The sequence below is a fragment of the Stenotrophomonas pictorum JCM 9942 genome (genome assembly GCF_001431585.1).
Taxonomy (GTDB): domain Bacteria; phylum Pseudomonadota; class Gammaproteobacteria; order Xanthomonadales; family Xanthomonadaceae; genus Stenotrophomonas; species Stenotrophomonas pictorum.
The window spans coordinates 55,991-113,661 of record NZ_LLXS01000044.1; the positions used below are offsets into that span (position 1 = coordinate 55,991).

47 protein-coding genes (2 of these 47 running past the window's edge) are annotated in these 57,671 nt (G+C 65.3%); 26 read left to right on the top strand and 21 right to left on the bottom strand.

Features of this window, described 5'->3' with window-relative positions; translation table 11 throughout:
* A protein-coding gene (locus ARC78_RS12875) for a polyprenyl synthetase family protein (protein ID WP_057506436.1) crosses the window boundary here: on the bottom strand, window positions 1-802 show its 5' portion. 197 nt of this gene lie to the left of the window's left edge; 802 of the gene's 999 nt are visible here — the first part of the coding sequence; the start codon lies at window positions 800-802; its stop codon lies off the left edge, out of view.
* A gap of 191 nt (window positions 803-993) precedes the next feature.
* Between ARC78_RS12875 and ARC78_RS12880 the strand changes: the two genes are divergently transcribed.
* On the top strand, window positions 994-2,607 hold the full coding sequence (locus ARC78_RS12880; RefSeq protein WP_057506437.1) for an alpha-glucosidase family protein: 1,614 nt from the start codon (window positions 994-996) through the stop codon (window positions 2,605-2,607).
* A gap of 513 nt (window positions 2,608-3,120) precedes the next feature.
* On the opposite strand, the gene ARC78_RS12885 is transcribed toward ARC78_RS12880, so the two are convergent.
* Together ARC78_RS12885 and ARC78_RS12890 are read right to left on the bottom strand one after the other, a co-directional pair.
* A complete protein-coding gene (locus tag ARC78_RS12885) occupies window positions 3,121-5,889 on the bottom strand; it encodes a TonB-dependent receptor (RefSeq protein ID WP_057506438.1) in 2,769 nt (922 codons plus the stop codon).
* Between the two features lie 259 nt (window positions 5,890-6,148).
* Window positions 6,149-8,215, bottom strand: a complete 2,067-nt coding sequence (locus ARC78_RS12890) for a glycoside hydrolase family 97 protein (RefSeq protein ID WP_054658134.1) — start codon at window positions 8,213-8,215, stop codon at window positions 6,149-6,151.
* 209 nt (window positions 8,216-8,424) lie between these two features.
* Between ARC78_RS12890 and ARC78_RS12895 the strand changes: the two genes are divergently transcribed.
* From ARC78_RS12895 to ARC78_RS12905, 3 genes are all read left to right on the top strand, one after another.
* The gene (locus tag ARC78_RS12895) at window positions 8,425-9,906 is read left to right on the top strand and encodes an MFS transporter (RefSeq protein WP_054658132.1); all 1,482 of its coding nucleotides are present in this window, start codon (window positions 8,425-8,427) and stop codon (window positions 9,904-9,906) included.
* Entirely contained in the window at window positions 9,906-11,621 is a 1,716-nt protein-coding gene (locus tag ARC78_RS12900; RefSeq protein ID WP_057506439.1) for an alpha-amylase family glycosyl hydrolase, read from the top strand. The genes ARC78_RS12895 and ARC78_RS12900 overlap by 1 nt, the downstream gene beginning before the upstream one ends.
* Before the next feature lie 90 nt (window positions 11,622-11,711).
* Window positions 11,712-12,092: an SseB family protein gene (locus tag ARC78_RS12905; protein ID WP_054661031.1), complete on the top strand. Its 381-nt coding sequence runs from the start codon at window positions 11,712-11,714 to the stop codon at window positions 12,090-12,092.
* Here the strand turns inward: ARC78_RS12905 and ARC78_RS12910 are convergent.
* A complete protein-coding gene (locus ARC78_RS12910; protein ID WP_057506440.1) occupies window positions 12,085-13,122 on the bottom strand; it encodes a LacI family DNA-binding transcriptional regulator in 1,038 nt (345 codons plus the stop codon). The genes ARC78_RS12905 and ARC78_RS12910 overlap by 8 nt on opposite strands.
* A gap of 189 nt (window positions 13,123-13,311) precedes the next feature.
* Here ARC78_RS12910 and ARC78_RS12915 point away from each other — a divergent pair, with 189 nt between their 5' ends.
* A complete protein-coding gene (locus tag ARC78_RS12915) occupies window positions 13,312-13,851 on the top strand; it encodes a single-stranded DNA-binding protein (protein ID WP_057506441.1) in 540 nt (179 codons plus the stop codon).
* Window positions 13,852-13,938: 87 nt separating this feature from the next.
* On the opposite strand, the gene arsB is transcribed toward ARC78_RS12915, so the two are convergent.
* Genes arsB through ARC78_RS12930 form a run of 3 tightly spaced genes read right to left on the bottom strand, consistent with a single transcriptional unit; the run spans window position 13,939 to window position 15,829 of the window.
* A complete protein-coding gene (gene arsB, locus ARC78_RS12920) occupies window positions 13,939-14,961 on the bottom strand; it encodes an ACR3 family arsenite efflux transporter (RefSeq protein WP_054660598.1) in 1,023 nt (340 codons plus the stop codon).
* Between the two features lie 14 nt (window positions 14,962-14,975).
* Window positions 14,976-15,482, bottom strand: a complete 507-nt coding sequence (locus ARC78_RS12925) for an arsenate reductase ArsC (protein WP_054660600.1) — start codon at window positions 15,480-15,482, stop codon at window positions 14,976-14,978.
* Window positions 15,483-15,499: 17 nt separating this feature from the next.
* Window positions 15,500-15,829: an ArsR/SmtB family transcription factor gene (locus ARC78_RS12930; protein WP_057506442.1), complete on the bottom strand. Its 330-nt coding sequence runs from the start codon at window positions 15,827-15,829 to the stop codon at window positions 15,500-15,502.
* Window positions 15,830-15,846: 17 nt separating this feature from the next.
* On the opposite strand from ARC78_RS12930, the gene arsH reads away from it, so the two are divergent.
* The 3 genes from arsH (at window position 15,847) to bla (ending at window position 19,279) form a co-directional block, all read left to right on the top strand.
* Entirely contained in the window at window positions 15,847-16,578 is a 732-nt protein-coding gene (gene arsH / locus ARC78_RS12935) for an arsenical resistance protein ArsH (protein ID WP_054660886.1), read from the top strand.
* A 393-nt stretch (window positions 16,579-16,971) separates the two neighbouring features.
* Window positions 16,972-18,144 carry a DmpA family aminopeptidase gene (locus ARC78_RS12940; protein ID WP_057506443.1) on the top strand — a complete coding sequence of 391 codons (1,173 nt, stop codon included), beginning with the start codon at window positions 16,972-16,974 and terminating at the stop codon, window positions 18,142-18,144.
* A gap of 97 nt (window positions 18,145-18,241) precedes the next feature.
* Window positions 18,242-19,279: a class A beta-lactamase gene (gene bla / locus ARC78_RS12945; protein ID WP_054660362.1), complete on the top strand. Its 1,038-nt coding sequence runs from the start codon at window positions 18,242-18,244 to the stop codon at window positions 19,277-19,279.
* A gap of 14 nt (window positions 19,280-19,293) precedes the next feature.
* Here bla and ARC78_RS12950 read toward each other — a convergent pair whose 3' ends face one another.
* Complete coding sequence (locus tag ARC78_RS12950; protein ID WP_054660364.1) at window positions 19,294-20,406, bottom strand: helix-turn-helix transcriptional regulator; 1,113 nt, start codon at window positions 20,404-20,406, stop codon at window positions 19,294-19,296.
* 259 nt (window positions 20,407-20,665) lie between these two features.
* Between ARC78_RS12950 and ARC78_RS12955 the strand changes: the two genes are divergently transcribed.
* Together ARC78_RS12955 and dgcA are read left to right on the top strand one after the other, a co-directional pair.
* A complete protein-coding gene (locus ARC78_RS12955; RefSeq protein ID WP_057506444.1) occupies window positions 20,666-21,688 on the top strand; it encodes an N-acetyltransferase DgcN family protein in 1,023 nt (340 codons plus the stop codon).
* 7 nt (window positions 21,689-21,695) lie between these two features.
* A complete protein-coding gene (gene dgcA / locus ARC78_RS12960; RefSeq protein ID WP_057506445.1) occupies window positions 21,696-22,673 on the top strand; it encodes an N-acetyl-D-Glu racemase DgcA in 978 nt (325 codons plus the stop codon).
* A gap of 54 nt (window positions 22,674-22,727) precedes the next feature.
* Here dgcA and ARC78_RS12965 read toward each other — a convergent pair whose 3' ends face one another.
* Window positions 22,728-23,774 (bottom strand): serine hydrolase domain-containing protein, encoded by a 1,047-nt coding sequence (locus ARC78_RS12965; protein ID WP_054657874.1) that lies wholly within the window; start codon window positions 23,772-23,774, stop codon window positions 22,728-22,730.
* 596 nt (window positions 23,775-24,370) lie between these two features.
* On the opposite strand from ARC78_RS12965, the gene ARC78_RS12970 reads away from it, so the two are divergent.
* Window positions 24,371-27,250 (top strand): TonB-dependent receptor plug domain-containing protein, encoded by a 2,880-nt coding sequence (locus ARC78_RS12970; protein ID WP_158499989.1) that lies wholly within the window; start codon window positions 24,371-24,373, stop codon window positions 27,248-27,250.
* Window positions 27,251-27,296: 46 nt separating this feature from the next.
* Here the strand turns inward: ARC78_RS12970 and ARC78_RS12975 are convergent, their stop codons facing one another.
* Both ARC78_RS12975 and ARC78_RS12980 read right to left on the bottom strand, forming a co-directional pair.
* The gene (locus ARC78_RS12975) at window positions 27,297-29,060 is read right to left on the bottom strand and encodes a peptide MFS transporter (protein ID WP_054657878.1); all 1,764 of its coding nucleotides are present in this window, start codon (window positions 29,058-29,060) and stop codon (window positions 27,297-27,299) included.
* Between the two features lie 57 nt (window positions 29,061-29,117).
* Complete coding sequence (locus tag ARC78_RS12980; RefSeq protein ID WP_054657880.1) at window positions 29,118-30,269, bottom strand: acetyltransferase domain-containing protein; 1,152 nt, start codon at window positions 30,267-30,269, stop codon at window positions 29,118-29,120.
* Window positions 30,270-30,458: 189 nt separating this feature from the next.
* On the opposite strand from ARC78_RS12980, the gene ARC78_RS12985 reads away from it, so the two are divergent.
* The 4 genes from ARC78_RS12985 to ARC78_RS13000 all read left to right on the top strand — a co-directional run bounded on the left by ARC78_RS12985 (window position 30,459) and on the right by ARC78_RS13000 (window position 37,557).
* The gene (locus ARC78_RS12985) at window positions 30,459-32,426 is read left to right on the top strand and encodes an OPT family oligopeptide transporter (protein ID WP_057506448.1); all 1,968 of its coding nucleotides are present in this window, start codon (window positions 30,459-30,461) and stop codon (window positions 32,424-32,426) included.
* 246 nt (window positions 32,427-32,672) lie between these two features.
* Window positions 32,673-34,739 carry an alpha/beta hydrolase family protein gene (locus ARC78_RS12990; RefSeq protein WP_054657882.1) on the top strand — a complete coding sequence of 689 codons (2,067 nt, stop codon included), beginning with the start codon at window positions 32,673-32,675 and terminating at the stop codon, window positions 34,737-34,739.
* A gap of 160 nt (window positions 34,740-34,899) precedes the next feature.
* Window positions 34,900-36,150, top strand: coding sequence for a DUF819 family protein (locus ARC78_RS12995; RefSeq protein ID WP_057506464.1), 1,251 nt, complete (start codon window positions 34,900-34,902; stop codon window positions 36,148-36,150).
* A gap of 150 nt (window positions 36,151-36,300) precedes the next feature.
* Window positions 36,301-37,557, top strand: a complete 1,257-nt coding sequence (locus ARC78_RS13000; RefSeq protein WP_057506449.1) for a DUF819 family protein — start codon at window positions 36,301-36,303, stop codon at window positions 37,555-37,557.
* An 84-nt stretch (window positions 37,558-37,641) separates the two neighbouring features.
* Here ARC78_RS13000 and ARC78_RS13005 read toward each other — a convergent pair whose 3' ends face one another.
* The 4 genes from ARC78_RS13005 to ARC78_RS13020 all read right to left on the bottom strand — a co-directional run bounded on the left by ARC78_RS13005 (window position 37,642) and on the right by ARC78_RS13020 (window position 42,193).
* Window positions 37,642-38,841, bottom strand: a complete 1,200-nt coding sequence (locus tag ARC78_RS13005; RefSeq protein ID WP_054659007.1) for a Tle-like phospholipase domain-containing protein — start codon at window positions 38,839-38,841, stop codon at window positions 37,642-37,644.
* Window positions 38,842-38,861: 20 nt separating this feature from the next.
* Window positions 38,862-39,653 (bottom strand): ankyrin repeat domain-containing protein, encoded by a 792-nt coding sequence (locus tag ARC78_RS13010; RefSeq protein ID WP_054659006.1) that lies wholly within the window; start codon window positions 39,651-39,653, stop codon window positions 38,862-38,864.
* Between the two features lie 249 nt (window positions 39,654-39,902).
* Window positions 39,903-40,127 (bottom strand): YbdD/YjiX family protein, encoded by a 225-nt coding sequence (locus ARC78_RS13015; protein WP_054659005.1) that lies wholly within the window; start codon window positions 40,125-40,127, stop codon window positions 39,903-39,905.
* Window positions 40,127-42,193 carry a carbon starvation CstA family protein gene (locus tag ARC78_RS13020; RefSeq protein WP_054659004.1) on the bottom strand — a complete coding sequence of 689 codons (2,067 nt, stop codon included), beginning with the start codon at window positions 42,191-42,193 and terminating at the stop codon, window positions 40,127-40,129. Before ARC78_RS13020 ends, ARC78_RS13015 begins: the two co-directional genes overlap by 1 nt.
* Window positions 42,194-42,428: 235 nt before the next feature.
* On the opposite strand from ARC78_RS13020, the gene ARC78_RS13025 reads away from it, so the two are divergent.
* Entirely contained in the window at window positions 42,429-43,280 is an 852-nt protein-coding gene (locus ARC78_RS13025; protein WP_054659003.1) for a pirin family protein, read from the top strand.
* Window positions 43,281-43,328: 48 nt separating this feature from the next.
* On the opposite strand, the gene ARC78_RS13030 is transcribed toward ARC78_RS13025, so the two are convergent.
* From ARC78_RS13030 to nfi, 4 genes are all read right to left on the bottom strand, one after another.
* Window positions 43,329-43,793, bottom strand: coding sequence for a hypothetical protein (locus tag ARC78_RS13030; protein ID WP_054660425.1), 465 nt, complete (start codon window positions 43,791-43,793; stop codon window positions 43,329-43,331).
* 236 nt (window positions 43,794-44,029) lie between these two features.
* The gene (aqpZ, locus tag ARC78_RS13035) at window positions 44,030-44,749 is read right to left on the bottom strand and encodes an aquaporin Z (protein ID WP_083468558.1); all 720 of its coding nucleotides are present in this window, start codon (window positions 44,747-44,749) and stop codon (window positions 44,030-44,032) included.
* 92 nt (window positions 44,750-44,841) lie between these two features.
* A complete protein-coding gene (locus ARC78_RS13040; protein WP_057506450.1) occupies window positions 44,842-45,702 on the bottom strand; it encodes a pirin family protein in 861 nt (286 codons plus the stop codon).
* Window positions 45,703-45,807: 105 nt separating this feature from the next.
* A complete protein-coding gene (nfi, locus tag ARC78_RS13045; protein ID WP_096144975.1) occupies window positions 45,808-46,509 on the bottom strand; it encodes a deoxyribonuclease V in 702 nt (233 codons plus the stop codon).
* A 105-nt stretch (window positions 46,510-46,614) separates the two neighbouring features.
* On the opposite strand from nfi, the gene gpmA reads away from it, so the two are divergent.
* The 10 genes from gpmA (at window position 46,615) to ARC78_RS16675 (ending at window position 54,251) form a co-directional block, all read left to right on the top strand.
* Complete coding sequence (gpmA, locus tag ARC78_RS13050) at window positions 46,615-47,364, top strand: 2,3-diphosphoglycerate-dependent phosphoglycerate mutase (RefSeq protein ID WP_054660958.1); 750 nt, start codon at window positions 46,615-46,617, stop codon at window positions 47,362-47,364.
* 900 nt (window positions 47,365-48,264) lie between these two features.
* Window positions 48,265-48,597 carry a hypothetical protein gene (locus ARC78_RS16665; protein ID WP_145974341.1) on the top strand — a complete coding sequence of 111 codons (333 nt, stop codon included), beginning with the start codon at window positions 48,265-48,267 and terminating at the stop codon, window positions 48,595-48,597.
* A 114-nt stretch (window positions 48,598-48,711) separates the two neighbouring features.
* A complete protein-coding gene (locus tag ARC78_RS17040) occupies window positions 48,712-49,002 on the top strand; it encodes an excalibur calcium-binding domain-containing protein (RefSeq protein WP_083468437.1) in 291 nt (96 codons plus the stop codon).
* Between the two features lie 142 nt (window positions 49,003-49,144).
* Entirely contained in the window at window positions 49,145-49,405 is a 261-nt protein-coding gene (locus ARC78_RS13055) for a hypothetical protein (protein ID WP_158499990.1), read from the top strand.
* Between the two features lie 70 nt (window positions 49,406-49,475).
* A complete protein-coding gene (locus ARC78_RS13060) occupies window positions 49,476-49,853 on the top strand; it encodes a hypothetical protein (protein ID WP_054658407.1) in 378 nt (125 codons plus the stop codon).
* Between the two features lie 451 nt (window positions 49,854-50,304).
* Complete coding sequence (locus ARC78_RS13065) at window positions 50,305-50,961, top strand: NADPH-dependent FMN reductase (RefSeq protein WP_057506452.1); 657 nt, start codon at window positions 50,305-50,307, stop codon at window positions 50,959-50,961.
* Window positions 50,962-51,522: 561 nt separating this feature from the next.
* Window positions 51,523-51,870 carry an antibiotic biosynthesis monooxygenase family protein gene (locus tag ARC78_RS13070; RefSeq protein WP_054658409.1) on the top strand — a complete coding sequence of 116 codons (348 nt, stop codon included), beginning with the start codon at window positions 51,523-51,525 and terminating at the stop codon, window positions 51,868-51,870.
* 390 nt (window positions 51,871-52,260) lie between these two features.
* Entirely contained in the window at window positions 52,261-52,683 is a 423-nt protein-coding gene (locus ARC78_RS13075; protein WP_054658411.1) for a hypothetical protein, read from the top strand.
* Window positions 52,684-53,485: 802 nt separating this feature from the next.
* Window positions 53,486-53,707 carry a hypothetical protein gene (locus tag ARC78_RS16670; RefSeq protein ID WP_145974343.1) on the top strand — a complete coding sequence of 74 codons (222 nt, stop codon included), beginning with the start codon at window positions 53,486-53,488 and terminating at the stop codon, window positions 53,705-53,707.
* Window positions 53,708-53,870: 163 nt separating this feature from the next.
* Window positions 53,871-54,251, top strand: coding sequence for a hypothetical protein (locus tag ARC78_RS16675; RefSeq protein ID WP_145974344.1), 381 nt, complete (start codon window positions 53,871-53,873; stop codon window positions 54,249-54,251).
* Window positions 54,252-54,777: 526 nt separating this feature from the next.
* On the opposite strand, the gene ARC78_RS13080 is transcribed toward ARC78_RS16675, so the two are convergent.
* Together ARC78_RS13080 and mfd are read right to left on the bottom strand one after the other, a co-directional pair.
* A complete protein-coding gene (locus ARC78_RS13080) occupies window positions 54,778-55,398 on the bottom strand; it encodes an HD-GYP domain-containing protein (protein ID WP_054658413.1) in 621 nt (206 codons plus the stop codon).
* A gap of 107 nt (window positions 55,399-55,505) precedes the next feature.
* Window positions 55,506-57,671, bottom strand: partial view of a transcription-repair coupling factor gene (mfd, locus tag ARC78_RS13085; RefSeq protein ID WP_057506453.1) — the 3' portion only. Its footprint extends 1,305 nt past the window's final position; 2,166 of the gene's 3,471 nt are visible here — the last part of the coding sequence; the start codon falls outside the window, past its right edge — the gene reads right to left on this strand; the stop codon is at window positions 55,506-55,508.

Here is a 57,671-nt window from a genome sequence, read left to right on the forward strand (position 1 = left end):
TCTCGCGCAGGCGCTGGCGGGTGGCCTCATCGGAATGGGCCATGGCGTGGATCAGCGGCAGCGTGGCCTTGCCTTCGGCCAGATCGTCGCCCAGGTTCTTGCCCAGCTCCTCGGCGTTGGCCGAGTAGTCCAGTACGTCGTCGGCGATCTGGAAGGCGTAGCCCAAGTGCATGCCGTAGTCGTACAGCGCCTGCTGGGTGGCCTCGTCCACGCCACTGGCCAGTGCGCCCAGGCGGGTACCGGCGGCGAACAGCACCGCGGTCTTGCGTTCGATCACCCGCAGGTAGGCGGCCTCGTCGGTATCCGGGTTGTGCACATGCAGCAGCTGCAACACCTCGCCTTCGGCGATGCGGTTGGTGGTGTCGGCCAGGATGCGCATGACCGGCATGCGGTCCAGCTCGACCATCAGCTGGAAGCTGCGCGAGTACAGGAAGTCGCCGACCAGCACGCTCGGGGCATTGCCCCACAGCGCGTTGGCGGTGCTGCGGCCGCGGCGCAGATCCGATTCGTCGACCACATCGTCATGCAGCAGGGTCGAGGTGTGGATGAACTCGATGATCGCCGCCAGCTGGTGGTGCTCCGGACCGGCACCGCCGACCGCGTGACCGGCCAGCATCACCAGCATCGGCCGCAGGCGTTTGCCGCCGGCGGAGATGATGTGGTCAGCGATCTGGTTGATCAGCACCACGTCCGAGGACAGACGGTGGCGGATCAGGGCATCGACGGCGTCCATGTCCGGTGCCGCAAGGGTCTGGATGGCAGGCAGGCCCAGCGCGGGGCGGATATGTTCGGCGATGCTCATAGGAATACTTCGGAGGGTGCCCGGGGATTATAGGCGGTGCGGAGGCAAGCGGCCCGCGGCGGCGGAAACCCCCACTGCACGCAGTGAATACGTATGCAAGCGGCACCGTCGACAAAGCGTCGACGCTAAGCTGGCCGGCATACGTTCTGCGGCCCCTTCCGGGGCATTTGAAGCCCGTAGGGGGGCGCTTGATGTCGAAGATTTCCTGGTGGCGCGGCGCCGTCATCTACCAGATTTATCCCCGCAGCTACCTGGACAGCGATGGCGACGGTGTGGGTGACCTGCCGGGCATCATCGAGCGGCTGGATTACATCGCCTCGCTGGGCGTGGACGCGATCTGGGTCTCGCCGTTCTTCAAGTCGCCGATGGCCGATTTCGGCTATGACATCGCCGACCAGCGCGATGTGGATCCGCTGTTCGGCAGCCTGGACGATTTCGACCGGCTGCTGGCCAAGGCGCATGCGCTGGGGCTGAAGGTGATGATCGACCAGGTGTTCAGCCACACCTCGGTGGAACACGCCTGGTTCAAGGAAAGCCGGCAGAGCCGCGACAACCCCAAGGCCGACTGGTATGTGTGGGCCGATGCGCGCGAGGACGGTACGCCGCCGAACAACTGGCTGTCGATCTTCGGCGGCGTGGCCTGGCGCTGGGAACCGCGCCGCCGCCAGTACTACCTGCACAATTTCCTGTCCTCGCAGCCGGATCTGGATTTCCACAATCCGGCCGTGCAGCAGGCCACGCTGGATTACGTGAAGTTCTGGCTGGACCGTGGCGTGGACGGCTTCCGCCTGGATTCGATCAACTTCTGCTTCCACGACGCGCAGTTGCGCGACAATCCGCCCAAGCCGGAAAGCGAGCGCGTGGGCCGCGGCTTCAGCCCGGACAATCCGTACGCGTTCCAGTACCACTACTACAACAACACCCGGCCGGAGAACATCGGCTTCCTCGAGCGTCTGCGCGCGTTGCTGGACCAGTATCCGGGCGCGGTGACGCTGGGCGAGATCTCCTCGGAGGATTCGCTGGCCACCACCGCCGAGTACACCGCGCCGGGCCGCCTGCACATGGGTTACAGCTTCGAGCTGCTGGTCGATGACTACAGTGCGGCCTACATCCGCGGCACGGTGGAGAAGCTGGAAGCCACCATGCGTGACGGCTGGCCGTGCTGGGCGGTGTCCAACCATGACGTGCAGCGGGCGGTGACGCGCTGGGGCGGCCATCCGGCCAACCCCCAGCTGGCCAAGATGCTGGTTGCGCTGGTGTGTTCGCTGCGCGGCTCGGTGTGCATCTACCAGGGCGAGGAGCTGGGCCTGGGCGAGGCGGATGTGCCGTTCGAGGCGCTGCAGGATCCGTACGGGATCACCTTCTGGCCGAATTTCAAGGGCCGCGACGGCTGCCGCACGCCGATGCCGTGGAGCGATGGTGACGTGGCCGGCTTCAGCACGGGCAAGCCGTGGTTGCCGATTCCGGCCGAACACCGTGCGCTGTCGGTGCAGGCGCAGGAAGCCGATGCCGGTTCGGTGCTGCACGCGTTCCGCGCGTTCCTGGCCTGGCGCAAGGCGCATCCGGCGCTGGTGGAGGGCGGAATCCGGTTCATCGACAGCACCGAGCCGGTGCTGATGTTCGAACGCCAGCTCGGTGACGAGGTGCTGCTGTTGGCGTTCAATCTCTCCGCTCAGTCGCAGCGCCAGCCCCTGCCGGCGGGCACATGGCAGGCGCTGGAGCTGCCGGGGCCGGCGTCAGGCGGCCTCGAGGCCGGTGAACTGGTGTTGCCTGCGCACGCGGTGTATTGCGCGCGGCGCAGCTGAGGCAAGTTCCTCTTTCCTGTGGAGGGCGGAGATCACATCTCCGCCTTTTTTTTGCGTCTGTTCCAGGCGCGATTGCGCGGCCGGACAAGGTCCGCTGTCTGCCGGTTGTGATCTTGCGATTGTGCGCCGCGGTGATCACGGCAGGGCCGGGGGCAAACCCGCTTCCGCGGCGGACGTGTTCCGCAAGAGGTCTGGCTTGGCGTGCTTTCTGTGGACGGGCACTGCCGGCCCGAGCTTGTGCGGTGGCCGATGGGTTCCCCACCGTCCGCGCGATGTCGCGGCGGCACAGCCGCGCCGGCCACAGATGAGGGGCCACCGCCCGGCAAGTCACGCGCCTTGGCAACACCGGTTTGGTCCGTCGACGCCCAGGATGCAGTGTGCGGGTGTGATCCCGGTGCGCGGCGCGTTGCCGGGCAGCCCCGGTGTCGCAGGGGCGGGGCATTGCAGGTCCCGCAAACGACAGGGCCCGCTGCGTGAACAGCGGGCTCTGTCGATCAGCCGGGGTGTTCCGGATCAGAACTTGTAGTTCACACCCACCTGGTAGGTGCGGCCCCATTCCACGGTTTCCAGCGGACGGTCCTTGGTGCCGGCGTAGGTCTCGTACTTGGAGTTGGTCAGGTTGCTGGCCTGCAGGAACAGGCTCAGGCCCTGGAACAGGCTGCCGTCGCCGAAGCTGTAGCCCACCTGCGCATCCAGCACGTCCTCGCCCTTGACGTAACGCAGGGTGCGGTTGCCGTTGAAGTTGCCGATCTCGCCGATGAAGTCTGAACGCTTGCGCTGGTTCAGGCGCACTTCAAAGCCGTTGTTCTCGTAGTAGGCGGTGAAGTTGTACACACGCTTGGACAGGCCCGGCAGCATGATCGGCTCGGAGCCCACGCTGGAGGTGGTGCCCGGATCCGGCGGGATGGAGATGTTGCTGTCATTGAAGCTGGCGCTGGCGACCACACCGAAGCCACGCAGGCCGTCGAAGAACAGGTCCAGCGGCAGCGACGCGGTCAGCTCGGCACCGCGCAGGCTGCCACCGTTGCCGTTGAACGGCGCGGTGTAGTAACCGGTCTTGTCGACCACGATGCCCGGCGGCAGGGTGATGGCGTTGGCCTGCAGCCACGCGTCGACCTGCTGGGTGAAGTCATAGCCATCGCGCTTTTCGGTGTAGATGTAGGTCTTCAGGTCCTTGTAGAACACCGCGGCGGCCACGTAGGCCTTGTTGCCGAAGTACTTTTCCCAGGACAGGTCCACCGCGTTGGCCACCCACGGGTCCAGGTTCGGGTTGCCGCCACTGGCGCCGGGCTTGCCGATGTTGGTGTCCACGCCGAATTCCATCGATGCGCGCAGCTCGTCCACGCGCGGTCGTGCGACCTGGCGGGCCAGGGCGAAGCGCACCGTGTTCTCGGCCGGCAGTTCGAAGGCCAGGTTCAGGCTGGGCAGGAAGTCCAGATAGCTCTTGCCTTCGTTGATCGGGATGACCTGGCTGCCGACCGGCTGCCCGCCATCCCAGTAGTTCGAGCTGGAGGACTGGCGTACGTGCTGGGCCTGCAGGCCGACGTTGCCGCGCACCGGAATCGAGCCGATCTGGGTGCTGATGTTGGCGCGCAGGAAGGTGGTGGTGATCTCCTCGTCCACCGTCCACTGCTTCGGGATCAGGTAGCTTTCGGTGGTGGTCGGATTGAACACCATGTAGCGGTCCACGGCAGCGGGCACATTCCAGGCCGGGATGTAGCCGGCGCCGGCAAAGCCCAGGTTGACCGGCCTGTACTGCAGGTCGGCGGCGATGCTGGTGACGCCCTGCGCGCCGAGGTTGATGTTGCCTTCGGCCTGGGTCTTGTTCTTGCTGCGGTCGGCGTAGTTCACGCCGACGTCGAAGTCGGAGAACCAGCTGAAGCCTTCCGGCACCGGGAAGGTGGCCGCCAGCTTGACGCCCTTGAGCTCATCATCGACATGCGGGGTCTTGCCATAGCCCGAGCCGTAGATGGTGTTGGTCAGGTAGAGCTTGCTGAAGTCCGAATAGTCGCGGCCCGGCGTGAACTGCGGGAAGTTGCCGCCGGCGAAATTCAATGTCACCGAATCCAGCATCGGGGCAGGCAGCAACTGCAGGTTGTTTTCCAGATTCAGCTCGTCGCGCTCGGCCTTGGACCAGCTGAGGTCGGCCACCACGCGCACATCGCCGAAGGTGAATTCGTTGTTCCAGCCCAGCGCCTTGATGCTGTCGTCGCGGCGGTTGTACATGCCGCGCACCAGCGGATAGACGTTGTGCGCCGTGCCGCTGACGAAGCTGCCGTTGCCGTTGACCACCACGTCGGTGACGTTCAAACGGTCGTAGCCGCCGTTGTAATCGCCCAGATGGATTTCCAGCTGGTTGGCGGTGTCGTATTCCTTGGCCTTGGTGTAGAACGCGTCCAGGGTGCTGGTCCAGCTGTTGTTCGGCCGGAACTGCACGGTGGCCATCACGCCGTCACGCTTGGCGTGGCCGGTGCGGCGCAATGCCTTGATGCCATCGGAATAGTAGGTGCCGGCGGCGACGCCCGGGCGCCAGTTGTCGCCGATGGCCTGCCAGGGCTCGTACAGGCCGACCTGGTTCTCCTGCTTGGACATTTCCGAGTGGGAGTAGCCGATCGCCAGGCCGAGCGTGTCGTCGGCGAACTTGTCCACGAAGCTGGCATTGATCCGGTTGCCGTACGGGTCTTCGCCGGCGGCCTCACCCAGCGAGTTTTTCTGGTAGCGGCCGCTGACGGCGATCACGCGGTCACCGTAGCTGAGCGGACGCACGGTCTGCATGTCCAGCGTGCCGGACAGGCCCTGGCCGACCAGGCCGGCGTCGGGGGTCTTGTACACCGTCACGCCGCTGATCAGTTCCGACGGGTACTGGTCGAACTCGACGCTGCGGTTGTCGCCGGTGCTGACCATCTCGCGACCATTGAGCAAGGTGGTGGCGAAGTCGGGCGACAGGCCGCGCACGCTGATGACCTGGGCGCGGCCGGCGACGCGCTGGGCGGCCAGACCGGGCAGGCGGGCGATCGATTCGGCGATGCTCACGTCCGGCAGCTTGCCGATGTCCTCGGCCGAAATGGCCTCCACGATCGAGGTGGAATCCCGCTTGACCGAGATCGCGCTTTCGATGCCGCGACGGATGCCGGTGACGGTGACGGTATCCAGATCGGTGGCTTCCGCCTTCGTCTCGGGCTTGCTCTGCGCCTCGGCCGTCTGTGCGTGTGCACTGGTGGCGCCCAACGTGATGGCCGAAGCCAGTGCCACGCTCAGCAGATTGCGTTTGGTGTTCAACATGCTCCCCTCTCCCAGGTGATGTCGGTTGGTTGTAGCCAGTCGCCCCAGACAGGTGTCGGGGGCGTGTCGCGTTTGTTTTTTTCGCAGCGTGCGACTGTCTGGCATGGTAATCAGCGGACCCCGCGGCGGGACCGGCCTGCATACGTATTCAATGCCGTGCAATGCCGGCACGCGAGTCTGAAAACGCTTTCGCCGGTGAGGGCGGATACGGAACGACCGCCTGCGGCTTGATCCTTGCGTTTCAGGCCTCGGGCAGGGCTCAGTCCAGCGGCACAAAGCGCACGGCCATGCCGCCACCGGCCGCCAGCGCAATGCGCAGCGGATCGCCGCTGCGGACCTCCCGCGTTTCGGTGGCGAAGGCGAATGGCGCCGTTTCCCAGTGCGCGCCGTCGCCGTCGCGGTAGATCTGCGCCCGGTAGCGGCGGCCCGGATCGAGGAAGGACAGTGGCACGTCCAGCGTCTGCGGCTGTTCGCTGCCGACGCTGCCGAGGAACCATTCCTCGCCGCCCCGCACCTTGCGCGCGAAGGTCACGTACTGGCCGATTTCGCCATTGAGCACGTGGCTTTGCTCCCAGTCCACCGCCACGTCCTTGATGAACTGGAAGGCGTCCGGGTGCTGGGCGTAGTGTTCGGGCAGGTCGGCCACCATCTGGATGGGGCTGTACAGCACCACATACAGCGCCAGCTGCTTGGCCAGCGTGCTGCGCAGCGGCAGGCCATTGCGTCCCTTGAGGCTGACGATGCCCGGGGTGTAGTCCATCGGCCCGGCCAGCATGCGGGTGAACACCAGCGTGGCTTCATGTCCCGGCGGATTGGGCGGATTGCCCCAGGCGTTGAACTCCATGCCGCGAGCCCCTTCACGTGACACCCAGTTCGGATAGGTGCGACGCAGGCCGGTGTCCTTGATCGGCTCGTGCGCGTTGATCGCGATATGTTTTTCCGCCGCCTGCCGCACCACGCGCAGGTGGTGGTTGCTCATCCACTGGCCCTCGTGCCACTCGCGCAGGATCGGGCCCCCGGCCCGGTCCTGGCGCTGGATGTCGCCGGCGTCGCAGACGTAACCGGTCTTGATCACATCCACACCGTTGCGCGCGTAAAGCTCCAGCGCCGCGGGCAGCTGGCGCTCGTAATGGCTTACCGCGCAGGCGGTCTCGTGGTGGCCGATCAGGTGCACGCCCCTGGCCGCGCCGTAGCGTGCCAGTGCCGGCAGGTCGAAGTCGGCGGTGGCGCGGGTGAAATCGAAGGCCTGGCCGTTGGCGAACCAGTCGCCGTCCCAGCCGGTGTTCCAGCCTTCCACCAGTACGCCGCGGAAACCGTTGGCGGCGGCGAAGTCGATATAGCGGCGGGTGTTGGCGGTGGTGGCGCCGTGGCGCGGGCCGGTGCCCCAGGTCTCGGTCTCCAGATGCAGCGACCACCACACCCCCACGTATTTGGCCGGGGTGAACCAGCTCACATCGCCCAGCGCGTTGGGTTCGTTGAGGTTGAGGATCAGGCTGGATTCGGCCAGCTCGGCGGCGGTTTCGCCGATGGTGATGGTCCGCCACGGCGTGTGGAAGGGCAGCGAGCGCTGCACCGGTGCGCCGTTGCCGGAAGGCGTGAGCGCGGCATGCAGGACATCGCCGTCGCCGCGCGCCAGATTCATGCCGGCATAGTCCACCAGCGCGGCCTCGTGCAGGGAAATGTGCAGGCCGTTGTCGCTGCGCAGGGTCAGCGGCGTCTGCGCGGTGCCCACTTCCTTCAACGGCGTCTGGTGATACAGGTATTCCTCGCGGTTCCATTCGAACGCCGGAATCCACCAGGCGGTGGCCGGGTGGGCCAGCGCGAACTCGGTCAGCTCGGCCTGTACCGTGACCTGTTCCATCGCCGCCTGTTGCGGGAACTCGTAGCGGAAGCCGACGCCGTCGTTGTGGACGCGGAACACCACCTCGAACTGGCGTGCGTAGTCGCGGCCGGCGCCGGGCTTCTCGCTGAAGCGGGTGCGCAGTTCGTTGTAGTGGTTGCGGGTCAGGCGGCGTTCGCCCCAAGGCTGCTCCCAGGTCTCATCGACGCTGCGCTGCGACTGCGCGGTCAGCGCGATGTTGCGCTCCAGGCGTCCATCGCCGAGCAGCATGCCCAGCCGCGAGGGAGCGATGACCGGGTCACCGTTGCGCTCCACCCGGTAGGACAGGCGTCCCTCGTGCTGGGATTGGACGATCACCGCGAGCGCGCCGTCCGGCGAGGTGACGCGCGCCAGGTCGGCCGCCTGCACGCTCAGTGCGCTGGACAGCAGCAGCGCCAGGCCGGCAGGCGACAGCAGGCGGAAGGAAATGGAAAGTCGGTCGGCCATCTGGATATGTGCTCCGGGGTCTGGTCGGCGGACCGCGCGTGGCGCGCGGGCCATTGGGCCACTATTCCCGTTCCGCTGCGGTGGTGGGCGCTGGCGGGCATTGAATACGTATGCAACGGCGGTGCGTATCGCCGGTAGGGCCTCTACCATGGCCGCAGCGCATCCGCGCCCAAATCGCATCCGTGATTCCCGGAGGGGGGAAGCGCTTGATGAAAAGCAAACCGCAGCTGTCGTTCTGGCAGATCTGGAACATGTGCTTCGGCTTTCTGGGGATCCAGTTCGGCTTCGCGCTGCAGAACGCCAATGCCAGTCGCATCTTCGAGACGCTCGGTGCGCCGATGGACGCGGTGCCGGGATTGTGGATCGCCGCGCCACTGACCGGCCTGCTGGTGCAGCCGGTGGTCGGTTACCTGTCCGACCGCACCTGGACGCGCTGGGGCCGCCGCCGTCCCTACTTCATGATCGGCGCGGTGCTGACCACGCTCGCGTTGCTGGTCATGCCCAACTCGCCGACCCTGTGGATCGCCGCCGGCACGCTGTGGGTGCTCGATGCCTCGATCAACATCTCGATGGAGCCGTTCCGCGCTTTTGTCGGCGACCAGCTCTCGCCCAGGCAACGCCCGGCCGGCTTCTCGATGCAGAGTTTCTTCATCGGTGTGGGCGCGGTGGTGGCCAGCTTCCTGCCCTTCATCCTGGCCCGTTTCGGCGTGGCCAATACGGCCGGTCCGGGCGAAGTACCCGATACCGTGCGCTATGCGTTCTATTTCGGCGCCGTGGTGTTGCTGCTGGCGATGAGCTGGACCGTCTTCAGCACGCGCGAGTATTCACCGGCCGAGCTGGCCAGCTTCGATGATGCCGAGCCGTCGCCGGTGCATGCCGCACAGCGTGTCGGTGGCCTGCCGCGATGGCGCCAGATCGGTCTATGGCTGGGCCTGGGTGTGGTGCTGGCAGCGTTGATCGCGTGGCGGCAAGGCGATCGCATGCTCTACGTGCTGGCCGGGTTGTGTGCCAGCTACGGTCTGTTGCTGGCAGTGGCGCGGGTGCTGCCCGGCACCCATATGCTGGCCACCATCGTCGACGATCTGCGCCGTATGCCCGGCACGATGCGGCGCCTGGCGTGGGTGCAGTTCTTCTCGTGGTTTGCGCTGTTCGCCATGTGGATCTACACCACCGCGGCGGTGGCGGGCACGCACTTCGGCTCCACCGATACGCAGTCGGCCGCCTACAACGAGGGCGCCAACTGGGTGGGCGTGTTGTTCGGCGCTTACAACGGCTTTGCCGCCGTGGCGGCGCTGGTCATCCCGCTGATGGTGCGCGCCATCGGCCTGCGCTGGAGCCACCTGGTCAATCTGTGGCTGGGCGGGCTGGGCCTGATCTCGCTGATGCTGATCAAGGACCCGCATTGGCTGTTGCTGTCGATGGTCGGCGTCGGCTTTGCCTGGGCCTCGATCCTGTCCTTGCCCTATGCCCTGCTGTCAGACAGCGTGCCGGCGGCCAAGATGGGCGTGTACATGGGCATTTTCAATTTCTTCATCGTGATCCCGCAGCTGGTCGCGGCCAGTGCCTTGGGTTTTGCCCTGCGCAACTGGCTGGGCGGTGACCCCATCCACGTGCTGGTGCTGGGGGGGTGCAGCCTGTTCGTGGCCGGGCTGTGTGTATTGCGGGTTCCGTCGCAACCGGAGGTGGTGTGATGCGCAGGCGTTTGGCAGCAGCGGTTGGTCTGGCTTGGGTGGCGGGGACGGCGTTGGCCGGCAACCGGCCGGACTACATCGGTACCACCGAGCCGTTCGCCAGCGAGGCGGTGTACTTCGTGGTCACCGACCGTTTCGTCAATGGCGATACCAGCAACGACCATCGCGACCAGGGCGGCGAGCACCCGACCTTCGATATTCCGGTGCCATGCCCGGACAAGGTTGACGGCAACATCGGCTACCTCGGCGGCGACTTTAAGGGCGTGCTGGACAACGCCGATTACATCCGCCAGCTCGGCTTCGGCGCGGTGTGGATCACGCCCATCATCGACAATCCCGACCAGGCCTTCACCGGCAGCAAGCCGATCAGCTGCAGCAGCACGCTGACCGACCGCGGCAAGACCGGCTACCACGGTTACTGGGGCATCAACTTCTACAAGCTGGACGAGCACCTGCCCAGCCAGGATCTGGATTTTGCCGGGCTGACCCGTGGCCTGCACGACGCCGGGTTGAAAGTGGTGCTGGATATCGTCGGCAACCACGGCTCGCCGGCCTGGACCATGCCCAAGCGGCAGCCGCAGTTCGGCCAGCTCTTCGACAAGGACGGCACGCTGATCGCCGACCACCAGAACCTGCCACCGGACAGGCTCGACCCGCAGCACAACCCGCTGCATGCGTTCTACAACAACATCGGCCCGGTCGATGGCAGCCAGGGCTCGATCTTCGACGGCAATCTGGCCGAGCTGGGCGACTTCAACGAACACAACCCGGCGGTGATGGACTACCTGGTCGGCGCCTACCTGCAGTGGACCGCACAGGGCGTGGACGCGCTGCGGATCGACACCATCGGCTGGTTGCCGCATCCGTGGTGGCATGAATTCGTCGCGCGCATCCGCGAACGGCACCCGGGCATGTTCATGTTCGGCGAGGCCTTCGACTACGACGCGGCCAAGATCGCCGAGCACACCTGGCCGGCCAATGCCCATGTCAGCGTGCTGGATTTCCCGCTGCGCGGTGCGCTTTCGTCCGTGTTCGGCCGGGAGCGGAAAGGCTTCGAGGCGCTGGCCGAGCCGCTGCATCTGACCGGTGGCCCCTACGCCAATCCGTACGAGTTGATGAGCTTCTACGACAACCACGACATGGCGCGGCTGGATGCCAGTGATGCCGGTTTCATCGACGCCCACAACTGGCTGTTCACCGCCCGCGGCATCCCGGTGCTGTACTACGGCTCGGAAACCGGCTTCATGCGCAGCCGTGCCGAGCACGCCGGCAATCGCGCCTACTTCGGGCAGGAACGCGTGGATGCGGCGCCAGACAGTCCGATTTTCGGCCCGCTGCAGCGTATCGCGCGGCTGCGCCAGGCCACCCCGGCGCTGCAACGCGGCCTGCAGGTCAACGAGCGCCTGCAGGCGGATCAGGCGGTGTTCTATCGCGTGCTGCAGCACGGCGACACCGCGCAGACCGCGCTGGTGCTGCTGAACAAGGGCGACACCGCCACGACGTTCGAGGTCAGCCGCTACCTGCAGCCGGGGCAGTGGCGCGACGTGCTGGACGGCGGCACGCTCACGCTCACGCGCGCGCTCAAGACCGAGGTGCCGGCCCATGGCGTGAAGGTGTTCGTGCTGGACGGGGTGGTGCGGCAGGCCGAACTGCAGGCCGAACTGGCCGCGGCGATGGCCGACCAGCAGGCGCGCACGCAGCGGTTGGGGCGCTGAGCCGCGGCGATGGAGGCCCCAGCCGCGAGGCAGGGGCTGCAGCGGCGGCGCCCGCTACAATCAGCGCCCCCCGCAATCCCGGCCTCCCGCATGAACGAGCTCCCCCCGCAGACCCCGATCGAAACGCTGTTGCGCACCGCGATGGACGGCAAGCTGCCGATCAAGGCGTTCATGCAGGCCTTCGTCGCCTCCGAGGTGGTGCTGCTGACCGGGAGCCTGGTCACCCCCGATGGCAGCGGCTTTGATCCGCTGCTGTTCGACAAGCAGGGCGTGCTGCATGTGGCGGTGTTCACCGACATGGCGCGGGTCGGCTATTTCCCGCAGCAGGCGCCGCACACCCTCCGCATGCTGATGCTCGAGGTGCTGCGGCGCGTGCCCGGCGGCTATGGCGTGGTGATCAACCCGGGCACGACGCTGGGCTTCGAGATCGCTCCGGCCGGCGTGCTGGAAATCCTGAAGGACTTCAGCTGAGTCCGCCGCGGGAGGATTCGCGCACCACCAGCTTGACAGGGATGTTGATGCCTTCCACCGGCTCGCGTGCGATCAGCCCCAGCAGCCGTTCCACCAGCAGCTGACCGGCCTGTTTGGTGTCCTGCTGCACGGTGGTCAACGCCGGCGACACCGAGGCGGCCAGCGGGATGTCGTCAAAACCGGTGACCCGCACGTCCTCGGGCACCCGCAGGCCGTGTTCACGCAGCGCCCGCAGCGCGCCGATGGCGATCAGGTCGCTGGCCGCGCAGATCGCATCGAACGGCTGGCCGCGTGCCAGCAGGGCCATGCAGGCGGCGTGGCCGGAGTCCTCGGTGGTGATCGCGTCGTGCTGCAGGCCCGCATCCGGTTCCAGCCCGCGCACGCGCAGCGCCTGGCCATGACCGCGGTAGCGCTCGGCGAACTCCGGGTAGTGGCTGGAGGCGTGGCCGAGGAAGGCGATGCGCCGGCAGCCGGCGTCCAGCAGATGCACGGTGATGTCGAAGCCGCCCTGGAAATTGTCGCTGCCCACCGAAACCCCGGGCTGGCCGGGCAGGGCGGCGCCCCAGCGCACGAAATGGGTGCCCTGTTCGACCAGCCGCTGCAGCCGTTCCTCCGATTCGTGGTAATCGCCATAGCCCAGCAGGATGATGCCGTCGGCCTTGTTGCTGTCCTCGAAATCGGCATGCCAGTCGCTGGACAGCTGCTGGAAGGAGACCAGCAGGTCCAGCCCGTTCAGCGCGCAGGCGCGGGTGATCGAGCCCAGCATCGAGTGGAAGAACGGATTGATCAGCGAGTCGTCCGGGGTCGGATCCTCGAAGAACAGCAGGGCCAGCGTGCCGGACTGCTGGCAGCGCAGGCTGGAGGCGTTCTTGTCGACCTTGTAGTTCAGCTGCCGGGCGATCTCCAGGATGCGCTTGCGGGTGTCTGCATTGACCATCGGGCTGCCACGCAGCGCCCGCGAGACCGTCGGCTGCGACACCCCGGCCAGGTGCGCGATATCCAGTGAGGTGGCCTTGCCCTTGATGATCATTGGCGACACTTGCCTGAAGACGCCGGGCATCATGCCACGGGCCACCGCTGGCCGGGGCCGTGCCGGGGGTGGGGCTTGTCCCACATGGGGCTGGCCGCCCACCTGATACCCGCCCGCGCCGGGACGTTATAATCTGCCGGCTATTGCCCGCATCCGGCGGGTGGACCCCAACGGAAGAGTAGGAACCCTATGGCCCGCGGCATCAACAAAGTCATCCTCGTCGGCAATCTCGGCAACGACCCGGACACCAAGTACACCCAGGCGGGCATGGCGATCACCCGCATCAGCCTGGCCACCACCAGCGTGCGCAAGGACCGCGACGGCAACAACCAGGAGCGCACCGAATGGCACCGCGTGGTGTTCTTCGGCAAGCTCGGCGAGATCGCCGGTGAATACCTGCGCAAGGGCAGCTCGGTCTACGTCGAGGGCGAGCTGCGCTATGACAAGTACACCGGCCAGGACGGGGTGGAGAAATACACCACCGATATCGTCGCCAACGAAATGCAGATGCTCGGCGGCCGTGGTGAAGGCGGCGGTGGCATGGGCGGCGAGCGTCCGCAGCGCCAGTCGGCACCGCGCCCCCAGGGCGGCGGCCAGGGCGGCTACGGCAACCAGGACCAGGGCGGCGGCTACGGCAGTGGCCAGCGCCAGCAGCGTCCGGCTCCGGCCCAGCAGCAGTCGGCTCCGCCGCCGATGGACGATTTCGCCGACGACGACATTCCGTTCTGATCGACGCGTCGCAGCGATGACATCGAAGGGGTCTGTGGCAGCTGCCACCGGCCCCTTTTCCGTTCATGGCCCGATCGGACGGTGGCCTCAGGCCCGTTCGTACCAGCCGCGTGATCGGTTGACGATGCGGACCACCGACAGCATTACCGGCACTTCGATCAGCACCCCGACCACGGTTGCCAGCGCCGCACCGGAGTGGACCCCGAACAGACCCACGGCGGTGGCCACGGCCAGTTCGAAGAAGTTGCTGGCCCCGATCAGGGCCGACGGCCCGGCCACGCAGTGGGCGACACCCAGCCGACGGTTGAGCAGATAGGCCAGCCCCGCATTGAAATAGACCTGGATCAGGATCGGCACCGCGATCAGCGCGATGATCAGCGGCTGGCGGACGATCTGTTCGCCCTGGAAGCCGAACAGCAGCACCAGGGTCAGCAGCAGCGCCGCCAGTGACACCGGGCCGAGTGTCTGCAGTGCCGCGTGCAGGTCCGGCTCACCGGCGCGGGCGAGGATCCAGCGCCGCAGCAGGGCGGCGACCATCACCGGGACCAGGATGTACAGGCCCACCGACAGGAGCAGCGTGTTCCACGGCACGGTGATGGCCGACAGGCCCAGCAGCAGGGCCACGACCGGCGCGTAGGCCAGCACCATGATGGCGTCGTTCAGCGCCACCTGGCTGAGCGTGAAGTTGGCATCGCCCCGGCACAGGTTGCTCCAGACAAAGACCATGGCCGTGCAGGGCGCGGCCGCCAGCAGGATCAGGCCGGCGATGTAGCTGTCGACCTGTCCGGCAGGCAGCCAGTCGGCGAAGGCGTGCCGCAGGAACAGCCAGCCCAGCAGCGCCATCGAGAATGGTTTGACCGCCCAGTTGATGAACAGCGTGACGCCGATCCCTTTCCAGTGCCGGCCGATCTGGTGCATCGCGCCGAAATCCACCTTCAGCAGCATCGGGATGATCATCAGCCAGATCAGCACGGCGACCGGCAGGTTGACCTTGGCCAGCTCGGCCGAGGCCAGCAGCGCGAATGCCCCGGGGAAATAGTGGCCGAGCACGGTGCCGGCCACGATGCACAGGGTCACCCAGAGGGTCAGGTGACGTTCGAACCGTCCCATGGCAGCGGGGGCGCTCATGCGCGGCGGTCGCCGGGTTGCAGCAGGCCGATCTGGTCCAGTGCCTGCTGCAGTGGCGCGCGCGCGGCCCAGAGCGTTGCCGGCAAGGCCAGCAATGCCTGCAGTCGCGCCTTGATGATGGCGTGGGCCTGCGCGAATGCCTCGGCCTTTTCGGCATCAGTACCCTGGACCGCGGCCGGATCGGGCAGGCCCCAGTGGGTACGGACGAAATCGCCAAACACCACCGGACATGTCTCGGCAGCGGCGGCATCGCAGACGGTGATCACCACGTCCATCGGCGCGCCGTCGGCGAACTCGTCCCAGGATTTGCTGCGCAGTCCGGCCGTCGCAATACCTTCGGCCTGCAACTGGGCCAGGGCGAAGGGGTTGATCTGGCCGGTGGGCTGGCTGCCGGCGCTGAACGCTTCGAACCGCTGGCCGGCCCAGGCCCGGAGTGTGGCTTCGGCAAGCACGCTGCGGGCCGAATTGCCCGTGCACAGGAACAGTACGCGTTGGGTGGTCATAAGGAATGAATCTCCGCTCAGCAGGCGCAATCAGGGGGTGTGGGGCTGCAGTCGGGGCTGGGGGCGCCCGCGCAACAGTTGTGGGTGAGGTAGGCGATCAGGTCGTTCATCGCGCTGAAATTGGCGCGGTAACAGACGTTGCGGCCCTGGTTCTCGCTCTGCAGCAGGCCGGCGAGCAACAGTTCCTTCAGGTGGAAGCTGAGCGTGGCCGGCGGCACCTGCAGGGCCGCGGCGATGTCGCCGGCCACGCGACCGGCCGGGCCGGCCTCGACCAGCAGCCGGAACGCGGCCAGACGGGTGGCATGACCCAGGGCGGTCAGGGCGGCGATTGCGGGTTTTGTTTCCATGCTTCTAGAATAGTCGAATGAATAAGCTGACCACCAGTCCCCCGTTGCCAAACCTGATCCCGGCCTCGTTGCCGCTGCCCGACCACGCTTTGCTGGGCGTCGAACGCGCCGGGCCGCCGCGCATCCTGCTGCTGTATGGCTCGCTGCGCCCGCAGTCCTTCAGTCGCAAGCTGGCGCTGGAGGCCGAGCGTCTGCTGCGTCACCTGGGCTGCGAGACCCGGGTGTTCGATCCGCACGCGCTGCCGATGCTCGACAGCGTCGGCAAGGACCACCCGGAAGTGCAGCGGTTGCGCGAGTGGTCGCAGTGGGCCGAAGGGCATGTCTGGGTGAGCCCGGAGCGGCATGGCACCGTCACCGGCGTGTTCAAGAACCAGATCGACTGGCTGCCGCTGGAAGATGGCAGCGTGCGCCCGACCCAGGGCAAGACCCTGGCGGTGATGCAGGTGTGCGGCGGTTCGCAGTCGTTCAACACGGTCAATACGCTGCGCGTGCTGGGCCGCTGGATGCGCATGCTGACCATCCCCAACCAGTCCTCGGTGGCCAAGGCCTGGCAGGAGTTCGACGAGGACGGACGGATGAAGCCCTCGCCGTTCTATGACCGGGTGGTGGACGTGGTCGAGGAGCTGGTCAAGTTCACCCTGCTCACGCGCGGCCGGGCGGACTATCTGGTAGACCGCTACAGCGAGCGCAAGGGCGACCTTCAGGCCGCCGCACTCGCCGCCGCGTCCGGCGCGGTCGCGCCGCGCTGACCCGGTCGAACCGTCGATCCCATGACCGGGCAGTACGACCTGCCGATCGCACAGGGGGAAAGTGGTTGCAGGGCGCACAGCTGGGCGCACAAGCCTCCGCCAGCGGGCGTGCTGGAGAGGAGAAGCCGGTTCGCACGAATGGCGGCACGAGGCAGCGCCGGTGTGTCTACAGCGACCGATGACGATGGCAGTCGAAGTCGCACGGGGTATGCCGGCGACGGCTGCGGCGGGCCGAGAATCGGTGTTTATCCCGATGCGACATCGCATCGTGGCCGGCAGTATCCCGAGGGTGGTTGTGGACGTATCGGCACCGCCTGCAGCGCCGCTGGGGCGGCGGGCTTGCTGTAACGTGGCCGCCGACGCGGTAATTCTCTGGCTGGAGGTCGTTGAACGATGAAGTGCTGGTCCCTGCTTTTACTTGCCTTGGCTGCCGGCAACGCGGCGGCGGTTGCCGACAGCGCAGAGCCGCGGCCGCGCGCGCGCCAGGCCGGTGTCGTCATCGGCACGCTGCCGACCGGGCCGTTGAACGCGATCACTGACGTGGCCGGGGTCGCTGTCGGCCATGCGACATTGACGGAAGGCACCCGTCTGCACACCGGTGTTACCGCGATCCTGCCGCATGCCGGAAACGTCTACCGGCAGCGGGTACCGGCGGCGATCGTGGTCGGCAACGGTTACGGCAAGTTGGCCGGCATCACCCAGGTGCAGGAACTGGGCGAACTGGAGACGCCGATCCTGCTGACCGGCACCTTGAGCACCTGGAAAGTGGCCGATGCGACGGCGGACTGGCTGCTGCGCCAGCCGGGCATGGAGCAGGTACGCTCGATCAACCCGGTGGTGGGCGAAACCAACGACGGTTATCTCAGCGACATCCGCGCGCGGCCGTTGACGCCGGCGCTGGTCGAGCAGGCACTGAGCGGAGCGTCGACCGGTGCGGTCGAGGAGGGCGCGGTCGGTGCCGGTGCCGGTACGGTCGCATTCGGCTGGAAGGGCGGGATCGGCAGCAGTTCGCGCCAGCTGACTGCGGGCGATGGCGGCTATACCGTGGGCGTGCTGGTGCAGAGCAACTTCGGCGGCGAGCTGACCATCGCCGGGGTGCCGGTCTGGAAGGTGTTGCCGGATCCGGCCGAGTACGCGCGCAGCCAAGCCAATCCGCCGCCGAGTACCGGCGATGGCAGCATCATGATGGTGGTGGCCACCGACGCCCCGCTGGATGCGGCGCAGCTGCAGCGGCTGGCGCATCGCGCGCTGGTCGGGCTGGCGCGGACCGGCTCGGTGATGTCCAACGGTTCGGGTGACTACGTCATCGCGTTTTCCACCGCCAGGGAAAACCGGCGTGATCCGGAAGTCGCAGTGCAGCCGGCGCGCAGCCTTGCCGGCGAGGCGATGTCACCCCTGTTCCAGGCCGCGGCCGAGGCGACCGAGGAAGCCATCGTCAATTCGCTGTTCCGCGCCCGCACGGTGCACGGCCACCGCGGGACCGCCGCGGCACTGCCGCTGCAACCGGTGCTGGAGGCGGTGCGCCGCGCCCGGCGGCCCGTGCCGGCTGCCCCTGTTTCGCCCTAACCGCCGCGTCCGCGCGGTTGGTGAGCCAACCCCGGTGACACTCCGTAGCAGCGGCCATACCGGTGCTGTGGTATTTGCCGTCTGAGAGAGAGTGAGAATGCGCAAGTTGCAAGGTTCCGTAGTACGTCGTGGTTGGCGCTGGTACCCGGCACTGTTGCTGGGGTTGGTGCTGTCACTGTCCAGTTCGATCGCCATTGCGGCGGCCCCTGCCGCGGCCGGCCTGCAGCAGGAACTCGACCGCCTGGTGGCGGGATTCGACGGCTCGGTTGGCGCCTATGTGCTTGATCTGCGCAGCGGGCGCAGTGCGCAGGTCAATGGCGACAGCGGCTTTCCGATGGCCAGCACGGTCAAGGTGCCGGTGGCCGTGCATATCCTGGCGCTGGTGGATGAGGGCAGGCTGGGGCTGCAGCAGCAGGTGCTGCTGGAGCAGGGCGATATCTATCCGTCGATGGGCGGTCCGATGGACATCCATCTGTCCCCGGGCTCGGCCATCACCGTCCGCGATCTGCTGCACATGATGCTCACCGTCAGCGACAACAACGCCACCGACATCCTGATCCGTCTGGGCGGCGGCCCGGCGGCGGTGGATGCGCGCATGCGCGCGCTGGGCGTGCAGGGTATCCGTGTGGACCGCTACATCTGGGAGATGCTCTCGCACTACATGGGCGCGCTGGAGGTATCCGCCGCCAAGCCGATCAGTCCGTCCGACTACGCCCGGCTGGATGCGCAGGAGCGCAGCGACGCGGAAAAACGCCGCTACCGTGCGCTGTACAACGGCGATCCGCGCGATACCGGTACGCCGGCGGACATGGCGATGCTGCTGCGCAAGATATGGAACGGCGGGGCACTCAAGCCGGCCACCACCGCGGTGCTCAAGCAGATCCTGCTGGATTGCCGCACCGGTCCGGGACGGCTCAAGGGCATGCTGCCCGAGGCCACGCCGGTGGCGCACAAGACCGGCACGGTCGGTGATGTGATCAACGATGTGGGCGTGGTCACGCTGCCCGGTGGCAAGGGCGAGGTGGTGGTGGCGGTGTTCCTGAAATCGGGACTGGGCGACCACGCCCGGGACCGGCAGATCGCGCAGATCGCGCGCGCCGCGCACGACTACTTCCTGTTCACCGCCGCCGACTGACGCCGCCCGCCGGCTCAGTTGAGCAGCCGCGCCAGCTGCGTGCGGTTGTCGATATCGAGCTTGCGGAAGATCGAACTGATCTGGCACTCGATGGTCTTGCGCGAGCGGCACAGCTGGTCGGCAATGGCGTCGTTGCGCAGTCCGGTGGCCACCAGCAGCGCCACTTTCCGCTCGCTGGGCGAAAGACGCTCCAGCACCGGCAGTGCGCTGGACGCCGGTGGCGCTTCCAGCTCCGGCGCCGCGCTCTGCGCGGTGAGAATGAGCAGGTGCTGGGCGTGGCCGCGGGAGTTGCCGGGCGCGGAGCTTAGTTGCAGATGCAGGCGTTCACCGCTGAGCACGGGGTGCTCCAGGGTCAAGCTGGCGCGGTTGCCGGGTGGCGCGGCGGTGGCTGGCAGGTCCTGCATCCAGCGGCGCAGCGGCGCCTCGATCGCCCGTGGCAGATGTCCATCGCGATCGGAGTCGGCGCTCCAGCGCCGGCACAGGCGGCTGGCCTCGCGTGACAGGAACGCAGGCAGCAGATTTTCATTGACCAGCACCGCGGCCAGCGGCAGTTGGTGCAGCAGATCGGCGACGGCGCGGTGGTGCAGGCGCTCCGATTCCAGGGCGCGGATACGCTGCAGGCCAGCCTCGAGCAGCGGATACAGCTCGGCAAGAAAGCCCAGCTCCGCCCCGCCCAGATCCTCGGGGGCAATGTGCAGGCGGATGCTCAGCACCGCTTCCAGACGGGTGCCGTCCCAGAACGCCAGGTGGATGAAGTCGCGCCAGCCGGGCGTGGGGTTCTGTGCGCGCAGCCGCTCCGGCGCATCGACGTCCTGCGAGGCGATCTGCGAGAACGTATAGCTGCGGATCAGCGGATTGGCATCCAGATACGGCGCGGCCACTTCCAGACTGTTGACCAGGCGGGTGCCATCGTCGGCGGCACTGTTCAGGTGATGTCGGCCTTCCTGCGGCTGGTAGCCGTCGATATCGGACAGCAGGCTGCAGGAGTGGCAGGGCAGCGCCGTGTTGATCAGTGCCGCGCAGGCCTGCCACAGCGCGCACATGTCCAGCGCCCTGACCAGTGCCGCGCGGCCCGCCGCCAGCGGATCCGGCTGGGACGAGGAACAGCGCACATCGACAATCAACATGGTGTCTCCTGCAGGAAGGGCGCGTCCGCCTGCGACGTGGCGGAATGCTGCCCGGACCTGTTTAGCAGTGGCCCCGGAATGTGACAAGTGCAGGACGGGCAGGCTGAAGTGGCCGAATATCCGGGTTTTTCCCGATTACCGGCCACCTGCGCTGTGGTCGAATGGCCGCTGTTGCAGACCGTTCGAACAGGAGGGTAGAGGCCATGGGGTATGCGGGAGCGCGTTTACGATCACGGGTTGGAGACACGGTGGTGATGCCATGAGCCAGACGTTTGCGCGGGTGGAACTGCACACGCCCTATCTGCTGTTCCTGGGCGAGGAAACCAATCCGCTCAAGGCCAAGACCGCCTTCGGCCTGCGCGACTGGGCGGCGGAAAGCTGCATCGGGCAGACGCGCCTGCCGGGCGGCACGATCGACCTGGGCCTGCCGGAAATGACCCCGGCGGCCGCGGCCACCGCCGGCGCGCGCTCGCTGCTGATCGGGGTGACGCCGGTGGGCGGACGCATTCCCGCGCACTGGGCGCCGCTGCTGATCGCCGCGGTCGAGGCCGGGCTGGAGATTGTCAGTGGCCTGCACACCGCGCTGGAATCGGTGCCGGGGTTGGCGCTCGCCGCCCGGCGCGCCGGCGTCCGGTTGATGGATGTGCGCCGGCCACCGGACGATCTGCCGCGGGCCACCGGCAAGCGCCGCAGCGGCAAGCGCGTGGCGATGGTCGGTACCGACTGTGCGCTGGGCAAGAAGTACACCGCACTGGCGCTGGCCCGGACGATGCGCGGGCAGGGCATCGATGCCGATTTCCGCGCCACCGGCCAGACCGGGATCATGATCGCCGGTGCCGGCATCGCTGTGGATGCGGTGATCGCCGATTTCATCGCCGGTGCGGCCGAATGCATTTCGCCGGCGGCCGCCGACGACCACTGGGATCTGATCGAAGGCCAGGGCTCGCTGTTCCATCCGGCCTATGCCGGCGTCACCCTGGGGCTGCTGCACGGCTCCCAGCCTGACGGCCTGATCCTGTGCCACGACCCGCAGCGCACGCATCTGGTGAGCTGGCCGGACTACGCGGTGCCGGAGCTGGCGGTGGCGCGTGACCTGTATCTGCAGGCCGCGCGGCTGACCAATCCCGGCGCACGGCTGGTGGGGGTGAGCCTGAACACTTTCGGGATGGACGAGGCCGTGGCGCAGCAGGCGCTGGCGCAGGCCGAGCGTGCGCTGGAAGTGCCTGCATTCGATCCGATGCGCAGCCCGCTGCAGCGGGCCGTCGCTGCGATCCTGGGTTGAGGGCGGCATGACGCGCATGCTGCATGCCAGGTCGCATGCCTGGAAACTGAAAGAGCCTTTCGCCATCGCCCGCGGGATCCGCAGCGAGGCGCAGGTGGTGATTGTCGAACTGCACGAGGATGGCGTGACCGGGCGTGGTGAGGCCGGCGGTGTCGCCTATCACGGCGAAACCCCGGCAAGCATGCTGGCGCAGATCGAACAGGTGCGTGCGCAGATCGAGCGTGGTTGCGACCGCCAGCAGCTGTTGCAGCTGTTGCCGGCCGGTGGCGCGCGGCACGCGCTGGATGCGGCGCTTTGGGATCTGGAGGCGCGGCGCAGCAGCGTGCCGGTGTGGCAGCGTGCCGGCCTGCGCCAGTGGACGCCGGTGGACAGCGCGGTGACCATCGGCATCCGCGATATTGCCGGTTACGAGGCCGCCGCGCGTGCACGTGCCGACTACCCGTGGCTCAAGGTCAAGGTCGGCAAGGGCTCGCCGTTGGCGGCTGTGGCGGCAGTGCGTCGTGGCGCGCCGCACGCGCGGCTGATTGTCGATGCCAACCAGACGTGGAGCATCGAAGAGTTGCGCCAGTACGTGCCGGCATTGCTGCCCTATGGCGTGGACCTGCTCGAACAGCCGGTCGCGGTGGCGCACAGCGCGGCCCTGGCCGGATATGACGGTGCGATTGCGGTCTGTGCCGATGAGGCGCTGTCGACGCTGGAGGATCTGCCGCAGCTGATCGGACGCTACCAGTTCGTCAACATCAAGCTGGACAAGACCGGTGGCCTGACCGCCGGACTGGAGCTGGCCCATGCGGCGCGGGCGGCCGGCTTCCGCCTGATGGTGGGCTGCATGCTGGGCGGATCGATCTCGGTCGCGCCGGGCATGGTGCTGGCGCAGCTGTGCGAAGTCTGTGACCTGGATGGCCCGTGGTTGCAGGCCGAGGACTGGGACAACGGCATCGTCTATCAGCACGGTCGGATGAGTCTGCCGACGCTCTGGGGGTAGCCCTTTACCGGCGGCCGGTTGCGATTGCGGCAACCGGCCTTCGCCCGGGCACGGTCAGTCCTGCGCGCTGGACCAGTCCACCGCCGGATAGTCGCCTTCACCGAAAAAGCGCCGCAGCACCTGCTTGTAGGTGGCCGGTCCGTTGTCGCTGTTGGTGAACAGCGCGATGCTGTCGCCGCTGCGCGGGTCGAGCATGAACAACGCCTTGAAGCCGGGGTTGTCGCCCCAGTGCCAGACCAGTGGCCGGTTGTTGGCGTTCTGCAATCCCACTCCCAGTCCCCAGTCGATGAACGGATCGGCCGCACTGGGCGTGTCGGTGTCGTCGGCATTGCTGGACGCGGTGAACATCAGCGCATGCGTGGCCGGTTGCAGGCCTTCGCCGCGATACAGCGCACGCTGGAGGAAGTGGTGGTAGTCGCGCGCGGTGGTCACCAGCGTCCAGGCCGTGTTCTCCCAGCCGAAGACGCGGTCGCGTTCGGGCGTGCCGTCCTTGCCGTGACCACGGGCCTTGCGCTCGTCAAAAGCGTGATCGGTCATGAAGTGGCTGCTGGGCATATCGAAACGCGAGAACACCTCCTGCGTTGCCAGCTGTTCCCAACGCTTTCCGGTGAGGTGCTCAAGCGTGCGCTGCAGCAGGTAGAAGCCTTCGCCGGAATAGCCGAAACGTGCGCCGGTGGCGAACCGGTTCTGCAAGGGCGTCTGGTCGATAGCCGGATTGGACGGGGAGATCTGCCAGTTCGGCAGGCCGCTGGTGTGGTCGAGCACCCTGCGTGCGGTGATGGTGCGGGCCTGGGGATTGTCCTTGATCCGCTGCGATGGCCAGTAGTCCCACAGCGGCGTGTCCAGATCGATCGTTCCGGCATCGGCCAGCCGCAGCGTGATGTAGGCGCCGATCACCTTGGACAGCGATGCGGCCTGGAATACGGTCTGGTCGGTGACCGGGGCGGGGGCGTCATTGCGCATGACGCCGTGGCAGTACAGCGTGGCGGCGCCGTTGTGCGCGTAGACCAGCTGCGCACCGGGAACCCCCTGCGACCGCATTGTCTGGCGGAACTCTTCGAGCGCCGCATCCGTATCCCGGGTGTCAGTGCCACCCGGCACGCCGTCGCATCCGTGGACGGACAGTACTTGCGCTGTCTGTGGCTGGGAGTGCGCGGCTGCTGTCGAGAACAGTGCCAGTGCAAGAACGGCCGAACGTGAGGTGTGGATCTTCATCTGCTCCCCAATGTGGTTCGAATGACGCGATGGACGTGGTGGCATGCCGTTCAAGAGCGGTACCGGCAGCGCGATGCCGTCAGCTGGCGAGCGGAAACCATACCGCATCCATGCAGCAGTAAAAGGCTTTTGCGAGCTGATATTCGCGCCGCAGCGGCAGTGGTTGCGATGACGCTGGAGACGCGAGCAAAGGCTGCTTACGCGACGCGAAGAATCGGGGTTTTTTCCGATGCGCTGGACAGGCTGCCGCGCCTAGCATCGCTGCCATGTTCCGAGGAACGGCTCCCCGACAGGCGCCGCGCCGGCCGCTTCCGCGCGCCACGGACATTCTCCGGTTCCGCAACGCCAACGCTGCGATGCAGTGCGCGTCGCCCGATGGCCTGCAAAGGCGAGGAGCCGGGTAGTTCTTCAGGAAGTTGATCGTTGCCGCTGTAGCGCCATCCAACCGATCCATGTCGAGCAACCGGGGAGACGAATACATGATGTCCATTGGCACCCATCCTTTGCCGCGCTGTCGCCTGGGAGCGGCGATCCTTCTGTCGCTGGCCCTTCCGGCAACCGCGTGGGCGGGAGCTGGCGTGGCGCAGGATGCCGGTGGTGCTGTTCCATCGGCCGACGCCAGCACGGCGCCGGCGGCCAGGACCCTGGACAAGGTCGAGGTCACCGGTTCGCGCATCAAACGCGCCGAGGTCGAGGGGCCGTCGCCGGTGGTGGTGATCACCGCCGAGGACATCAAGAAGCAGGGCTACAGCACGGTGGCCGAGGCATTGCAGACGCTGACCCAGTTCAATGGCGACGTGGTCGGTGGCGAGTTCAACGCCAGCTCCACCCAGCCGGATGCCTCGTTCCTCAACCTGCGCGGCCTGGGGGTCGGCTATCAGCTGATCCTGCTCAACGGCAAGCGCATGACCGAGTACGCGGCCAGCTCCGGTGCGGCCTCGACCGGGGTGAGCGTGGGCAGCATTCCGGCGGTGGTGGTGGAACGCATCGAGGTGCTCAACGGTGGCGCCTCGGCCATCTATGGTTCCGATGCCGTGGCCGGGGTGGTCAACATCGTCACCCGTGACAACTGGGATGGCACCCATCTGCGCATCCGTGGTGGCACCACCAGCCACGGTGGCGGAGACACCGGGCAGTTGCAGTTCAGCGGTGGCAAGACCTGGGAGCGCGGCAATGTCACCTATGCGTTCGAACAGCTCAATCGCGAGCCGGTCTTCTCCTGGCAGCGCGGCAACATCATCCGCACCGGTATGAACGCGCCGGGCAACGCCGGCACCGACCGCCCCACGTTCGGGCTGGACAGCGCGCTGATGGATGGCGGTTACAACGACTACTACTGGCTGGACAGCAGCGGCCAGCTGGTCTATGCCGGCGATCTGGATCCGGCCGCGGCCGCGGCAGCGCTGGAACACACCTGCCGCAACATGGGCAATAACTACTTCCCGATGTACGGCTCCTCCAGCAGCACGCTTCCCTACAGCTGCGGCAACGCCAACTATTACGACGGCGACACCCTGGCCAACAAGTACAACAAGACCTCGGCCTATGTGTCGGGCCACTACCGCTTCAGCGATGCACTGGAAGGCTACGGACAGCTGCTGGTGCAGCGCTCCCGCAGCGAGGCCGCACACCGCACCAGCATGTACCTGTACAACGCCGGCAGCGCGTATGACGTGAACATCGGCCAGTTCGAGTACTGGCGCGCGCTGGATCCCAACGACATCGGTGGCGCGCCGATGCGGCTGTGGAACGAAACCACGCTCAGTGCGAACGTCGGCGTACGTGGCACGCTCGCCGAGCGCTTCGACTGGGATGCCAGCCTCAGCTTGTCGCGCGATGAAATGAAAAGCAGCTGGAAGCAGCTGATCACCGACCGGGTCAACCGCTATCTGTTCGGCGAACGGGTAGGCGAGGTCGATGGCGCGCCGTTGTACCGGATCGATCCGACGGTGCTGTTCGGAATAATCACCCCGCAGCAGTACACGGCAATGACCGACACCCTGCACAACCGCAATCTGTCGCAGACCTCGCAGGCGCAGCTGGTGGTCAGTGGGCCGCTGCTGACCTTGCCGGCCGGCGAGGTGGAGATGGCCGCGGTGCTGGAGGCCTCGCATTCCAAGTACGAGCTGGGTCCGGACCGCCGCAGCGTGAGCACCTACCAGGGCGCCGACCGCACGTTCAATTTCACCGGTGTCGCCGGCGGTGGTCCGCGCGACCGCTACGGCGCCGGTGTCGAGTTCCGCGTGCCGCTGCTGCAGCGGCTGGTGGCCAACGTCGCCGGCCGCTGGGACAAGTACGACGACATCTCCGATGTCGGTGACGCCACCACCTGGCAGGCCAGCCTGGAGTGGCGGCCGCTGGACAGTCTGCTGCTGCGCGCCAGCCGCCAGACCAGTTTCATGGCGCCGAACATCATGTGGCTGTATGGCGAGCCGGTCACCAACTACGACGACTATGTCACCAACTACTATCAATGCCGTCTTGATGGTCTGGATCTGACCACCACGGCCGGCCTGACCCGGTGCGGCACCGATTACCACCAGGGCGCGTGGTACGTGGAAGGCGGCAACAACCGTCGCCTGCACGAGGAGACCGCCACCTCCAACGGGCTGGGCATCGTCTGGGATATCAGCCAGGGGCTGTCGCTCAGCGCCGACTACTGGGACATCAAGCTCAAGGGCAAGAGCCAGTATCTGGATACGGCGACCTTGATGAACGAGAACGCCAACTGTCTATTGGGCAAACGCGTGGACGGCACGGCGGTCGATCCGGCCTCCGCAGCCTGCGCGATCTACCTGGACTATGTGAAGCGCGATGCGGCCGGCAACGTCACCGAGTACTTCCTCGATGCGATCAACCAGGCCGGCATCCGCACCAGCGGTGTCGATGCAAGCCTGCGCTATGCCTGGGATGGCGGGCGCTGGGGCAGTTTCAACGTCAACGCCGGCTACAGCCGCACCCTGCGCTACGACGTGCAGGTGGCCGCCGGTGATCCGTGGCAGGACTACATGGGCTGCTCCTACTCCTCCACCTACAGCTGCGGCAGCCAGCCGCTGGCGTTCCGCAGCCGCACCAACTGGACGCTGGGCTGGAACCGGGAGGACTGGTCCGGCAGCGTCTATGGCTACCGCAACGGCGCGCGGGTGAACTACCAGGCCACCGGCTACCTGCCCTCGTACGTGCAGTGGAACGCCAGTCTGTCGAAGAAGATCACCGACAACGTGCGCCTGGGCGTTGATGTCACCAATCTGTTCGACCAGTACGGGCCGAAGGATTCGACCATGACCTGGTATCCGTTCTACCAGAACATCTACGGCATCCAGGGCCGCGCGGTCTACGTGAACCTGGATATCGATTTCTGATTCTGGAAGCTGCGTGGCCTGCCGCCGTGGCAGGCCACGCATTGGCTCACTTCACCCCGTGCATCATCCGCTTCAGCAGCGGCGAGGCGAGCAGGGCCACGGCCGCGCAGCCCAGGCCGATCCACATCAGCAGCCAGAACAGGTGTTCGTAGCGGGCGGCGGCCTGGACCAGATCCATCACTTCGCCCTCGGGCACGTCGATGGCGGCGAGCTTGCCGAACAGGGCGGCCAGCGTCTCGGAAAACGCGGTGGCCAGGAACCAGGTGCCCATCATCAGGCTGACCACACGCGGCGCGGCCAGCTGGGTGACGGCCGACAGGCCGACCGGTGACAGGCACATCTCGCCGCTGGCGAGCACGAAGTAGGCCAGCACCAGCCACCACACGCTGGCCATCTGCCCGGTGGCGCCCACCTGCTGCGCCGCCAGCGCCAGCGGCACGAACGACAGCGCGCCCAGCACCAGTCCGTAGGACGACTTCAGCGGCTTGGACGGATCCAGCCCGCGCCGGTCCAGCCAGGCCCACAGGCTGGCGAACAGCGGTGCCAGCAGCACCAGGAACAGGCCGCCCAGATAGGTCAGCGAGCCGGCGTTCTGCGGAAGCACCAGACAGTCGCGCACCAGCATCACCAGCATGGCCACGGCGATCACCGCAAACAGCGTGCGCGGCGCATTGGAGCCGGGGTTGCGGTCCGACAGCCGTACCGCCAGCACGAAGCCCAGCGGCGCCAGCAGCAGCGAGAGGATCGACCACGGCATCGGCGTGCCGCCCTGGATCACCAGCGCCGGCACCAGATCCTTGGTCAGCAGACGGTCGGTGAAGGTCACCCAGGAGCCGTAGGTCTGCTCGTACAGGGTGAAGAACACCAGCGCCATGAAGATCAGCACCATCAGCGCGATCATCTGCTGGCGCTGCACCGGCGTGCACTGGGTGCCGGTGAACCAGGCAAACCAGACCAGCACCGCACCGAGCACCACGATCATCAGCATCAGCGCCAGGCTCAGCTCGCCGCCGAGAGCGAAGGCGCCATTGGCCGCGGCCCACATCAGCGCGGCCACCGGCACGATGCCGGCAATCGCCGCGGCGTAGATCAGCCATTCGCGCGGTAGGCCCAGCACGCGTTCGCGCAGGGTCGCCGGTTGCGGCGGTTCGGCATGGCCGTGCAGGTATTTCTGCCCCCACACGAACATGCCCAGGCCGACCAGCATGCCGATGCCGGCCGCGCCGAAGCCGTACTTCCAGCCGTAGGCCTCACCGAGGAAGCCGCAGACCAGCGAGGCGAACAGCGCGCCGAGGTTGATACCGGCATAGAACAGCGAGAAGCCCGAATCCCGGCGCGGATCGTTTTCCGGATACAGCTTGCCGACGATGGTGGAGATGTTGGGCTTGAGGAAGCCCACGCCCATGATGATCAGCGCCAGCGACAGGTAGGTCACGCCCAGCGCAGCCTCGTCGCGGACCACTTCGCCGGCCACCCGGTGCGCGGCGTGGCCCTCGAAGGCCATGCCGGGGTGGCCCAGCACCAGCAGGATGCCGCCGAAAACCACCGCCTTGCGCATGCCCAGCCAGCGGTCGGCCAGCAGGCCGCCGACCACCGGGATGCAGTAGACCAGGCCGCCATAGGCGCCCAGCAGGTCCAGGCCGGCCTTGTCGCCGAACAGGTGGTATTTGGTCAGGTACAGCAGCAGCAGCGCTTTCATTCCGTAGAAGGAGAAGCGCTCCCACATCTCGGTGAAGAAGCAGACGTAGACGCCCTTGGGGTGGCCGAGGAAGTCGTCGGAGCGGGCGTCGTTCAGGGCAGTTGCGGTCATCGGTGGTGCCGGGTGGGACAGCGGCCGAGTATAGGACCGCTGCCCCGTGCTGCGCGCTCAGAGGTAGCGCAGCCAGGCCAGATCACGACGGCGTGCCTTGAAGCGGGCAAAGGCACGGGTGGCGGGATAGAGCAGCACCGCCAGCACGGTGCTGATCAGCAGCACGGCTGACACCGCCTCGACACCGAAGTAGGGGCCATGGTTCGCGCCCCAATACGCCATCGCCGCCACATACAGCAGTTTCAGTACATACAGGTGCAGCAGGTAAAAGAACATCGGCGCCGCGCCGATCGATGCCAGTGGCTGCAGCCATGCCGCGATGCGGGGTTGCTCGTACAGGCGCAGCAGCAACAGGCCGATACCCAGCGTCAGCAGCAGGAACTGCAGCGAAGGCGGGTACTTGGTGACATTGAGCAGGCTCATCAGCGTCAGTCGGGCGTCGGCGAAGTGCAGCCACGGATGGTCGCCGTAGACATTGGCGGCACGCAGCAGCACGAAGCCGACCAGCATCGCCATGCCGGTGAGCAGCAGCCAGCGCTGGCGCTGCGACGCCGCGCGGTTGCTGGCATACCACGGGCCGAGCACATAGCCCAGGACAATCACGCCGATCCACGGCAACACCGGGTATGACGTGCGCAGCCGCCGGGCGTCGCCCAGTTCGATCCAGTCGCGCTGGTGCAGGATCTTCCAAAGTGTTGCTAGCACGCCATTGCCCTGGGCCTGAAGCGGATCAAGCAGGTTGTGGCCGGCAATGATGACTACTGCAAGGGCCAACAGCAGCTTGCGCGGCAGCCACAGCAGGCCCGCCAGCGCGATCATGCTCAGGCCGATCGCCCAGATCACCTGCAGGTAGAGCGTGCTGGGCGGGAACTGGAAGGTCCAGGCGAAATTGACCAGGGTCAGCTCCAACACCACCAGAAACAGGCCGCGCTTGAGCAGGAACGCGGCGGTGGCGCGTCGCGGGTCGGGCTGGCGCTGGCCATACAGCCATGCCGACAGGCCGGTAAGCAGCACGAATACCGGGGCACACAGATGGGCCAACAGGCGGAAGCTGAACAGGACGGGCGAAACCGAGCCAACGTCCATCGGGTCGTTGACCTGATGATGCAGATAGAAGGTCTCGCGGACATGGTCGATCAGCATCAGCAGCATCACCGTGCCGCGCAGCTGGTCGATGGAGGCCAAGCGAGTGGTCAGTACAGGGGGCATGGGCGGAGTTTTCTGAAAAGATATAACATAACATATCAGGCTGGAGCGGGCGATTTTGCCGATATGGCGCACAGAACATGCGGATTCATGGGATTGCAGCCGTGCAGGGCGGCAGCGCTGCGTTCAGACTGGACTTGCCGTTAAGCCAGCGTTAGCGTGAAGCGGTTTTTTGCCATTCAAGGGCTTTACATGAACAACGCTGCGCCTCGGCAGCTCACCTTCCGCGCGGTGGTGCTTGCCATCGTGCTGGCGGTGATCCTGTCCGCTGCCAACGCCTATCTGGGGCTGTTCGCAGGTCTGACCATCGCCACCGCCATTCCCGCCGCCGTGATTTCGATGGGCGTGCTGCGCCTGCTCGGTGGCGGCACCATCCTGGAAAACAACATCGTCCAGACCGGCGCCTCGGCCGGCTCGTCGATCGCCGCCGGCGTGATCTTCACCATCCCGGCGCTGGTGATCATGGGCTACTGGCCGGACTTCAAGTACTGGTGGGTGCTGGGCATCGCCGGACTGGGTGGCCTGCTGGGCGTGCTGTTCTCGGTGCCGCTGCGGCGCTCGATGATCGTCGAGGACCCGCTGCCGTTCCCCGAAGGCAAGGCGGCCGCCGAAGTGCTCAAGGCCGGCGAGAACCCGGGCCCGGGGCTGAAGATCCTCGCCCTGTCGGCTGTGATCGGCGCCGGGGTCAAGGTCGCCGCGGCCAGCGGCATGCGCCTGATCCCCGATACCTGGGCGCAGTCGGCCTATCTCGGCAGCTCCAAGGTCACCGCCTTTATCGGCACCAACCTGTCGCCGGCGCTGCTGGGCGTGGGCTACATCGTCGGCCTGAATGTGGGCATCGTGGTGCTGTCCGGCGCCATCCTGTCCTGGCATATCGCCATTCCGCTGTATCAGGCGTTCTTCGTGAACACCGATCCGGCGCTGGCCGCGCAGATCGCCACCGCGTCCTCGGCCGAGGCGGCTTTCGCCATCTGGGGCGCCAAGATCCGCTATCTGGGCGTCGGCGCGATGCTGATCGGCGGAATCTGGACGCTGTTCTCGCTGCGCAAGTCGCTGCTCAACGGCGTCAAGAGCGGCTTTGCGGCCGCCCGCAAGAGCAGCGGCCCGGCGCTGGACCACACCGAACGCGACCTGCCGATGAAGTGGATGCTGATCGCGCTGGTCGCCTTCGTGCTGCCGCTGCTGGGCCTGTACCAAGCCATCGTCGGCCAGTGGCTTGTGTCGATCCCGATGACCCTGATCATGATTGTCGCCGGCTTCCTGTTCGTGTCGGTCTCGGCCTATCTGGCCGGGCTGATCGGTTCGTCCAACAACCCGGTCTCGGGCATCACCATCTCCACCATCCTGTTCGCCTCGGCGGTGCTGGTGGTGCTGCTGGGAGATTCCGGTCTGGAGAAGGTGGGCGTGGGAGGCGCACCGCTGGGCGCGGTGGCCGCGATCATGATCGGCGCGGTGGTGTGCTGCGCCGCCGCGGTTGGGGGTGACAACCTGCAGGACCTGAAGGCCGGTTACATCGTCGGTGCCACGCCGTGGAAGCAGCAGCTGATGCTGGGTATCGGCGCGTTCTCCTGCGCGCTGATCATGGCGCCGGTACTGAACCTGCTGGCGACCGCCTACGGTATCGGTGCGCCGACTGCCGAGCATCCCAATGCGCTGGCGGCGCCGCAGGCCAACCTGATGGCCTCGGTGGCCCGCGGCCTGTTCGGCGGCGACCTGCCGTGGCTGTTCATCGCGATGGGCGCGGCAGTGGGGGCGGTGATCATCGCCATCGACGAATGGCTGAAGAAGACCGGCAAGCGTTTCCGCGTGCCGGTGCTGGCCGCGGCCATCGGCATCTACCTGCCGCTGGAGCTGATGGTGCCGATCTTCCTCGGTGGCCTGATCTCCCATCTGGTGGAGCGGTTCCACAAGGTCCGTGCCGACGATGAAGCCGGCCGTGACCGCGTGCACAAGCCGGGCGTGCTGTTTGCCGCCGGCCTGATCACCGGTGAGGCGCTGATGGGTATCGCCATCGCTGTCCCGATCGTGATCACCGAGCGGGCCGATGTGCTGGCCGTGCCGGTGCAGTTGCCGGCGGCGCAGTGGATCGGCCTGGCGGTGCTGGCCGTGGTCGGCTGGCTGATCTACCGCGTGGGCAAGCGTGCCGAAGGCGCCGTGTAAGCAGCCTTTCCGCTGAAGGCGTGCCGCCTTTGCCGTGTGCCTCTCCGGAAGAACGGAGAGGGATAGCAGAGCCGCCCTCCGGGGCGGCTTTGTTTTGGGCGACCTGCGGAAACCGGGCGTTACCGCAAAACCAGCCCTGGCCCGCTTTGCGTTTCGCGGTGGTTGGCCGGGCATGACTTCAAGCCTTTGCCACGGGCGGACCGGGGCGCCTACCATCGGCGTTTGCCGTTTTCTCCGGAGATGCCCATGAAGCTTCGTCACGCCCTGTTGCCGTTGTGCCTGCTTGCCGCGTTGCCCTCGCTTGCCAATGCACGCGGATTTGAAGTCCGCGACATGGTCAAGCTGGACCGAGTGTCCGCTCCGTTGCTGACCGGCAACGGAGGGCAGGTGGTATTCACCAAGCGCGTGGTCGATGCCGACCTGAAGGCCAGCAGCAGCCTGTGGATCCGTGACCTGCGCACGCGCGATCTGGCGCCGCCGCGCCCGTTCACCCCGGAAGGCTGGAACGTCAATTCCGCCTCGGTCTCCGCCGATGGCCAGACCGTGTATTTCCTCAGCGGCAAGCACGGCAGCCAGCAGCTGTACGCGATGTCCCTGGCCGGTGGCGCGCCGCGCCAACTGACCGACTTCCCGGTGGATGTGGACAGCTACCGCATCTCGCCGCAGGGCGACCGCGTGCTGTTCAGCACCGGCGTGTTCCAGGACTGCGGTTCGGACCTGGCCTGCACCAGCAAGCGGCTTGACGCCGAGAAGGCGAAGAAGACCAGCGGGCAGGTGTTCGACAGCATGTTCGTGCGTCATTGGGACACCTGGAATGATGGCCGCCGCAATACCTTGTTCGTTGCGCCGCTGCCGACCGCCGGTACGGCGCCGGTGAAGGGTGCCTCGGCGATCAGCGCCACGCTGGCAGGCGATGCGCCGTCCAAGCCGTTTGGCGGCAATGAGGATTTCGTCTGGTCGCCGGATGGCAAGACCGTCGTGGCCAGCATCCGCGTTCAGGGCAAGCAGGAGCCGTGGTCGACCAATTTCGACCTGTACCGGCTCGATGCCGCCGGCAAGAAGGCGCCGGTCAACCTGACCGCCGCCAACCCCGCGTGGGATGCCGGTCCGGTGTTCAGCGCCGACGGCAAGACCCTGTTCTACCGTGCGATGAAGCGCCCGGGCTTCGAGGCCGACCGATTCGGCCTGATGGCGCTGGATCTGGCCAGCGGCAAGACCCGTGAGATCGCCCCGCAGTGGGACCGCTCGGCCGATGGCATCACCTTGTCGGCCGATGGGCAGACCCTCTACACCACCGCGCAGGACATGGGCGAACATCCGCTGTTCGCGGTCAACATCGCCAGCGGCGAGCCGACCAAGCTGGTGGGCGAGGGCAGCATCTCGTCGTTCGATATCGCCGGTGATGCGCTGGCCTTCACCCGCAACTCGCTCAAGAGCGGCGACCAGGTGTTCACCAGCAGCACTGCTGCCGGCGCACCGCAGCGCGCGATCACCCAGAGCGCCGGCGAAATGCTCGAAGGCGTGGACTTCGGTGACTTCGAGCAGTTCTCGTTCAAGGGCTGGAACGACGAGACCGTGCACGGCTACGTGGTCAAGCCGCACAACTACGAGGAAGGCAAGCAGTACCCGGTGGCGTTCCTGATCCACGGCGGCCCGCAGGGCAGCTTCGGCAACGGCTGGAGCTATCGCTGGAATCCGCAGACCTATGCCGGCCAGGGCTACGCGGTGGTGATGATCGATTTCCACGGCTCCACCGGCTACGGCCAGGCCTTCACCGATGCGATCAGCCAGCACTGGGGCGACCGCCCGCTGGAAGACCTGCAGAAGGGCTGGGCCGCGGCGCAGCAGAAGTACCGCTTCCTCAACGGCGACAAGGCCTGTGCGCTGGGCGCCAGCTACGGCGGCTTCATGGTCAACTGGATCGCCGGCAACTGGAACGAGCCGTGGAAGTGCCTGGTGAACCACGACGGTGTGTTCGACCAGCGCGCCATGGGTTACGCCACCGAAGAATTGTGGTTCACCGAGTGGGAGCAGGGCGGCACGCCGTATGATGTCCCGCAGAACTACGAGAAGTTCAACCCGGTCAACCACGTCGCCAACTGGAAGAAGCCGATGCTGGTGGTGCAGGGCCAGCTGGACTACCGCATCCCGGTGGAGCAGGGCCTGGCCACGTTCACCGCGCTGCAGCGCCAAGGCATCGAGTCCAAGTTCCTGTACTTCCCGGACGAGAACCACTGGGTGCTCAAGCCGCACAACAGCGTGCAGTGGCATGACACCGTCAACGGCTGGCTGAAGCAGCACATCGGCCAGTAACGTTGTACGCAAGGGCACGTCCATACGGACGTGCCCTTTTTTGTTTCCGTCCTGTTGGCGGGAATCCTTCGGATCATTGGCAGACGATGCCCAGAACCGCTGACGGCGGTTTTTTGTGGACGCCTGCATGTCACGGCAAACAGGGGAGAGCACGGCGATGGTGGCAGCGGCAACGGGCGCATTGATCAGCAACGACATCATCGTGTTCGGCCTGATCGCCGCCACGCTGGGCGGCATTTTCTGGAGCTCCAGCAGCACGCTGCCGCTGCTGAAGAAGTTCTACAGTTTCGTGCCCGCGTTGCTGCTGTGTTACTTCATTCCCGGCCTGTACAACACCTTCGGCCTGATCGATGGTGAAACCACCAAGCTCTACAACCCGGTCGCGCGCGATGTGTTCCTGCCCGCTGCGCTGGTACTGCTGACCCTGTCCATCGATCTGAAAGGCATCCTCGGCCTGGGCTGGAAGATGCTGGCCATGTACGTGGCCGCGGTGCTGAGCATCATGCTCGGCGCGCTGGTGGCGTTCTGGCTGATGTCCTGGATCCATCCGCAAACGATGGCCGGTGCCACCTGGGGCGGCATGGCCGCGCTGGCGGGCAGCTGGATCGGTGGCGGCGCCAACATGCTGGCGATGAAGGAGATCTTCGAGGTCGATGCCACCACCTTCGGCCAGTTCGCGGTGGTCGATGTCGGCGTGGGCTATGTGTGGATGGCGGTACTGATCTTCTTCGCCGCGCGTGCGCCGGCGCTGGATGCGCGCTCCGGCGCCGATACCCGCGCGCTGGATGAGCTGCGTGACCGTGTGGCCACTTACCAGGCCCGGCACGCGCGCATACCCGTACTCGGCGATCTGATGGTGATGGCGGGCGTGGCGTTCGGCGCGGTAGCGCTGGCCCATGGCCTGGCCGGCCCGCTGTCGGGCTGGTTCGCCGCCAACGTCAGCTGGTCCAGCGCGGTGAGCATGGACAAGCCGTTCGTGTGGGTGGTGCTGCTGGCCACGTTCATCGGGCTGGGGCTGAGCTTCACCCGCGCCCGTGAGCTGGAAGGCGTGGGCGCCTCCAAGTGGGGCTCGATGTTCCTGTACTTCCTGATCGCCTGCATCGGCATGCAGATGGATCTGCTGGCGCTGCTGCAGAAGCCGTGGCTGTTCGCCCTGGGCGTTCTCTGGATCGGCGTGCACATCGTGCTGCTGTGGCTGGCGGCCAAGCTGCTGAAGGTGCCGTTCTTCTATTTCGCCATCGCCTCGCAGAGCAATATCGGCGGGCCGGCCTCGGCGCCGGTGCTGGCGACCGCGTTCCATCCGGCGCTGGCGCCGGTCGGGGTGCTGCTGGGCACGCTGGGCTACGCGGTGGGCACCGGTGCGGCCTACGTGGTGGGGATCACCTTGCGGGCGATGGCGGGCGCCGGATGAGGCGCTGCGGTTATCGGGCCGGGTGAAGCGGCGCGTGCGCCCCGCTTCGGCCGGTAGCCCGCGCGGATGCATTGCATGCTAGGCTGGCGCCTCATCGCCACGTTAGCCACGTGGCGTTTTTATTTCCCTTCGATCGACAGGAATGGCTGCATGCCGACCGAAATCAGCACCACTTTGATCACCAACGATATTGTCGGGCTTGGCCTGATCGCCGCCACACTGGGGCTGATCTTCCATCTGGCCAGCCGCCCTGACGGCTTCTGGCGGAAGTTCTTCACCTGGGTGCCGGCGCTGCTGCTGTGCTACTTCATTCCGGCCATCTACAACACCGCCGGGGTGATCGACGGCCACACCACCAAGCTCTACAACCCCATCGCGCGCGATGTGCTGTTGCCGGCGGCGCTGGTGCTGCTGACGCTGTCCATCGACCTGAAGGGCATCGCCCGGCTCGGCCCGAAGCTACTGATCATGTTCGTCACCGGCACCGTGGGCATCATGCTCGGCGCGCTGGTGTCCTTCCAGGCGATGAAGCTGATCCACGCGCCCACCGTGGCCGGGGACACCTGGGCCGGCATGGCCGCCTTGGCGGGCAGCTGGATCGGCGGCGGCGCCAACATGGCCGCGATGCGCGAGACCTTCAACGTCGATGCCACCACCTTCGGCCAGTTCGCCGTGGTCGATGTGGTGTGTGCCAGCATCCTGCTGATGCCGGCCCTGATCTGGCTGGCCGGTCGTGCGCAGGGCATCGACGCACGCAATGGTGCCGACACCTCGGCCATCGACGACATGAAGCGTCGTATCGCCGACTACCAGACCAGGAGCGCGCGCATTCCGACCCTGACCGATCTGATGGTCATTGTCGGCGTCGGTCTGGGCATCGTCGGGGCGGCACATGCGCTGGCGGCGCCGCTGGCGACGTGGTGTGCGGCCAACATCAGCTTTGCCAAGCAGGCCTCGCTGGACAACCAGTTCGTCTGGGTGGTGATGCTGTCCACCTTCGCCGGTCTGGCGCTGAGCTTCACCCGCGCACGCGAGCTGGAAGCGGCCGGCGCCTCCAAGGTCGGCACGCTGTTCCTGTACTTCCTGATCGCCTGCATCGGCATGCAGATGGACCTGCTCGCGTTGCTGGAGCGTCCGTGGCTGTTCCTGCTGGGTGTGATCTGGATGGGTACCCACGTGCTGCTGCTGTATGTGGTCGGCCGCCTGCTGAAAGCGCCGATGTTCTTCCTGGCCATCGGTTCGCAGGGCAATGTCGGCGCCGCAGCTTCGGCGCCGGTGGTGGCGGCGGCCTTCCATCCCAGCCTGGCGCCGGTGGGCGTGCTGCTGGGCACGGTCGGCTATGCCACCGGCACGGTGCTGGCCTACCTCACCGGGCTGATGCTCAAGTGGATGGCCGGCGCGGCCTGAGTCGGCTGCCAGCGGCAGGAAACCCGGTCAAAAAGAAGGACAGCATCTGCTGTCCTTCTTTTTGGTGCTGCCGACGTCTTGAAATCAGCCCATCGCGAGATGCCGTCGACCAGGATCAGGTTCAATGATCGAATCGGCGGGGATCAAACGCTGGTGTTGCTGGAGCTGACGGATGCTGGCCTGCATCGGCATATCCCCTGCCGCTGCCAGATCCACGTTGCTGCGCCGATGTGCCGGGTCAAGCAGGTTGCCTTGGACAGCGAATAGGCGGTCCCCGTGGATGAGCAGATGGTCGATTCTGTCCAGCCCGTCATCCGCCGAGCGCGCGGCGATACCCGCGGCGGTGTTGAGGAAGGACACGTCGTCTTTCAGGCCCAGCTTCTCCCGCTGGGGTCCAAGCTGGATGACCGCATCTTCGAACAAACGGTTCCCGACACTATTGGCCGATGCCGGGGCTTTGATTGCCTCGCCTTGTTCGGCATCGCGCAGCTGCTGCAGATCCAGCGAGTCCATCACCGAGGCGATACCATGAAGGTCATATCGATGCTTGAGCATCGCTCCGGGGACAAGGCGCTGGCCAAACGACAGCGGGGCGGGATCGGGCAGTTCGATTCGATGGCCGATAGCATCGGGCAGCGCCCATTTCAGCGGAATACTGTCTTCCTGCAGATGCGTGAGTAGCTCGTTCTTGACGCTGTAGCTGCGGATCAGCCCATCGGCTGCATATTCCCTGGCAGCAATCGGGTCCAAGCGTACACGCTCGAAGGTGTTGCTATGTACGCCTGCAGAGTTGTAAGTAACGGTGGGTGTGTTGTTGATGACGCCAGCGGCAGCAGCGAGGCCACCGCCCAAAGAGTGTCCAGTCAATAAAAGATTTTCGCCGTAAGCAGCCAAAGCTCTTTCGGTCAACTCGATTGCATTTTTGTACTGCCTTGTCTGGAATCCGACGCCCTGTCCCAGATTCTGTGGCCAGTCTTTACCTTGGTCGGTTCCGCAGAATGCCAGGACAACCTGTCCGTCAGGGCCGCGATAGAAGCCTGCATCGAAACCAGACCTGTCGTTGTGTAACAAGGAAGTGCCGATATTTTTGCTTCTAAGCTCTTGTTCACTGATTCGGGTCCATCCGGGCGGTAGAAGGACGGACTCTGGAGATTGACCTTCGCGACGGGTGCGTGCGTGAGCGTAGATATCTTGAAGTACCTGTGGCAGCTGAAGGTCAATAGATTGCGGTGTCGTACCGGCAATTGATCGGGCATCAAATTTGGTGAAAGTAGTCGATTCCATGACAAGCGCCTTCCCCGGTATCAATGCTCGATGGCAATGTTGTGCTGCTCCAGCCAGCCGCGAACATGTTCACGACCTGCCTTCCCTTTGGCGTTGAGCAGCTTTTCCGGCGTTCTAAAAAAGGAAAGTTGGAACGTATCGCCGTTATTGTTACGCAGAGTGGGATCAACACCCGCCTCCAACAGTTTGAGTACGGTGTCTGGATCCTTGGCGCCAATGTGAAGCAGGGTGTTTCCCAGGTTATCTCGACGCTTGATGTCGGCACCTGCATTGATCAAAAGATCGCGCTGGATATGCTGGTCATACATCACCGCAACGAACAGTGGCGTCCAGCCATTGGTGGGACGCGTGTAGTCGACGGGAACCTTGTGCTTGAGCAGAACCTCGAGGTACTCCGGTGGATCGACCATCGCGGCCATATGCACGACGGTTTCGTCATCCATGCCGATCAGGGAAGGATCGGCGCCGGCCTCCAGCAGCGCCTCGAGTGAAGCGGGCTTCTGGTTCCATATTGCCCATTCCAGCAGGGTCACATTGTATTGACCGCGGGCAGCCAGATCGGTGGTCGGCGCCAGTGCCTTTATCCGCGCGATATCGCCGTCAGCAATGGCATCTGCCAGCGGCTTCACGGCTGGATCGGTGAATGGGGTCTTCTGCGGGATGTCGGCTGCCACTCGTCCTTGCTCCTTTGCTTGAGACATTGTGCTTACGCATGAAGCGATATTGTTTATGCATGAAGTCGTTTTGCTTGCGCATGAAGCCACCAGCAACGAGGTGGCTATTGTTGCGAGAACACGGGTCTTTCTCTGCATTCCAGTTTCCTTTCCGGTTGCACTGCACGGGTGGCATGACCTGGGATTCCCTGGTGATGGCCGATCCTAGCACCGGGATCTGGGGTGGTCGGTCCTGCCCCTGTGATCGGCTTTGCAGATCGCGGATATGAAAGAACGGCAGGACAGCCGTTCTTCCCCGGCGAGGCCGGACGGTGACGCACAGGGATGCGCGTCATGAAAAAAGGCGGGGCCAATGGCCCCGCCTTCTATGTTCTTCAAACCGCGGACTCAGCAGCAGCGGAAGCCACTCTTGCCGCCGAAGCGGGCGTCCTGGCGTTCGCGGAAGAAGGTCTTGTAGTCCATGACCGGACGGTCGGGATGCTTCTCCTGCATGTGCCGCACATAGTTGTCATAGTCCGGCACGCCGCAGCACAGGCGCGCGGTCTGTACCAGACGCCGCCAGGTGCGGCGGAACGTCTGGTACTGGCCGACCGGGACCAGTTCGGTGCCCATTACACGTCCATCTCGTGCGGCTTGAGCGCCACGTACGGGGTTTCGCGGTCGGTGCGCACCGGCGAGCGGCGCGCCACCATGATGGTCTTGACCGAGTACACCAGCACCGCGAACACCACGAACAGGAACAGCGCGGTGAGGCCGGCGTTGATGTAGTTGTTGACCATCACCTGCTGCATCTGTCCGAAGTCCTTGGACGGCGGCAGCAGGTTGCCGGCGGCGATCGCATCACGGTACTTGTGCGCCTGGGCCACGAAGCCCACCGCCGGTTCGCTGGCGAAGATCTTGATGAAGCCGGCCGCCGTGGTGCAGATCAGCAGCCAGATCGCCGGCAGCAGCGGCACCCAGGCGTACTTCTCCTTCTTCATCTTGAACAGCACCACGGTGCACAGCAGCAGCGCCACGCCGGCCAGCATCTGGTTGGCGATACCGAACAGCGGCCACAACATGTTGATGCCGCCCAGCGGATCGGTCACACCCTGGTACAGGAAGTAGCCCCACAGCGCCACGCAGCCGCCGGTGGCGATGAAGCTGGCCACCCACGAATCGGTGCGACGCAGTGCGGGCACGAAGTTGCCCAGCAGGTCCTGCAGCATGAAGCGGCCCGAACGGGTGCCGGCATCGACCGCAGTGAGGATGAACAGTGCTTCGAACAGGATCGCGAAGTGGTACCAGAACGCCATCATGCCGTCGCCCGGCAGCACCGCATGCAGGATCTGCGCGATACCCACCGCCAGCGTCGGGGCGCCGCCGGCGCGCGAGAGGATGGTGCTTTCACCGATCTCGGCCGCGGTGGTGGTCAGCTGCTCCGGGGTGATCGCAAAGCCCCAGTTGCTCACCACCTGCGCGGCATGGACCACATCGGTGCCGATGATCGCCGCCGGGGAGTTCATCGCAAAGTAGATGCCCGGCTCGATGATCGAGGCCGCCACCATCGCCATGATCGCCACGAACGATTCCATCAGCATGCCGCCGTAGCCGATATAGGCGGCGTGGCCTTCATTGGCCAGCAGCTTGGGCGTGGTGCCCGAGCTGATCAGCGCATGGAAGCCGGAGACCGCGCCGCAGGCGATGGTGATGAACAGGAACGGGAACATGCTGCCCTTCCACACCGGGCCGGTGCCGTCGGTGAACTGTGTCAGCGCCGGCATCTTCAGTTCCGGCATCACGATCAGGATGCCGATCGCCAGGCCGACAATCGTGCCGATCTTGAGGAAGGTGGACAGGTAGTCGCGCGGGGCCAGCAGCAGCCACACCGGCAGCACCGCGGCCACGAAGCCGTAGCCGATCAGCATCCAGGTGATCTGCACGCCGGTGAAGGTGAACATCGGGCCCATCACCGGATCGGCGGCGACCTTGCCGCCGTACCAGATCGCGGCCAGCAGCAGCGCCAGGCCGACCACCGAGATCTCGCCGATCTTGCCGGGGCGGATGTAGCGCATGTAGATGCCCATCAGGATCGCGATCGGCATCGTCGCGATCACCGTGAACATGCCCCACGGGCTGCCTTCCAGTGCTTTCACCACGATCATCGCCAGCACCGCCAGGATGATGATCATGATCATGAAGACGCCGAACAGCGCGATGGTGCCCGGCACCGGGCCCATCTCCTCGCGTACCAGGTCGCCCAGCGAACGGCCGTTGCGGCGCGTGGAGATCATCAGGATCATGAAATCCTGCACCGCGCCGGCCAGCACCACGCCGGCAATCAGCCACAGCGTGCCGGGCAGGTAGCCCATCTGCGCGGCCAGCACCGGGCCGACCAGCGGGCCGGCGCCGGCAATGGCGGCGAAGTGGTGGCCGAACAGCACATGCTTGTTGGTCGGCACGTAGTCCAAGCCATCGTTGTTCAGAACCGCCGGGGTGGCGCGGGTGGGATCAACGCCGATGACCTTCCGGGCGACGAACAGGCCGTAGTAGCGGAACGCGACCAGGTACAGCGAAACCGCCGCCACCACGATCCACAACGCGTTGATGTGTTCGCCGCGGCGTAGCGCCACCACGCCCAGACAGAATGCGCCGATCAGGGACAGCAGCGCCCAGCCGGCTTTGGAGAAACCTTTCATCGAGTCGCCTCGCAGGAGATTGGCTCAAGGTTCTACCCATGGACGGCGGGGGTCAACGGATATGGCGGTGGCGGGACCCCAGACTTTGGTCTTACGGTGAAACCCCTGACAAACCTGACTGCGGGTTGCGTGGCGTGTCGCTTGCACCAGCACTGGAACAATCGGTTGCGAGGGCGGTGCTTGGTCCTGCCGTGGGCAGCCTCCATTGTCTGGATATATTTCAAGGAGCCTGATCATGACTGGTGACACCGCGGCCCGCGTGGTCCGCAACCTGCGGGGCATGCCCACCTCCGATGGTGCCGGCGTGCGTCTGACCCGGGTGATCGGCACGCCGGCGCTGCCGGAGCTGGATCCGTTCCTGATGCTGGACGAATTCGGCACCGACAAGCCGGAGGATTATCTGGCCGGTTTTCCCGACCATCCGCACCGCGGCTTTGAAACCGTCACCTACATGCTCGACGGCCGCATGCGGCACCGCGACAACCACGGCAACGAGGGCCTGCTGACCCCGGGCAGCGTGCAGTGGATGACCGCCGGGCGCGGGCTGGTGCATTCGGAGATGCCCGAGCAGGAGTCCGGGCGCATGCGCGGTTTCCAGCTGTGGGTGAACCTGCCGGCGCGCGAGAAGATGACCGATCCGCGCTACCAGGAGTTCGCCGCCGAGCGCATTCCGCAGGTCCAGCCGGCCCAGGGCGTGAGTATCAAAGTCATCGCCGGCAGCGTCGGCGGTGTCAGCGGCCCGATCGTGCAGCCGGCGACCGATCCGCTGTATCTGGATATCACCCTGGCGCCCGGCAGCTCGTGGCAGTACACGCTGCCGGCCGGCCACAATGCGTTCGCCTATGTGTTCGAAGGCGGCGTGACGGTGGGCGAGGGCGCAAATGCACGCGTGCTGGCGCAGAGCGAGCTGGCCGTACTCGGCGGTGGTTCCCAGCTGCAGTTGCAGGCCGGCCCACAGGAAGCGCGCCTGATCCTGGTCGCCGGGCGCCCGCTGGGCGAACCGGTGGCGCGTCACGGCCCGTTCGTGATGAACACCCGGCAGGAACTGATGCAGGCCTTCGTGGATTACCAGGAAGGCCGCTTCTGACCGATGCGCCGTCCGCGCCGCAGGAGCGCGGACGGGCCGCGCGGGGCGTCAGTTGCCGCTGCCGGCCAGCGCCGGGGAGTTGAGGTTCAGGGCCTGGGTCAGCGTCTGCAGGCTGGCCAGCTCGCCGCCGTCGGCCGCTTCGATCCAGATCTGGGCATAGCGCTTCTTGTCCAGCTTGACCACGGTGATACGGCGCGACTCCAGCCCCGGCAGGTCGCGGCCGCCCATATCCATCTTGTACCAGTGCAGCGCCTCGCCGCCGAAGGTGCCTTTTTCCGCGCGCAGCGCCCGGGTCAGGGCGATGCCCGGATCACGCGCGGTGAGCATCATGTTGAGCACGGTACGGCCATCGGGGGTGGTGGCCTTGCAGACGATGAAGTCGCTCTGGGCCTGCTGTTCCCAGTGCAGGCCGCTGTCGGCCGGCAGCAGCGGGCACTGGGCGGTCTGCTGGGCCGAGGCGGTGGCAGCGGCGGCAAGCAACAGGGCGGCACAAACGGTACGGACAGTCTTCACTTCGCTTTCCCCATGAAACACCGCCCGCTACCGGCGCGATGGATGTTGTGTGGATCGTTGAAGGCGGTTGCGCGGCTGGTGGCCAGTTCCCTCGCGCCCGTTGCGCGCATCCCCATGCGCGCCAGCCGAGGTCCGACGGTATTACACAACCGCCGTCACTTGCAAAGCATGTTTCAGATCACACAAAAAAGCGGCCCCGCCGGGGGCCGCTTCTGTCACGTGCTACCGGCAACGGCCTAGTTGTCGCTGCCGATCCACTTGTAGGCGATGCCGCCGATCATCGCGCCCAGGATCGGCGCCACCCAGAACAGCCACAGCTGGCTGATCTGCCCGGGGCCGGCAAACACCGCCACCGCGGTGGAGCGGGCCGGGTTGACCGAGGTGTTGGTGACGGGAATGGAGATCAGGTGGATCAGCGTCAGCGCCAGACCGATGGCGATCGGCGCGAAGCCGGCCGGCGCCTTGCCGTGGGTGGCACCCATGATCACCACCAGGAAGAATGCGGTCATCACCACCTCGCACAGGAACGCGGCCGCGACGCTGTAGCCGCCCGGCGACAGTGCGCCGTAGCCGTTGCTGGCGAAGGCACCGGCCTGGCTGCCGTCGATGGCGAAACCGGCATTGCCCTGGGCGATCTGCAACAGGATGAATGCCGCGGCCACGCCGCCCAGCACCTGCGCCACGATGTACGGCAGCAGGTCTTTGCCGGAGAAGCGGCCGCCGGCCCACAGGCCCACGCTCACCGCCGGGTTGAAGTGGGCACCGGAGATGTGGCCGAAGGCATAGGCGCCGGTCAGCACGGTCAGGCCGAAGGCCAGCGCCACCCCGTGGAAACCGATCCCCAGCGGATTGCCGTCGCCACCGAAATTGGCCGCCAGCACCGCGCTGCCGCAGCCGCCCAGCACCAGCCAGAACGTGCCGAGAAACTCGGCCGCCAGTCGCTTGCTCATATCCATGCGTGTTTCCCCTCGATTCCCCGGAGCGGGTGGTGGAAACATAAGCCAGCGGCGTGCGGGCGGCGTATTGAAAGCGTTAAGGCCGCGGCGGCTTAGGCCGGCAGCGGAATGAACTCCTTGTCATCGCCCGGAATCGTGCCGAAGCGGCCGGCCTGCCAGTCGTCCTTGGCCTGCTCGATGCGCTCCTTGGAGCTGGAGACGAAGTTCCACCACAGGTGGCGCGGACCATCCAGCGGCTCGCCACCCATCAGCATCGCCTTGACCGGGGTTCTGGCGCGCAGGCGCCCGCGCGCGCCGGCCTCGGGAAGCACCAGGTGCATGGCCGGCACATCCACCCCGTCCAGCTGCGCCTCGCCTTCCAGAATGTAGAGCGCACGCTCCACGTGGCTGGCGTCCAGGTCGATCTCCGCGCCCGGGTCCAGATCGATGGCCACATTCAAGGTGTCGGCAAACACCTGCACCGGCGATTCCTCGCCATAGGCGCGGCCGGCGATCACCCGCAGCAGCGCACCGTTCCGGCGCTGCTGCGGCAGCTGGCCGGCGCTGAAGTGGTGGAACGCCGGGACGGATTCCTCGTGCGACTTCGGCAGCGCGATCCAGGTCTGCATGCCGTGCAGCGGGTGGTCGTGGCCACGCTCGGCCGGCGGGGTGCGCTCGGAATGGGCGATGCCACGGCCTGCGGTCATCCAGTTCACATCACCCGGGCGGATGATCTGCTCCGAACCCAGCGTGTCGCGGTGGCCGATCTGCCCGGACCACAGGAACGTCACCGTGGCCAGGCCAATATGCGGATGCGGGCGCACGTCGATGCCCTGGCCGGGGGCGAACACCGCCGGGCCCATGTGGTCGACGAACACGAACGGCCCCACGCTGCGCGCCTGCAGGGTGGGCACCGCACGCCGCACCTGGAAACCGCCCAGGTCGTGCACGCGCGGATTGAGGATCGTGGTCATGGAAAACTCCCGGTTGCGTTGGGCCGCAGGATTGCACGGGGGCGGAGCGCTGTCCGTACCGGCCCGGAAACGGATTGTTGCGACAGGCCTCGCTCACCCTCGGCCTCACCCGGCCGGGGCGCGGCCATCGCGGCGCGAGGCCAGTCGGTCGGCCAGCCGGGTCGGCTCGGGCAGGCGGTAGCGCCCCAGGCAGGCCAGCACCAGCGAAAGACTCGTCGGGACCGACACCCGGTGGCCGGGCGAGACAAACAGGGAGTTGCAACGCGGCTTGCTGCGCAGCACCCAGCCGACCTGACGGTCCTTGTGCCACAGCGGGGTGTGATCGCCCCGCAGCGGGCCGGGTTCGTCGTAGTCGCCGACCAGCCGGCTTTTGGCCACGCCGATGCAGGGCAGCCCGCTAAGCACGCCCAGGTGCGCGGCGATGCCCAGGCCACGCGGGTGGGCGATGCCATGGCCATCCACCAGTACCAGCGCCGGAGCGGTACTCAACTGCTGCAGCGCCTGCCACGCCGCCGGCAGCTCGCGGAAGCTCAGCAGGCCGGGAATATAGGGCAGGGCGGTGGGCAGGCGCGCCACACGCGACTCCAGTGTCTGCAGGGTGTCGCCCTCCAGCAGCACCGCCGCCGATCGGGTGGTGCGGCCGGCGTCCTCGAAGCCGGTATCCACCCCGGCCAGCCGTGCGGGCAGGGCGGTGAGTACATCCTCCAGCGACACCTGCGCGGCAAGGCGGCTCTGCAGGGCCCGCAGCGCACGCAGATCTTCCGGGGTCGGCCGCTCGGGCAGCGGGGGCAAGGCGGTGTCGAGCATGCCGGCAGCATGGCACGGCCCCGATCAAGGCGGCGTGGCGTGCGCGGCCACTCCGCGTGAAGCGGCTACAATCCAGCGCCTACCCCACCTCCGGAGACCTCTGCTGTGACCCGTAAACTCGTGCTGTTGCGCCATGGCCAAAGCCAGTGGAACCTCGACAACCGTTTCACCGGCTGGGTCGATGTCGATCTCACCGAGCAGGGCCGCCAGGAGGCCGCCACCGCCGGCCGCTTGATGAAGGAAGAAGGGCTGCAGTTCGATGTCGCCCACACCTCCGTGCTCAAGCGTGCCATCCACACCCTGCAGGGCGCGCTGGCCGAGATGGGCCAGGACTGGCTGCCGGTTGCCAAATCCTGGCGTCTGAACGAGCGTCATTACGGTGGCCTGCAGGGCCTGGACAAGGCCGAGACCGCCGCCAAGCACGGCGAGGACCAGGTCAAGGTGTGGCGCCGTTCCTATGACATCCCGCCGCCGCCCATGGACCTGGCCGATCCGGGCCATCCCAGCCACGACCGCCGCTACGCCGGCCTGGACCGCAACGCGCTGCCGGCCACCGAATCGCTGGCCACCACGCTCGATCGCGTGCTGCCGTACTGGTTTGATGCCATTGCCCCGCAGCTCAAGGACGGCAAGACCGTGCTGGTCACCGCCCACGGCAACTCGCTGCGCGCGCTGTACAAGTACCTCAACAACGTGAGCAAGGAAGAAATCCTCGAGCTCAACATCCCTACCGGCATTCCGCTGCTGTTCGAGCTGGATGACGACCTGGCGGTGCAGTCGTTCCGTTACCTGGGCGATCCGGAAGCGGCCAAAAAGGCTGCCGAGGCCGTGGCCAACCAGGCCAAGGCCCGGTAAGTAACACGTCCTGCAATCCCCTCACGACACCCGGCCGATGCCGGGTGTCGTCGTTTACGGCAGCGCCGCCCCGGCGCGGCCTTCCGGTGTGCCGGGGCGCGCCGCGTTTGCACCCCCAAGCGGGGGCCGTCGCGTGGCACCGGTCGGCGCTGGCCGGTGCCGTGGCAGCGGCGCCCCCGTGCGGCTTTCCGGTAGACCGGCGCGCGGCGGCGTTGCACCAAAAAGGGGCATCGATGGCACTTGAAACGGCATCGATGCCGCTTTTTTCGCCATCGATGCCACTTTGACCGGCAACGTTGCCCCTTTTTGGGGCATCACTGCCGCTTTTTTCGGCACGCTTGCCCCTTTTTGGGGCATCGATGCCACTTTTTCCGGCAACGTTGCCCCTTTTTGGGGCAACGATGGCACTTGAAGTGGCAACGATGCCGCTTTTTTCGGCATCGATGAGACTTCTGTCTCAAAAGCAGGCGTTTCCGGGCTGCCCGTAGCCGCCCACAGCGGCGCGAACGGCTCCGGTTCCCCGTGCCGGACCCCACAACCGCTTGGAGCAGGCCCCAAAAGATCGCCCCGAAGGGCGGCGGGTTACTGCAAACGGCGCAGGCCGGCGCCACGTTGGCCTGGAAAACCGGCTGCCGGACCGGGCAAAACGACCCGGCCGGCTCAATCAGGCCACATACCGGCAGCGGCGTTACACCGGAGCATCGGGGGTCTAATCGATATGGCGACTTTCCTGCGGCATAACACCGGCCGCAGGCACCGGCCGGCCGTCCGGGGAAATAACGCAACCCCTTGAGCCGGCGCCGGATTTCCCCGGTTCACATCGTCGCAACCTGCGGCCATACTCCGCGCTACACCCCACTTTCGGGGTCTACTTAGAGTTAGGCGGCACAGCAAGCATCCATGAGCCTTAAAGACCATTCCTATCTCTTAATCCTCTTTGTGCCTTGTGCACTAGGTGCTGGTGGCTGGTACTTCACGGGCGAATGGTGGCCATTGATTCTTACTGTTCCAACGCTGCTCTTTGCGCTAGTCAGCGTAGATTTTTGGCTCGCAATGCGCTCAAAGTTTTACGCCAAGTGGACACGGAGCATAGGAAGCTTCATCGGCGAGGTTGCACCTGTTGTCGGCGGCTGCCTATTCTTGCTTGTCCTTGCTGGAGGCATGCTCAAGTCGTGCACTTCAAGCTCAGATCACTGTGGCGCGCAAGAGGCTAAGTATTTTGGGTGCGACTGAGTTGCACCAGCCCGAGTATCAAAGGTTGGTGCCTAACAATTCATTCAAGCCGATACCGCTTCGCGGCACGGCTTAATTCTGGCGTTAGGCCTTGCGAGCAAAGGGGATCGCAACGTGAAGAATCTAATCGTCCTAGCTATCCTCGCCGCCCTCGGTTGGTATGGGTACGGCAAGTACAAGGCCATAAGCACCGCAGAAGCAGCCATTGCTACGTCGCCCCCTGCGGCCGCTGTAGCACCGTCAAATGCTGCCCCAGTCGCAGCGAGGTTCAGTTGTGACGGAAGGACCCACTGCTCCCAGATGCGTTCTTGTGCCGAGGCCACTTACTTCGTACAGCATTGCCCCAACACCAAAATGGACGGCGACAATGACGGTGTGCCTTGCGAGAAGCAGTGGTGTCAGTAAGCGGCGCAAGGCCTAACAATTCATTCAAGCCGACGCCGCTTCGCGGCGCGGCTTAATTCCGGTGTTAGGCCGCGAGAGAAAGATGTTCTTAGACCTACCAACGGCCCTTACCAAAAACCTTGCCGATGCAGAGGCCGAGGTTATGTCTTGGTCCGCAGAGGCCCAGGAGCTAGTGCTCCGTATTCGCAAAGAGATCGGCTCGGAACATGGCTTACTTCGTTTCTACGGTGTCAGCCGCGTCGACCTCGCACCGCGGCTGACACTTGCAGGCCTCACGGTCAGCAATTCCACCGCCGGCGGGCTCGTGGCTGAGCCCGGAGAGACGGTATTTCACATCCATGAGGCGTGGGGCGCAAACTATTACGTGGTCGCGGACTCGCTCGCCTATGCAGTCGCGGCCTAACAATTCATTCAAGCCGACGCCGCTACGCGGCGCGGCTTAATTCCAGAGTTAGGCGACACGTGGAGATCCAATGAAGCCCATCTTGCTCGCGTTAGCATTCATCTGCGTCGCCAGTTTCAAGTTCTTCGCTGTCATGTCGGAGAGCGAGTTCGTTCCAGGGGCAATCATGTTCACCGCAATGTTTGGAGCACCACAGCTGATCTGGCTATGGTTCCTGCGCACACGCCCACTGAGCGATGGCCAGATCAGATCCGCAGCCTTTACGCTCACTGCCTTCCTCTTTACTTCCGTCCTGTTTGGGTCTTTTCCTGGCGTTTCGCGGCCATCCTGGGGTGGCGAGGGTCACTTTGAGGTTCCGGCTGCACTCCTCGTCGAGGGTTTCATCAGCGTTCTCGGAATTCTTTTATTCGTTGCGGGCGGGAAGCGGAAGAATGAGAGTGTCGCCTAACAATTCATTCAAGCCGATGCCGCTTCGCGGCACGGCTTAATTCTGGTGTTAGACAATGGCCGATAGACACTCAAGCTGCGCCACATGCGGAGAGCATATTGGCTTTTTAGGATTCATCTTAGCCTCAATTGGGAGCTTAAAAAGCTGGAGCGTACATTGCCCAAACTGCAAAGCTCGCAATCATATCCATCTATTAGCCTTTGCCATAATCTCCCCAATCGCAGCCCTGACCGCCACCGTCGCCGGCATAATGATCACCAATGGAGGAGACCCTGTATGGCTATCCATTGGCATTTCCGTATTTATTACACACCCTCTCATCCTTAGCACTCTTATATACTCATGGCTGCACATTGGATCGTTCCGCTCAACCATTGTCTAACAATTCATTCAAGCCGACGTTGCTATCGCAACTCGGCTTAATTCAGGCGTTAGGCCTCAGGAACCGGCAATGAAGGCCCTTCTTTTTCTCGGCTCCCGCCGTGTGTCATCCCCGCCTCAGCCCCCTCGACTCGGCGAACGCGTCGCTGCCTTCTTGGCGATGCATCTACGCGAGCGTTTTGAAACACAAGTGGTGGATCCGCTCGCCTACCCGGTATCGGAAGTGTTCAAGCCTGCCTTCGCTTACAACCGGGGAGCCAAGCCCCAACCGTTAGCCCGCCTCGAGGACCTTATTCGGGAGTCGGATGCCTACGTCATGCTGAGCCCCGAGTACAACCACTCAATGAGCCCGGCGCTTGCAGACCTGCTCAATCACTTCCCAAGCTCGGCGTTTTCATTCAAGCCAAGCCTCATCGCCACTTACTCCAGCGGCCAGTGGGGCGGCACCCGCGCGGCGGTGAACATGCGCTCCTTCCTAGCGGAACTGGGCTGTCTGCCCGTATCGGCCATGGTGCACTTCCCCAGCGCAGACCAGGTTTTCGCCCAGAACGGCGAGCTGTTGGAAGGGCAGGATCCCGCCAGATGGGAGCGGTATGCCGGCCGGGGGGTTGAACAGCTCTATTGGTGGGCGGCTGCCGCGTCTCATCAGCGGCAGGCGATTGATCCATTTGGGCTGTCGCCGGCCTTCTCGCGCACCCCCGCGGAGCGGAATGCGCCAGAGGCCTAACAATTCGTCCAAGCCGACGCCGCTTCTCGGCGCGGCTTAACTCAGATGTTAGTCGTCAATAAAAATGGCCGCAATTTGTGCAAAATGCAAAAAGCCTCTCTCAGTTACCGTCTGGGATCTTCTGCCTTACGGCATTTTCGACCAGGTTGAGATAAGGTGCTTAATCTGTGGAATTAAAAATCGCCTTCCGCGGCCACTCACAGTCATTGCCGTGCCAATCGCTGCACTTACTGCACTGACACTATCTGTTGCAACCATTCCAAACAATGCATCCACATCTCTTCGGTCAATTGTAATTTTTATTGCAGCCTTAAGCATCGCGTACGCCCTAATAGTAAACGTCATTCTCCGGCTTTATATATTACTCACTAATCGCCCGTTCATCGTGCCACCGCGTGACGGCTAACAATTAATTCAAACCGACGTTGCTGCCGCAACGCCAGTAACGGGGTCGGGTTGAGTTCTGTGGGATGTAAAAGTGAACCCGATCCCGTTCTTGCTCCTCTGTTGTTGTACCGATATCCCGTTCGCCAGTTCATCAGACATCAGGTGCCATTTGACATGACAGCGACAAACGCATCTTCTGGGCCCGGTTTTGCAGTTCTGTACCGCTGGCGGCTTCACTCCGGTTCGGAAAGTGCTTTCATCGAAGCGTGGTCCAAGGTGTCCGGGTTACTGCGCTCGGAGCGCGGTTCGCTTGGTTCCCGGTTGCATCGGGGGGCCGATGGCCTCTGGTACAGCTACGCCCAGTGGCCCAGCGCGGAAGCGCGTGATGTGGCGTTCGCATTGGGGTCCGTTGATCCCGTGGCCAGTGCGCAGATGGCAAAGGCTGTTTCGGAGCGTTTTCCGGAGATCGTTCTCGACCCGGTCGCCGACTTCATGCTGCCAATGGGCGCGGATGGTTCCTGAGGATGGGTTCCACTCGATGTCGCGTCACCACCCCGGTTTGATTCCCCCATAACCGTTCTATGGAAACCTTCAAGTAGCGGGGGCAGGTTGAGTTCCATGGCATGTAAAAGGGAACCTGGCCCGCTCGTTTAGAGGTAGGGGATTTGGGATAGATGATGCTTCCAACTTTGGTTCTAGCCGGTATCAACCCGTGGTCGGCACCGCATCCGGCAGTGATGAGTGCGCGTGAACGGTCTTCAATACCGTCTTACCAGGTACTGTGTTCACAGGCACTCTCCGGCGTTCATCGAAGAACGCCTGACAATTCGTCCAAGCCGACGCCGCGTCGCGGTACGGCTTAATCCAGGTGTTAGCTGTCCGAGCACGTTCATCCGCGACTTGGGAGTAGATATGAATGCACCACCGAAGTGGTTGAAGCCTGTAGCGGTGCTTGCCTTGCTTTGGAATCTTCTCGGCCTGGCTGCCTTCGGCCTGGACCTGAGTCTGTCCGCTGCTGATATCGCAAAGCTGCCAGCGGCGCAGCAAGAACTCTATGCCTCTCGCCCGCTCTGGGCCGTAGCAGCCACGGCACTGGCTGTAATCGCCGGGACTTTAGGCTCGGTTGGGCTGCTGCTTCGTAAGCACTGGGCGTTTCCTGTATTTGTTGCCTCGCTGCTTGGGATCCTGCTGCAGGATCTCAACTTGTTCGTCCTTACGGACGGCGCGCGGCTGGGCGGCCCGGCGGTGATGGCAATGCAGGGCGTAGTGCTGGCGGTTGGAATCGCCTTGGTCCTGTTGAGTCAGAAAGGCGCCAAAGCCAGCTGGCTGGCATAGTCGCGGTCAGCTGAAAATTCATCCCAGCCGACGCCGTTTTGCGGCGTGGTTTAACGCAGGTGTCAGGCCTCATGTTCAAGAGAATCGCGCTCATTGCCATTGTGTTGCTACTGGCCCTGGCCTAAGGCTACTTCATCTATGCCGTACAACACGGCGCTGCTGATGCATTCACGGGAGCCTGGAGCAGCTTCAACGTCACTCAATCAGGCTATTCGCAGTTCGTATTTCGCACTATCAAATGGTGGTGGGCCTTGCCTGGACTCTGCCTGCTTGTTGTCGGCCTTGCCACATGGAGGCCTACCGCTCGTCATGTCGGCTTTGCATTGGCTTTCAGCTTCATCGGTACTGTTGCTTTGTACTGGTCTGCATACGCACCCTCGCTGTTCATCCGCGTATAAGGCCTAACCGTTCATTCAAGCCGACGCCGCTGCGTAATGCGGATTAACTCCGGCGCCAGCCGGATTTGGAGGATTCGTGCAAAAGGATGACTACTGGTTTCCCGCAAAAAAATACGGCTGGGGTTGGGGGTTCCCCGTCAAATGGCAAGGTTGGCTGGTTCTTTGTGCCGCAGTTGCACTTCTCGTTGCAGCTTTTTTCTTGTTTCCTCCGGCCAGCAATATCGTTGGCTTCATGTGCATGACATGGACTGTCCTTCTCGTGCTTGTTTTCATCTGCTGGCTTAAGGGCGAGAAGCCACGATGGCGCTGGGGCTAGTACAGGCCAGCTGACAGTTCATTCCATTAATTCAATGCGATGCCCTGAACGGTGCGGCTTGACTCAGGCGTCAGGTGGCAGGAGAGCCATGAAAATTTTGACTTCAGCAATGCTTGTTGGCGGCGTGGCTGGTGGACTGGGGGTCTTGCTGCTGGGCCTGCTCATGCCGCGCAAGTCATGCCCCAAATGCGATGCGGTGCTGCCGCGCTTTCGCAAACCCGCGAATGGTCGCGAGGCAATGCTTGGAGGTTGGTCCTGCGCGTCTTGCAATGCAAAGATTGGCCGCAATGGCAAGTTGATTCAGGACTAGCGAAACGTCCGGCGTGCCGGAGAATGTGTTCAAGCCGAAACTTCATCGCCACGTCAACACCATGGCAGAACGAGCTGGCCATGTTGCCGGCCACGCGCTGCCCGCCGGCGTGACGTGGGTGTTAGGGTTGACGGGCAGCAATCCCACAACCTGGAGGTGCACGATGAAAACTGTAGCCGTATTCCTGTTTCTGACCAGCGTTTCGCTGGGGGCATCGGCTGGCATACCAGAGCGCGTTCAGTTCACTGGCACTCTGCAGTTTGATGATTCTGCGCCGGTTACCCTTGATTTGCAGTTGCCATCCAGACAGGCCGCCAGGCTTCGCCTTTCCGATGGTTTCACACTTGAGCTTGCGACGCCGGGCAACGCTGTCAGCGTTGATAATGCACTGATCAGACTCATCGCCCCCTCAGGCGAGATCATGCATACCGCGGCGATTCCGGACTCCGGCCTTGCCAGCACTTCATTTGCTTATAGGGTTTGCGCGGGAGAGGTTACATACCTCAGTCCGGCACCGGCAGTCGTGCCAGCATGCGGGAAGTGAGCCCTGGCAGTTCATTCGAGCCGACGCCATTTCGCGGGTCGGCTTGACTCCGCCACTGTCCTGCAGAGTCTGCGGCTCCGGCCTTCGCAAAACTTCATTCCGCAGTTATCACGTTAGCGGGCATCGAGGATGGCTGGAAATTTGCGTGTGAATGCCATCTGCGCGACCTTGCCCGGCGTTCCTCGCATGCGTGGAACGTTGCCGTTGGTGGCCCTAGCCAGGCGCCAGCCATCTTCACGAACGGGGCCGCGATGTGGCGCCGTTTACCGATAGCCACGTGTGCGTGCGGCTCACCACTGACGCGTAGGCTTGGGCCAACTTCCGTGCCCTCGGCGCGCTCTCGATACTGCCTTCCTTGGCTGCCGCCCCCGGATGCGTGGCCGGTGTGCCGATGGCCGGCACCGACCGGGATCGCGGGGGGATGTGGTGGCTGGCGCACACGGTGTGCGGAAAACAGAAGGCCCGGCAGTGCCGGGCCTTCTGTATGTCACTGCGGCGACGGCCATCGCGGCGCGGTGACCGGGTGTCAGACTTCTTCCAGTGCGCCGGCCTGGATGATCCGGGTGAATTCGTGGAACACGTCCGGGTCGATCAGCCGGCCCTGTTCCTCGGTGAGGATGCCCATGGCGCGCGAATGCGGCATGGGGCCGCGATAGGGACGGGCCGAGGTCATCGCATCGTAGCCGTCGGCGATGGTGAGGATGCGCGCTTCCAGCGGGATATCGCCGCCTTTCAGGCCGTCCGGGTAGCCACTGCCATCGAAGGCCTCGTGGTGGTGGCGGATCAGGCGGGCTACGTGGTCCGCATCCTCGCGCCCGGTGGCGCGGAACAGGCGCGCGCCGCGTTCAGGATGGGTGCGCATCGCCCGGCATTTTTCCTCGTCCAGACGGCCCGGATGCAGCAGCACGTCATCGCGGATGCCAATTTTGCCGACATCGTGGAAACGAGCGGCCAGCACCAGGTGGCCTAGGCGGTCCTCGGACAGGTCACAGCGCTTGCCCAGCGCCAAGGCCAGCTGCGAAACCCGGTCACAATGGATATCGGTGTAGCTGTCGCGCTGATCCAGCGCGGCGGCCAGCACCTCGATGGCGCATGAGTTGTCTTCCGGAGGGATGGAAAGTCCCACGGGTGAGGAAATAGATGGCATCAGTACGGAGCCGGGGGGGGACGGCCGCGTGCGTAAGAGTGGGGGCGCCTATTGTCGGTACGCCCGCCTTTTCACGCAATCTTCATCGGTTGTCTTAATCAGGGCTTTCACGGCCGCAGAGTGGTCAGCAGGGCGCGTGCGGCGTTGAAACGGTCGGCACTTTCCGGCAGCGGATGCCTGATGCGCAATCTGTCCGGGCCCTCCATCTGGTACAGCTTGGGCTGCTTCTGGATCAGCTGGATCACCGCCATCGGATCGATCTCGGGCTTGGCTTCGAACACGATACGGCCACCGTTCTGGCCCAGTTCCAGCTTGCGGATGCCCAGTGCGTTGGCCTGCAGCTTGAGTTCGGCAATGGCGAACAGGTGTTTGACCGGGTCCGGCAGCAGCCCGAAGCGGTCGATCATCTCCACCTGCAGCTCGCGCAGCGCCGCGCTGTCGCGGGCGCTGGAAATGCGCTTGTACAGGGTCAGGCGGGTATGCACGTCGGGCAGGTAGTCTTCCGGGATCAGCGCCGGCACATGCAGCTCCACCTCGGCGCCGCGGACTTCTTCGCCGGCATCCAGGTCGGGCAGCTTGCCGGCCTTGATCGACCGTACCGCGCGCTCCAGCAGCTCGGTATAGAGGCTGAAACCGACCTCGGCCATCTGCCCGCTCTGGTCCTCGCCGAGCAGCTCGCCGGCGCCGCGGATTTCAAGATCGTGCGTGGCCAGGGTGAAACCGGCGCCCAGTTCATCCATCGAGGCGATCGCTTCCAGCCGCTTGTGCGCATCGGCGCTGATCGCCCGCTTGTCCGGCGGCACTACCAGGTAGGCGTAGGCGCGATGGTGCGAGCGGCCGACACGGCCGCGCAACTGGTGCAGCTGGGCCAGGCCGAACTTGTCGGCACGGTTGATGATGATGGTGTTGGCATTGGGAATATCGATGCCCGATTCGATGATGGTGCTGGCCAGCAGCACGTTGAAGCGCTGCTTCTGGAAATCCAGCATCACCTTTTCCAGCTCGCGCTCGGGCATCTGGCCGTGGGCGACGCCGATGCGCGCCTCTGGCACCAGCTCGGACAGCTCGCGCTGCATCCGGCCCATGCTTTCCACATCGTTGTGCAGGAAGTACAGCTGGCCGCCGCGCGCGAGCTCGCGCTGGAACGCCTCGCGCAGCTGCGCGTTGTCCCAGGCGGTGATGAAGGTCTTGACCGCCAGCCGGTTCGGCGGCGGGGTGGCGATGATCGACAGGTCGCGCAGCCCGGCCATGGCCATGTTGAGCGTGCGCGGAATCGGCGTGGCGGTGAGCGTGAGCAGGTGCACGTTGGCGCGCATGGCCTTCAGCGCTTCCTTCTGGCGCACGCCAAAGCGCTGCTCTTCATCGACGATGACCAGCCCCAGATCCTTGAACTTCACATCCGGCTGCAGCAGCCGGTGGGTGCCGATGATCACATCGATGGTGCCCTCGGCGACCTTGTCCAGCTCGGCCTTGATCTCCTTGGTGCTCTTGAAGCGCGAGAGCACTTCCACACGCAGTGGGTAATCGGCAAAGCGGTCGCGGAAGTTGCGGTAGTGCTGTTCGGCCAGCAGCGTGGTCGGCACCAGCACCGCCACCTGCTTGCCGCCACTGGCCGCGGCGAAGGCCGCGCGCAAGGCAACTTCGGTCTTGCCGAAGCCGACATCGCCACAGACCACGCGGTCCATCGGCTGGGCCGATTGCAGGTCGCGCAGGGTCGCATCGATCGCGGCCTGCTGGTCGGCGGTTTCCTCGAACGGGAAGCCGGCGGCGAACGGTTCGTACATCGCGCGGTCGATATCCAGCGCCAGCCCGGCGCGCGCCTGGCGGCGGGCCTGGATTTCCAGCAGCTCGGCAGCGACGTCGCGCACCTTCTCGGCGGCCTTGCGCTTGGCCTTGGCCCACTGCTCGCCCCCGAGCGAATGCAGTGGCGCGGTTTCCGGCGAGGCGCCGGAGTAGCGGCTGATCAGGTGCAGCTGCGCGACCGGCACGTACAGGCGGTCGCCCTTGGCGTACTCGATGTCGAGGAATTCGCCGGGCATGCCGCCGACATCCATCGCGATCAGGCCGCGGTAGCGGCCCACGCCGTGGTCCTCGTGGACGATGGGAGCGCCTTCGCTGAGCTCGCCCAGGTCGCGGATGATCGCCTCGGGCTCGCGTCCGGCGCGGCGGGTGCGGCGCGGCTGGCCGGCGCGTTCGGGGAACAGCTGACGTTCGGTCAGTACCGCCAGCGGTGGCTCGCTGAGTGCGAAGCCGTCATCCAGCGGGGCGACGGT

Coding starts and splice junctions, on each gene's coding strand:
- ARC78_RS12890 (WP_054658134.1), bottom strand. CDS start 8,215: ATGGCCGACCGACTTTCCATTTCCTTCCGCCTGCTGTCGCCTGCCGGC.
- ARC78_RS12915 (WP_057506441.1), top strand. CDS start 13,312: ATGGCCCGCGGCATCAACAAAGTCATCCTCGTCGGCAATCTCGGCAAC.
- arsB (WP_054660598.1), bottom strand. CDS start 14,961: ATGGGACGGTTCGAACGTCACCTGACCCTCTGGGTGACCCTGTGCATC.
- ARC78_RS16670 (WP_145974343.1), top strand. CDS start 53,486: ATGAAAATTTTGACTTCAGCAATGCTTGTTGGCGGCGTGGCTGGTGGA.
- ARC78_RS13005 (WP_054659007.1), bottom strand. CDS start 38,841: ATGGAATCGACTACTTTCACCAAATTTGATGCCCGATCAATTGCCGGT.
- ARC78_RS12980 (WP_054657880.1), bottom strand. CDS start 30,269: ATGCCCCCTGTACTGACCACTCGCTTGGCCTCCATCGACCAGCTGCGC.
- bla (WP_054660362.1), top strand. CDS start 18,242: ATGCGCAAGTTGCAAGGTTCCGTAGTACGTCGTGGTTGGCGCTGGTAC.
- ARC78_RS13020 (WP_054659004.1), bottom strand. CDS start 42,193: ATGAAAGGTTTCTCCAAAGCCGGCTGGGCGCTGCTGTCCCTGATCGGC.
- arsH (WP_054660886.1), top strand. CDS start 15,847: ATGAATAAGCTGACCACCAGTCCCCCGTTGCCAAACCTGATCCCGGCC.
- ARC78_RS12885 (WP_057506438.1), bottom strand. CDS start 5,889: ATGTTGAACACCAAACGCAATCTGCTGAGCGTGGCACTGGCTTCGGCC.
- ARC78_RS12985 (WP_057506448.1), top strand. CDS start 30,459: ATGAACAACGCTGCGCCTCGGCAGCTCACCTTCCGCGCGGTGGTGCTT.
- ARC78_RS13025 (WP_054659003.1), top strand. CDS start 42,429: ATGACTGGTGACACCGCGGCCCGCGTGGTCCGCAACCTGCGGGGCATG.
- ARC78_RS16665 (WP_145974341.1), top strand. CDS start 48,265: ATGAGCCTTAAAGACCATTCCTATCTCTTAATCCTCTTTGTGCCTTGT.
- ARC78_RS12990 (WP_054657882.1), top strand. CDS start 32,673: ATGAAGCTTCGTCACGCCCTGTTGCCGTTGTGCCTGCTTGCCGCGTTG.
- ARC78_RS12975 (WP_054657878.1), bottom strand. CDS start 29,060: ATGACCGCAACTGCCCTGAACGACGCCCGCTCCGACGACTTCCTCGGC.
- ARC78_RS13000 (WP_057506449.1), top strand. CDS start 36,301: ATGCCGACCGAAATCAGCACCACTTTGATCACCAACGATATTGTCGGG.
- ARC78_RS13065 (WP_057506452.1), top strand. CDS start 50,305: ATGAAGGCCCTTCTTTTTCTCGGCTCCCGCCGTGTGTCATCCCCGCCT.
- nfi (WP_096144975.1), bottom strand. CDS start 46,509: ATGCTCGACACCGCCTTGCCCCCGCTGCCCGAGCGGCCGACCCCGGAA.
- ARC78_RS13080 (WP_054658413.1), bottom strand. CDS start 55,398: ATGCCATCTATTTCCTCACCCGTGGGACTTTCCATCCCTCCGGAAGAC.
- ARC78_RS13010 (WP_054659006.1), bottom strand. CDS start 39,653: ATGCAGAGAAAGACCCGTGTTCTCGCAACAATAGCCACCTCGTTGCTG.
- ARC78_RS13040 (WP_057506450.1), bottom strand. CDS start 45,702: ATGACCACGATCCTCAATCCGCGCGTGCACGACCTGGGCGGTTTCCAG.
- ARC78_RS13060 (WP_054658407.1), top strand. CDS start 49,476: ATGAAGCCCATCTTGCTCGCGTTAGCATTCATCTGCGTCGCCAGTTTC.
- ARC78_RS12955 (WP_057506444.1), top strand. CDS start 20,666: ATGAGCCAGACGTTTGCGCGGGTGGAACTGCACACGCCCTATCTGCTG.
- ARC78_RS12895 (WP_054658132.1), top strand. CDS start 8,425: ATGAAAAGCAAACCGCAGCTGTCGTTCTGGCAGATCTGGAACATGTGC.
- ARC78_RS12940 (WP_057506443.1), top strand. CDS start 16,972: ATGAAGTGCTGGTCCCTGCTTTTACTTGCCTTGGCTGCCGGCAACGCG.
- ARC78_RS12880 (WP_057506437.1), top strand. CDS start 994: ATGTCGAAGATTTCCTGGTGGCGCGGCGCCGTCATCTACCAGATTTAT.
- ARC78_RS12950 (WP_054660364.1), bottom strand. CDS start 20,406: ATGTTGATTGTCGATGTGCGCTGTTCCTCGTCCCAGCCGGATCCGCTG.
- ARC78_RS13075 (WP_054658411.1), top strand. CDS start 52,261: ATGAATGCACCACCGAAGTGGTTGAAGCCTGTAGCGGTGCTTGCCTTG.
- ARC78_RS13070 (WP_054658409.1), top strand. CDS start 51,523: ATGACAGCGACAAACGCATCTTCTGGGCCCGGTTTTGCAGTTCTGTAC.
- dgcA (WP_057506445.1), top strand. CDS start 21,696: ATGACGCGCATGCTGCATGCCAGGTCGCATGCCTGGAAACTGAAAGAG.
- ARC78_RS12905 (WP_054661031.1), top strand. CDS start 11,712: ATGAACGAGCTCCCCCCGCAGACCCCGATCGAAACGCTGTTGCGCACC.
- ARC78_RS12930 (WP_057506442.1), bottom strand. CDS start 15,829: ATGGAAACAAAACCCGCAATCGCCGCCCTGACCGCCCTGGGTCATGCC.
- ARC78_RS12910 (WP_057506440.1), bottom strand. CDS start 13,122: ATGATCATCAAGGGCAAGGCCACCTCACTGGATATCGCGCACCTGGCC.
- ARC78_RS13055 (WP_158499990.1), top strand. CDS start 49,145: ATGTCTTGGTCCGCAGAGGCCCAGGAGCTAGTGCTCCGTATTCGCAAA.
- ARC78_RS12970 (WP_158499989.1), top strand. CDS start 24,371: ATGTCCATTGGCACCCATCCTTTGCCGCGCTGTCGCCTGGGAGCGGCG.
- aqpZ (WP_083468558.1), bottom strand. CDS start 44,749: ATGGATATGAGCAAGCGACTGGCGGCCGAGTTTCTCGGCACGTTCTGG.
- ARC78_RS16675 (WP_145974344.1), top strand. CDS start 53,871: ATGAAAACTGTAGCCGTATTCCTGTTTCTGACCAGCGTTTCGCTGGGG.
- ARC78_RS13015 (WP_054659005.1), bottom strand. CDS start 40,127: ATGGGCACCGAACTGGTCCCGGTCGGCCAGTACCAGACGTTCCGCCGC.
- ARC78_RS12900 (WP_057506439.1), top strand. CDS start 9,906: ATGCGCAGGCGTTTGGCAGCAGCGGTTGGTCTGGCTTGGGTGGCGGGG.
- ARC78_RS12925 (WP_054660600.1), bottom strand. CDS start 15,482: ATGACCACCCAACGCGTACTGTTCCTGTGCACGGGCAATTCGGCCCGC.